We start from the raw sequence: 57671 nt of genomic DNA on the forward strand, positions 1-57671 counted from the left end.
TTGAACAACTCCGCATGGGTCCCAATCCTAGTCAAGGATAGCACCAGTATATCATCAATATATTCATATATTAACAACCAATCTGGACTTCACCTCATATGTCATACATCTAAAGCCGCCTTTAATTCATCAATAGAATGATATCCTTTCACATTCGGATCTCTAGCTATACGTCGACCTTCTTCGATGGCCTCTATAGTTGTTTGATTTGGTTCATTCAATGTCAAAGAAAAGGGAATTCCATTTGTTCGAATCGTAGCTCGTAAAAACATATTAATAGCTGCAGTCATACTTAATCCTAATTCAGAATAAATTTGATCAGCTTGCTCTTTTATTGTTTTATCTGTTCTAATATTCAAATTTGTAGTTGCCATACTATCACCTCTTACACTTAGTATAGCGAACCAGCTTTTAAAACGCAATACATTGTAACGAAAATCGCAACATATTGTAACGCATTATAAAAGTAAAATATAATATGTATTAGAACATGAAGTTCACGTCTGTACGCCAGTAATCACCTAAGTGGTTACCATCCATATCTTTATTAGCGAAGCCGTAGTATGCACCAATAGATACGTTTTTATATGGAACGTAGTTAACATTAGCTACAAAGCCTTTATAACCATTGCGTACATGAGCGACACCTTTTGTATCCACATAATGTTGGTTATAGAAACTATATGCTGGTGCAAAGGCGCTACTGAAGACAGGAGAATTAGCTTCTTCATAGTAATATTGACCACGTACGCTATAGGTACGAGCTTTACTAATATTATAATTACCATAACCTACGCTAGCCATCCAAGCTTGGGAATTAGATATGCCTGGTGCTGTTAGCCATTCGCCGAATACATTCCAACGGTTGAAGTTCATATTCGCATTAAGGCCCCAAATATTTTTGTATGGGGAATCGATAAAGGATTTAACTTGTTTACCTGTAGCCGCATCAATATCTTGACCTTGGTACAATTTACCATTATGGAATCGACCATACATACCGCCAAGAGTAACATGTTTATTAAGTTTACCTTTTACTTCAAGCATAGCAGCTGTGATAGTATTTTCTTTATCTTGGTAGTAACCTGCACCACCCCACCAGTAACCATAACTAGCGGATACATCTAACTTACCATGTTTATACATGAGGCGTGCCCCATCGATAAGGTCATCGTACATGAGCCCTAGTGCAGGTGTATATAATTGACGACCTACACGCAATGTTGTGTCCTTACCAAAATGATGGTCTACATAAGCAAGATTTACCTTAGCTACGTTAGCATTGCTATTGCCAAGTTCACCTGCACCTTGTACACGGACAACAGCATCGGTTTTATCGTTAACCTTTGCATTAAAGATTACACGAGCCCGATAATCAAAGGAGGAATGCGTGCCATAAGCATATGCATCATCTTTCAATTGGCTGCCACGATAGCGTAAACGGTAATTACCTGTTACCTTCACATTACCAACTTGATCTTCTAATTTTGCTACACGCACGCCCAATGTGTTAAGTTCATTGCTAAATTCATCGGCCAAACGATTAATCATGGCTTGTTGTTCCGCATTAGCACGGTCTTGATTTGCCATGGCTTTCGCTACCATTTGTGCCATTTCGTACCGCGTAATATCTTTATTGCCTTTGAAAGTCCCATCTGGGTAGCCATTAATAATGCCCGCATTCGCCAATTGAGACACAGATTGATATGCCCAAGAATCTGGCGTTACATCGCTAAATGGATTCGCTGCATAAGCACTAACAGAACCCAATACAAAACAAGACACTAAACTTGCTACTAATTTTCTATTCATAGAGATAACCCACTCTCATCTATACACAAACAAAATATATGAATCTATATTCTCTACACCGCATCATCATACTATATAACATACGATACACGCATTAAAGACATCACTTATTCATGTGGTGTTGTATACGTAATATCCTGTGCGGCGTAGCTTTCACCATGAGCCAATACGTAAACGATGGTTTCTAATGTAGCACGTACAGTTTCAACAGCCATACTAGGTTGATTTGGTTTATCCACCACTTGAGATGGCAAGTATGGAATATGCATAAAACCGGCCTTAATATTGCCCTTTTGCGCCGCATAGTGACATACGCCGTACATCAAGTGATTACATACGAAGGTACCAGCTGTGTTAGAAACCTTAGCCGGAATGCTTGCTTGGTGCAATGCATTGACGATGTTTTTAATAGGCAATGTTGCAAAATACGCACTAGGACCATCGGCTACGATTGGTTCGTCCTCAGGTTGGTTGCCCCCATTATCTGGAATACGGAAATCGTCGCAGTTTATAGCAACCCGTTCTACCGTAATGTCAGGACGACCGCCAGCTTGACCAACACAGAGAATGAAATCTGGTTCGCATTTTTCAGCGGCTGCTTTCACAGTATCAATAGATGTGTAACGTACAGTTGGCACCATTTGAGTAACAACCTTGTAATCGCCATCTGTATAACCATCCATCGTTTTTACCGCTTCCCATGCAGGGTTAATAGGTTCACCGCCAAATGGATCAAATCCAGTAATTAAAATAGTTTTCATCATAACACCTCATAAGGATATTTCAAAAATTGTTCATCCACAGAACAAGGTCTTAAATAAAGTAGTACATCAATAGGATATTCAACACAAGCATAGCCAAGGCAATTGGAATTTGCGCTTTAATAACGCCGTATTGGTCACGCATTTCAAGGAGCGCTACTGGTACGATGTTAAAGTTGGCTGCCATAGGTGTCATTAAGGTACCGCAGTAGCCAGCAAGCATAGCGATAGCACCAACAGCTGCTGGGTTAGCGCCGTGAGCCACAACGAGCATTGGAATACCAATAGCACTGGTAATCATCGCAAAGGCTGCAAATGCATTGCCCATGATCATTGTAAAGATAACCATGCCGAGGCAGTAGGCTACAACAACGAGGAATACATTATCGGCAGGTACTATACTAGCCACAGCACCAGAGATAATTTTACCAACGCCAGCCAAATTAAATAGATAGCCAAGAGCTGCTAATAATTGGGATAAAATAGCGGTCCAACCGATAGCATCGATGAGACGACGCCCTTCGTGGAAACCTTGGTTAAGTTTCCCTTTAGTAATGTAAAGAGCGGCACACATAGCGATAATGGCTGCAATACCAAGGCCTACAAGGGCACCTAATTTAGTAAAGAAGCCAATGATGAATGTGATAATACCAACAAGCAAGGCTGGTACGAAAATAACATTACCAATACGAACCGCTTCTCCTTTTTTGAATTCAATAGGAGATTCAAAGTAATGACCTTTGCCTAATTGTTTTACCAATACGATACCGGCCATAACGATAACGAGCCAACCATTGATTTCTTTAGAAAGGTAAGAACCAAAGATAAAGGATATGCTGTATAAGAGCCAGAATAAGCCTGTACCGATGCGATATTTATGTTCCTTATCAAGGAATGATTGAATGGCAAAGATAAATAAGATAATCCCTACGAGAAGGTATACATAATCTAAGGGCTGCATTTTATAGATAAGTTCTAACATATTATTCAGCCTCCTTCTTTAATTCTTCTGGTGTAACGAGGATATTAAATTCGTTTGGTACCAATTTACCAGATTTCATATCCTCTTCGTCACGTGCTACAGAGGCTTGAATTGTTTTATCGAAAATAATAAAACGAATGAAGTTAACGATATATGCACAGATAGCTGTTGGCAATCCATAAAGCACCATATCTGTTAATTCAACGGAATACCCTAATTGTTCCATAACACCCTTGATGAGTAATAACCCACCAGCCGCAAGGAATAGGTTTTGACCAAAGAAGTTACCACTATTATCTGCAGAAGCAGCCACACCACGCACCTTATCGAGGGTCCGTTGCGATACGGGACGACCTTGTGCTACGGCCGCTTCACTCATAGGCGCGATCAATGGACGCACCATGGCAACCATACCAGACATGTTAATGCCAAAGGCAACTGTCACTTGGCGGATAAATAGGTAAATCATAAAGATCCGACCTGCTGTAGCAGCATTAATCTTGCCGATCAAAATTTCAGCACGTTCACGCAAGCCGTGACGTTCCATAAGACCAATAACAGGTAGAATTAAAATAAATAATGACATATAACGATTTTTAACAAAGGCTTCCCCAATAGCACCAACGATATCGTTGATACTAAGACCACCTGCAAGGCCCGTTACAAACCCTGCGGCTACGACAACTAACAAGGCATTAAAGCGCAGCATCAAGCCGATGACCATCACTAAAATACCAGATAAGACTAACATAGTCTCACATCCTTTCAAAAACCATCTACCATTCAAAGCTGAACGTATAGATATAACATATATGTATATATTATATATCTAAATGTAAAAATCCTGCACTATCTTGTACCAAAAAAATACACCTCATGAGGATACTCTCACGAGGTGTATGTATTATAAAGCCCTTCCACGTTTCTGACGCAATTAAATTAAATCTTTTTTAAACAATACTGTAGTATGTTGTTTTCCTCTAAAATGTACTTGGTCATAGGCTTTAAATCCGAAGGATTCATACATCTTAGGTAACCATGGATGTTCTTTAGCTGTACCTAATGTAACGGCTGGTGTCTTAAACTGAGTTTTTAACAACTCTTCTGCATATCCTAGCGTTTCCCGTGCATAGCCTTTGCCTTTGAAAGCTGGTGCTGTTACAAAATGTGCAATATGTGGAAATTTATCCGGCGTAGAGTATTTAACCCATGGCATACAGAACGTAATAGAGCTCACTAATTGTCCGTCGATATACAATCCATATACAGGATAGGTTTCAATCCACTCTTTAGATTCTTCTTCGGTAAAATCGATGGCATCAAAGGTGATTGGAAAATCCTTAATAGCTGCATAACCATCAATTAAAACCTTATGGTATTCCGCTGTATCTTCTACTGTTAACTGTCTAAATTCTTTCATTGTCTTGCCCTCATATCTATATCTTTATCAAACTACTATTTTTTACATTTTATACATATATTCTGTATATTTATTATCACGAATGTAATTATACTCCTATATGTATCTAGATGCAATAATTTTACATAAATATTTGATGAAGTTTTATAATCTTAAGAATAAAAGAAAAACAGGATGCATCACGGGGATACATCCTGTTTTGGAGCTTTCACAAGCTCGAGGGGAAGTTATTCTTGTATTATTGGCTAATACGGGAACCGTAAACGTCGCGTTGGTTATGTGGTTCATTGTTAACGCGAACACGTTCTGTTTTATGACGATCGTTGTCACCACCAGAGATACGATCAACACGGTAATGGTTAAGACGAATATTTTGTAATTCAGGTTGGAATTCGTCCATAGCACGACGCATGTTATCATCGATAGGAGCACCATTTTGAAGAGCACGGTACAACATTGTTGCGAATTCGTAACGAGTCATAGTCGCATCGCCTTTAAATGTGCCATCAGGGTAACCAACAAGGATACCATTACCAGCCAATTGGCTAATGTATTGGTAAGCCCAGTGGTTGCGTGGAACATCTGGGAATTCTGCAGTTTTGCTAGGATCGATGGCATGTGGATTCAAGATTTGTAACAAGTTGTTGTATTTATTTTCCATATCTTGAAGACGTGCATTCAATTCAGCGATTTCACGACCCATAGCTACACGGGAACGAGATTCTGGAGCGCGTTTACCAAGACGAATGGATACGCCTGCATTCAATTGAGGATTGCCATTGCCAACTGTGCTACCAACGGAAATCATTGTATCTTCATTAGGACGATAGAACGCACCCAATGCAGCGGAGTTAGCATTGTGGTAATGACCATAACCAGCTGCTACAGTCCATTTGTCATCAGGGTTAAAGTCCAATGGATGCAATGCAGCCAATGCAGCAGAACCTGCACCTACTTTGTTAACGCGTTGTTCTACATCGCCTACACGGTTAGTCAAGTTAGTAATGTTATTGTTGATGGCACCGTTTGTAGAATTGTCGATTTGATTTTGTAAATCATTAGCTACAGAGAACAATTGACTGCCATTGACAGCATCTGTAGATGTAGCAGAGATTTCGCCTGCGGCTACATTTTTAATTTGACGTTCTTGACCAACTTGGCCTACAGAAACGGAGCCTTTAGCTGCAGAACCTACACCGGCAAAGCCACCATATGTATGAGTTGCAATTGGAGCACCGCTTGTAATGCTAGTTGTCGCAACAGAAGCACTGTTTACGGATGTTGCAGGAGCAGATTGAGATTTGTAACCAATAGCAACAGAGTTCGCATCACTTGCAACAGAATGATCACCGATTGCCATAGCATAGTCCGCTGTAGCATGTGCATCAGAGCCGAAAGCATTTGCGCGTTCACCTTGAGCTTGTGCACCAGCACCATAAGCTTGTGCATGGTCACCAGAAGCAATAGCAGAAGAACCGACTGCATTAGTATGTGCACCTGTAGCTTGTGCACCAGAACCAATAGCGTTAGCCTTATATCCAGCGGCTTTTGCTTCATAACCAATAGCTTGAGAACGAACTTCGGATGCATTAGCACGGGTACCAATTGCAGTAGACCAAGTACGTTCAGCATTAGCACTATGACCAACAGCAATAGCTTCGTTCATCAAAGCTTTAGATTCATGACCTACGGCTAGTGCAGAACTACCAGCTGCTATATTTTCAGAGCCCATAGCAACGGAGTTACTTCTCCAATCGCCAAGTTTTTTAGTACGGTCATCAGATTCATTATCATAATCACGGTCACGGAAATTAGCATCAGATTCTTTTACAGTATTTCTATAACCATAGCCGATAGCATGTGTACCATTAATAACATTACTATCACCAAATGCTTGTGCATAAGCACCTGTTACAGTGTTGCCATCGCCAAATGCATTAGCTTGGTCACCATTAACTATGTTTTGGTTACCATATGCACTGCTGGAACCAGTCGCACTCGTAATGCTATTACCTTGACCTACTGCGATGCTAGTAGCTGTACCATTCGCAACAGTACCATAACCCACTGTATTATGTGGATCTGGAGTTTGACCAGCTTGATCACCTACGGCTGCAAAAATAAAACCATCTGCTGTAGATACAGGTGTTGCTGCACTAACAGGAGTAACTGCAGATACGCCTACTGCAGCTGTAGCAGCCAATACTGCAAATGCTAATTTTTTGGAATGTTTACTTTCTCTCATCTTACACCCTCACTAAATTAAAATCCTTAACAATATACAATACAATTTTTCAGTCTCTCTATTCGCCTCTCTCTTTAGCCTAACCTAAACATATAGTTCTCTCAAAAAATAATATTTAAGTCAGTTTAAGAAAAATTTATATTGTTAATTACTTGCATAGCATATCAAAATTTTACGATATGTACAAGACTTTTTTCCATATAAAGTTCATTAATAACTCTTCATATACAACAAAAATAGCTTGATTACTATTATTTTATGACATATTGATATGCTCATAAATTTTTATGATGACCTTTAAAATTGGAATATTTTATATATTTTTCATATAATACATTATTTTGCTTATAAATAATCAATCTTTTAATAAGATACACCAATCTCAAACATGCTAATTCCACGCTATTTTCATGAATTTAACGTGAATTATTCATGAATTCTATTTACTTATATTATCGAATTATTATTTTATTTTATGTATTTTTATATATTTTTTAATACATATCCTCCTTTGCACCAAAATGTGTAGCAATCTATATTTTTAAATTAATTATAAACTATCAATATTAATCTAGAGCTTGCTTATCTCATTAAATCATTAGTCACAAAAACCACACATAGAACTATTATTTTACATTTATATGTATACAGTGTATAATCAAAACAAATACAATATATCTTATTTCGTAATATATAAAGGAGAGGGTATTATGGAGAAAATAAATCAACGCGGAAAGTATTTATTCATTGCCGGTATAATTAGTCTAATTATTGCCATTGTAATCTTATTTGTCATTCCAGATCCATCAGCTAATAATGTAGAAATTGCGAAAAAGGCTACAAGTGCAGTACAAGCAGCACAAGAAATTTCTAAAAACAATCAAACTAGTATTTTACTCCATACGATTGGTATGGGCCTCTTAGGTTTCGGTATTACTGGGACTGTAGGTGGTTTCATTCTTAAATCTATGAAGAAAAAACAATAGAATATCTCATAAAAAAGGTGTTACTACATTCTATATTGAAACAGTACTAACTGTTATCAATGCAAAAGAATGTAGTAACACCTTTTTATTTGATTTAATAAGAATAGAACTAACGAATCTATTTAACCCGTTTCATAATAAGCAATGCCAATATAATACCTAACGTAGATGTCACAAGTTGTGGCCAACTAGATACGAATAACATGGCATTTACAATCTTTGGCGGTAGTTGGAATAAAGAAAAGAACAACGAATATCCACCATATAGGACACCGACTTTCACCAGTGCAGCCACAATAATAAGTAAAAGTTTTGGCTTATGTTGCAACCAATGTGCGACCAATACATAGGCAGTCGTGCCTAATCCAGTTATAAGAATAAATGGTGGCAATGGTAGCATACCTTGTAAATGAGCTACCACTGGAGCCACCCAGGCAATGACTAAACCATTTTTCCATCCATAGCGCCATGTAGCTAGCACAAATGTAGCCGACGTAATGGAGCCGATAAGGAACATGCTGACTTGGTTTGGAATAAATGGAAACATAAGGCGCAAGCTTTGTGCCAACAGCGCTACAGCCAACAATAGTCCTGTGCCTGTAATAGATTTTGTAGACATAAGAACCTCCTCTTATACGATATAAATTTTACAAAAGGTACTTACCTCAAACCAATCGATTAAGCTTTCACAAAGAATAGACATATATACCTCGCGTTTATATGCAACTCCTATATGCGTTATTATAACACAGTTCCTTTACCCTATTAAGTTAAGTGTAATCTATGCAGCAAAAATAAGTATTTAATATTCATATAACCAAAAGACGGCACTGCACAAGATAAAAAGAACCACTGATAAGCTGCAACTTATCAGTGGTTCTCTTATTTGTGCATATGCATAGCACGTTTCTCTAGTAAAAGTATATTATGAACCTATCTAGAGAACAAGGAGAAAACAATGATGTTTAATTCAATTCATTATCTACATTTGTTAAACATATATAGGGAACATAAGATGATTGGCGCCCCAATATAAAGACCTAAATCCGGAATTTCTCCGATGAGTATAGCCGCTACTATAGCTGCTACAACAGGAGATAAATACATAAAGTTCGTTACGTCTGATACATGCTCTGCATGTTCTAAGGCATAGCTCCAGAATACAAATCCTAATGCACTAGAGAAGCAAGCTAGATACATAATCGCTAACCAAGCTATAGGTGGTGCTGCTACGATAGTGGCAACCGATTGTGATACAAAAGGCAATGCCATAATCGCACCGGTAAACATGGACCAGGTAGCAACGGTGATAGGATCATGCCCTTTTAGGCTCAATCCACGATTAACGATGTTATAGATGGCAAAGAGTATCATGCCGAACAATGTCCAAAAGGCGCCCATAGGTACATTGATGTGACCATTCCACAGAATAATGATGGCTACGCCTGCAAAGGCAGTAATTGTAAAGAGCCAACCAATAGGCCTCATGTAATCTTTGTAAACAACTAATGCCATAAGTGCTGTTGTCATAGGCGTCAAAGCCATAATAATACTCGATGTGGCCGCCGGAATGGTAAGAAGTCCTTGATTAAATACGACTTGGTATACAAAATTTCCTGTCATACCAAGCACTATATATAAGCCCCACTCGCGCCAGCTCGTAGGAATGTTCAATCCTTTAACTACGCCAATGATAAGCATGAGGATGGCTCCGCCTACAACACGGGCCACCGCTAGTGTTAAGGGACCTACATGTTGTAATGCAATTTTACTAAATGGAAATGCTGTTGCCCAAACAGCAATCGTTGCCAATCCACCGATAACGGTTTTCACACGATTTGACATAGCTTATGCTCTCCTTTCCTCCTATGCACTCTATTCTAAATATCTAAATTATAAGAGTAATGTATTCAATTATAGGCACAAAAGAATAAAATGTCATCACCTGACAATGGATAAACTATCTAAGCAACAGACCTCATTTCCATTAAATTGAAATGTAATTTCATTATTTGTAAATAATTTTATATAGCATATATTTTCGCACTTACACTACGAATAACCAATATATAACTACGTTTATATGGATATATTTTTTACTTTCACAAGATAATTTACATCTATCATTACGAATTTTGCATAGCATGTATTGAAAATCCATATCATTTATATATTGTGAGTTTTAGATAAACATTGTACACTAGATATATCAAAATCTATAGTTATATCCATTTATGGAGGTGCAAAATGCAACATACTGCATGGAAAGATTTCAACACAGGTGTGTGGGATAAGGCGATTGACGTACGCGACTTTATCCAAAGAAACTATGTTCCCTATGAAGGGGACGACTCCTTCCTAGTTGGTCCTACAGAACGTACTACAAAATTGTGGGACAAGGTAATGAAACTATACGAAGAAGAACGCGAAAAAGGTGGCATGCTTGATGCCGATACTTCCGTGGCTACACACATCACTGCGCATGCGCCAGGATATATCGACAAGGACCTTGAAACAATCGTTGGTTTACAAACTGATAAACCACTTAAACGCGCTATGTTCCCTTATGGCGGCCTTCGTACAGCAAAATCTGCTATCGAAGAATATGGCTTCAAAATGGATCCTCAAACAGAGGACTTCTTCAAAAAGCATCGTAAAACTCACAATGACGGCGTATTCGATGTTTACACTCCAGAAATGCGTGCTGCTCGTACAGCGCACATCGTAACTGGTTTGCCAGATGCATATAGCCGTGGCCGTATCATCGGTGACTATCGTCGTATCGCACTATATGGTATCGACTACTTAATCGAAGAGAAAAACCAAGAATTCAACATCACTATGGGTGATATGCTTGAGGACGTAATCCGTGACCGCGAAGAAATCAAAGAACAAATCCGTTCCTTAAAAGAATTGAAAGAAATGGCTGCATCCTATGGTTACGATATTTCCGAACCAGCTAAAGACGTTCGCGAAGCTATGCAATGGATTTACTTTGGCTACCTTGGCGCGATCAAGGAACAAAACGGTGCTGCTATGTCCATTGGCCGTAACTCCACATTCCTCGATATCTATGCTGAACGCGACCTTCGCAACGGTACATACACAGAAGAACAAATCCAAGAATTCGTAGACCATTTCATCATGAAATTGCGTATGGTTCGCTTTGCACGTATCCACGAATACAACAACTTGTTCACAGGCGACCCTGTTTGGACTACTGAATCCATCGGTGGTATGGGTACTGACGGCCGTACATTGGTTTCTAAAATGTCCTTCCGTTACCTACATACATTGACTAACCTTGGTCCTGCTCCAGAACCAAACCTCACTGTATTATGGTCCCCTCGCATGCCTATCGGCTTCCGCCGTTTCTGTGCGAAATTATCCATCGAAACATCTTCCATCCAATACGAAAACGACGAATTGATGCGTCCTAACTCCGGTGATGACTATGCTATCGCATGTTGCGTATCCCCAATGCGTATTGGTAAAGAAATGCAATTCTTCGGCGCTCGTTCTAACCTAGCAAAATGCTTGCTTTATGCAATCAATGGCGGCGTTGACGAAAAACTTAAGAAACAAATCGGTCCTAAATACCGCCCTATTACATCCGAATACTTAGACTTTGACGAAGTATGGGAAAAATTTGACGACATGATGGAATGGTTGGCAGGCGTATATGTAAACGCATTGAACATCATTCACTACATGCATGATAAATACGCTTATGAAAAACTAGAAATGGCATTGCATGACCGCAAGGTAACTCGCTGGTTCGCAACTGGCATTGCTGGTTTATCCGTAGTAGCTGACTCCTTGTCCGCTATTAAATACGCTAAGGTAAAACCTATTCGTGACGAAAACGGCATCGCTGTTGATTTCGAAATCGAAGGTGAATTCCCTAAATATGGTAACGATGACGATCGTGTAGATAGCTTGGCTTCCATGGTTGTATCCACATTTATGAACAAGGTTCGTAAACATCCTACATACCGTCAATCTGTTCCTACTATGAGCTTGTTAACAATTACTTCTAACGTAGTATATGGTACTGCAACAGGTTCCACACCAGACGGCCGTAAGGCTGGTCAAGCATTCGCTCCTGGTGCTAACCCTATGCATGGTCGTGACTCTCACGGTGCTGTAGCTTCGTTGTCTTCCGTTGCAAAAATGCCATGGCGCGATTGCTCTGACGGTATTTCCAATACCTTCTCTATCGTTCCAGACGCATTAGGTAAATCTGGTGAAACATTTGTATCCGTAGGCGATTTTGATATTGAGTTAGACCCTTCTCAATTGCCTAACAGCAATACAAACTTCGCTTGCAGCGAACCAAATGTTACTATAGAGGAAGATAAATAATCTTCCGCCGTATTGTATGCTTTCACCGGCATCAGTACTCATATTTTGGTTGAAAGGAGGAATACCCATGAGCAACCAACAACAAGTGGATAACTTGGTAGAATTATTGGATGGCTACTCCCAAAAGGGCGGTCACCATTTGAACATTAACGTGTTTACTCGTGAAACATTGTTAGACGCTCAAAAACATCCTGAGTTGTATCCTCAATTGACTATTCGTGTATCTGGTTATGCAGTACACTTCAACAAATTGACGAAACAACAACAAGATGAAGTTATTTCCCGTACATTCCATCAACAAATCTAATCGAGGTTTTCTATGACAGGACGTATTCATTCACTAGAAACAATGGGTACGGTTGATGGTCCAGGCATGCGTATGGTGGTATTCCTTCAAGGATGCCCCATGCGTTGTGCCTATTGCCATAATCCAGACACGTGGAATGAAGAAAGCCAGGAAGCTAAGTTCATGACTGTCGAAGAGATATGGCAGCAATACGAACGTAACCGTCAGTTCTATACGAACGGTGGCATTACTGTCACAGGTGGGGAAGCATTGATGCAAATCGACTTTGTCATCGAGCTTTTCACATATTTTAGTGAAAGAAACGTCCATACCTGTTTAGATACAAGTGGAATTTGTTTTGATCCCCACCAAGAGGTGGCATACCGTAAGTTACTGAGCGTAACGAGTCTCGTCATTTTGGATATTAAGGACATCGACCCTACTGTCCACAAATGGCTAACCGCACAGCCTTTAGAACCAATCCTTCAATTCGCAAAACTAACAGCTGATGTAAATGTGCCGATTTGGGTGCGTCACGTGGTGGTACCTACCATTACGGACAACGCAGATCGTCACTATAGGCTAGGCTTTTTCTTAGGCTCACTACGCAACTTACAAGCCGTCGACTGTTTACCATATCACGTTATGGGCGTTGCCAAGTACAAGGAATTAGGTATCACCTACCGTCTTGATGGCATCCCCGCCGCTACAAAGGATTTAGCTGCAAAAGCGAGTAAAACCGTTGTAGAAGGAATCAAAGCATATCGTAGACATTGGTGGAGTCCCATCAAAACACAAACTAATCATAATCAAGTTTGAGGATAACTACCTCCCTTGATATATATATAATATATATTAAAACTTGATCTATGATACTAGCCCTAAACGAAAATACCCCCTGACCACACAACCGGTCAGGGGGTATTTGTGTATCTATTAGGAAACGACGTTAATCGGTTCACCTTTCAAGAAGGCTTGTACATTATCTCGAATAATACCTACCAAACGTTGACGCGTTTCAAGGCCTTTCCAGCCCATATGCGGAGTAATAATGACATTATCTAATGTATATAGAGGGCTATCCTCAACTGGAGGTTCTACCTCTTGTACATCAAGACCTGCACCTGCAATACGTTTAGCTGCTAAGGCTTCACAAAGATCGGCTTCATTGATAAGAGGACCACGACCTGTATTGATGATGACTGCACTAGGTTTCATCTTAGCGATGGTTGCTTTATTAATCATATGCTTAGTTTGGTCATTCAATGGGCAATGTAATGTAATATAATCACTATTTGCTAGTAATTCATCAAGACCTACATAGCGAACACCGTCACCATCAGCCTTTGGTGTACGTGTATGAATCAAAATATTCATACCAAGTGCTTTTGCTACTTTAATAACTTCCATACCGATGTGACCTGCACCGACAACACCTAAAGTCTTACCATTCACTTCTGTGTGGCTCACTTGTAAATATTTTGTAAAGTTGCTGCGATCACCTCTAGCAAGCATACCGATTTGTTGTTGCATGGTAGATGCAAAATTGAGAAGCATCATGATTACAGTATGTGCTACACGTTCCGTACTATAGGCCGGAATATTGCACACCGTAATTCCCTTAGCGCGCGCTGCATCAAGGTCGATGTTGTTATATCCAGTACCAGCTTCTACGATGAGTTTCACAGATTCAGGGAATTGTGAAAGCAACTCTGGACCTACAGGTATTTCTTTTGTTACCACTACAGTGGCGCCTTGAATGCGTTCAATAAGTTCTGCATTAGTGCTATCGTCATATACTTGTACATCATTTGATACAACGGAAAAATCTAGCAAGTGATCATAATTCATCTTGCCTGCATTAACTACTACAACTCGTTCGTTCATCATGACCTCCTAACAATTTCTATTAAGGGTAAATGTATTATATAATAATTATACTACAAGATATTATATATCATATGTTAATTTATCATAGCTTATGCAGATTAAGACTAATTTTCCCTAGAATATAAATCCAAATGAAATCTTAGCATAAACTTTCACAAAAACTATTGTTTAATTCCCTAAAAGTTATACAATAAAAGTAATGTATTTTAGGAGTGAAATGATCATGAGACCAACATATTTAACGATTGATACAAGCTTGGTTCGCGAGAACCTACGAAAAATAAAAGACAGCCTCCCAGAGTGGAGTACATCCACAGCTGTTATCAAGGCCAACGGCTATGGTCACGGTAGCGTTATGATGGGACGTATTGCTGTTGAAGAAGGTTATGAATCCTTAGCTGTCGCGATTCCAGAAGAGTCTGTACCACTTCGCAATGCTGGCATTATGGTTCCTATTTATCTATTGGGTCTGACAAGACCACAATCCTTTGAACTTGTAGCGGATACGAATTCCATTCCCGCCGTTTGTGAATCCACAGATTTAGAAGCACTCAACAAGGTAGCGGACAACCACGATATGATTATCCGTGTCGCCGTAGCCGTTGATACAGGCATGCATCGCATAGGCATTAAACCAGAGGATGCAATAGAATTTATCAAACGCGTTGAATCCTATCCTAACCTTGCTGTAGATGGTTTCTTTTCACATATGAGTAATGCCGATGCAGCGGACCAAAGTCACGCCCATGGGCAAGCCCAAAAGTTCCATAAAATGGTGGACGAAATCCGCGACTTTAGACCCGATGCGGACTATCGCTTCTCCCTTGCCAACAGCGCCGGCCTATTATCTGTAAAGGACAGTCTATTCACGGATGCACGACCAGGCATCATCCAATACGGTATCATGCCATCTCTCGATGTACCAAACCGATTAGGCCTAAAACCAGTCCTATCCTTCCATAGTGAGGTCGTCCATGTACAACACCTTGAGGCAGGCGAAGGCATTGGTTATGGTTCTACCTATGTCACACCAGAACCGATGACAATCGCTACTATTCCTGTAGGTTACGCCGACGGTTATCCACGCAGCCTATCCAATCGTGGTACCGTCCTCATCCAAGGTACTCGTTGCCCAGTTGTAGGCCGTATCTGTATGGACCAATTCATGGTAGCCGTACCTGATACGATTACGGTTAAACCAGGCGACAAGGTTGTACTATTGGGCTCTCAAGGTCATGAAAGCATCTCTGCCCTTGAAATCGCAGCCCTCGCCTCCACCATTCCTTATGAAATTTTCTGTGGCTTCTCTGATCGCGTGCCACGACAATACATATAACACAAAAAGGATGACATTGATAATTCCAATGTCATCCACAAAAGTAAAAGCACCACCAAAAATTCGGTGGTGCTTTTATTCTCCTATACCATACACATATGGATTGTGTGTGTTGTGTGTGTATTGTGTGTTGTGAGAGAGATATGTATATACATGATGTATATATACTTATGAATTGGGAGGGAACCCTTCATAAGGAGGCCCTAAGGCGACAGACGGCATAGGAGAGAGTCAATATTTGTCTGAACCACCAAAGGGCCCGTATGGGGTGCACTGGGAGATTGGATGCACCCCAAGCGCCGATGGGATGACGCGATATATGTGTATGGTATTTATGTACAATCACATCTGTTTACCACCTAGGCCTATGGCGGCTAACTGAGTCCATCTTAGTCACCGCGTATGAGATGTAAATTAAGATATCCAAACCACCCAATTTATTGCATGAAATGTATATGAATTTTTGGCTAAATTTCTATAGAATTTTTACAAATGCGATTCATGAATCATCAATTCATATTAGGACTGATAATTTCTGTGAAAGCCCATACTATGTAACCTCTCCCATATTAGTAAATACTAACTTTTTCAAAATGACACAAAGCTAGATAATTCATGAGTAAATTTTTAGAAAAAAACTCTACACATACAAAAAAGCCACAAGGTGTTAACCTTGTGGCCATTGGAGCTGATAATAGGATTCGAACCTACGACCTACTCATTACGAATGAGCCGCTCTACCAACTGAGCTATACCAGCATGTATATAGTAACATCCTACTCCTATTGCAGTAAGATGTCAAATACACCTATTTTACGCCTTTTACAGATACGAGTTCACCTGTGAAAGCATCTACATTCACTTCAATTTCTTGATGATTGGCTGCACCAAATTCTACATCGTACACGAAGCGACCTTTTTCATTTTTTACAGACCAGCTATTGAGGCTCGTCGCTTGGCCTTTTGTTTGAGCAAAGGCAAAGTTAACAACTGCTTCTGGCGCTAAGATACGGGTAGGGTCAAAGGCCTTTTTCTCTAAACCAGCCTTATATTCCCCTTCTTTTATTTCACCAATTTGATTTGTATTGTAGTTGTATTTCAACTCATATTTACCTGTTGAATCAAAGCCTTCAACTTCGTATTTAATTTGGCCGTCTTCGCCATCGAATGCAATTTCTGTAATCGCTGCTTTTGGATGTTGTTGAATGAAAGCATTAAGCAATGTATTGGCACCTACAATAGCTGCATGATTAGCATCAACAACTGCTACTGTTGGTTGTACCGGTACAATACTAGCCGCATCAACAGCTGGTGCATTTACCCCAAATGCCGCTGCTAGTGCCAATGCAATGCCGCCTTTTACGAACATAGATTTCATAAGTTCCTCCTACATAAATTGTATTAGTAAATATTCCATATACTCCTATTATACACAATAATTAGGACTTTCACGAATAAAATCATACCCTAAATAACACCAAGAATAGATAGCATGTGTTACAATTTAATTATCAAAACAGTAGTTAATAATATATATAAGTGAGTACTATGATTTCGTTATATCCAACCTTTTACCATACATTTCAATGCAAAGCTAATCAATGTCACCATACATGTTGCCAAAAATGGACCATCGATGTAGATGAGGAGACAGCTAAATTATATCAAACGCTACCTACGCCATTAGGTGAAGACCTACGGAAATTTATGACCGTCGATGACGAAGGCTATTATTTTATGTTTAGCGACAAACAGCCCACCTGTCCCCTACTACGGGAAGACGGATTGTGTCGCGTTGTTTTAGAACTGGGCGAAGATAGTTTATGTGATACATGCCATATGCATCCTAGGTTCTATAAATATATCGAAGATCTAGAACTTTGCGGCGTAGGTCTATCCTGCGAAGAATCAGTAGAAAAGCTATTAGCTACCGAAGGCGATCAATTGCTATTTACCATTGAAGATGATGACGGTGAGTTTACCGCTGAGGATAGGCCAGTACTAAAAAATATCTTCGAACTTTTAGCATTAGGTATCAAGCCAGAGATTTGTCAGTTTACACCCAATCAATCCATTCCTTACTGCCAAGAGTTAGTTAATGTATATAAAAAAACAGAGCCTATCGATGAGGAGTGGACAAAACAGCTAGGCCTTTTACAAGACATGCTATCATCAACAACGGCATCAACTACAATGGATTTGCTTGCAGCTGATACCATCGACACATCCGTGCTCAACAAGGTGTATCAGTATATCCTGTATCGTCAAATCGATATGCTAGCGGAGTATTCCTTAGGTAGCCTCATTCGATACGCCTTTGACGCCACATTGTTCATCGCATTACTAATTCATCAATTTGGAAATATGCCAGAACAAATTAGACGATGGTCTGAGCAAATCGAGTATGATGAAGATAATGTGGCATTCTTATTTAATGCATATGAAAACAGCAACTACGACAAATAATGTGCAGTTGCCATATAATGATAAAAAGACACATTCCAAAAAACGGAATGTGCCTTTTTAAAATAATAATATGCCTAAAAATTTTATGCCTATCCAGATGATGTACGCGCTACATATAACGAGAAGCCCTTCAAAAGCATTTCCCGAAACGGAGGCACCCACGATGCGCCCTACTACGGAAATTAAGGACATGGTGAGAAGAAGGCAAATAATTGTAAGAAATACGCCTAATAACAACACGAGAACAACGGGCGCTTTTGCAAAAGCAAGAAGCACGCCAAAGCTCAACATGTAAATTCCAATCACTACTTGCGCATACGCAATACAATGGAACACGCCTGTTAAAATGGTCATCGTATAACAATGACGAGCACGCCATAATGCATATCCGCTGATAAGTATAGCCATAACTAAAGCTTTCACAATCAGCAACAGCCATCTACTCACATCCCAGAGCGGCGTAGTCGTATTTAGCTTTTGTAAAAGTTCGTTAATTTCAATGACATTAACCATTGGGAGATGTTCGAGCTTTACGAATGTAGTGGGATTCATAATGAAGTTTTTCATGGCCGCCGCATATACCGAATCACCTATGGCGGTGAATTGGTAACATATAATAGCCAGTATAATCATGACGATTAACTGAGTCATACTGGTGCGTTGACGATATATGCGTACGCCATCCGTATCGATAGGCCCTACTAATCGATCAAAGAATTCAATCATATGTCCTCTTAATACTTATTAATACAACACAATACAAAGTATGCGTCAATGCACATAAACAGTACATTGTTTCATGAAACGCTCATTCATTATAACATAAAAGCAAGGTATAGAATATACCTTGCTTTTAATTTTATTATATTTTTATGTTATAAATAGTTTAATTCTACTCATAAAAAGTTATTGCAAACTTCCTAAGATTTTAGTCAAATTATCATCCATTCTTTCAAGATATGTTTTATCGTCTTCCTTGCTTTCGATAGTATAAATAGTTTCTACCTTAGCGCCTACTTCTTGAGCTAATGTCTTAGATACTTCTGGACTAGCCATTTCTTCTGCGAAGATTGTGGTAATCTTGTTTTCCTTGCAGTATTCGATGAGTTTAGCCAATTGTGCCGCATTTGGTTCACCTTCTGCAAACACATCTTCTACGCTATTTTGTTCTAATCCAAAGTCACGGCATAGATATGCAAAAGCAGCATGACCTGTTACAAAGTTTTTATGTGGAGCTTTTGCAAATTGACCTTCATATTTTTGAATCATAGCATCTAATTTTGCCACATAATCATTGTAGTTCTTTTCGTAATAATCCTTATTCGTAGGATCTACCTTTACCAATGCATCCTTAATATTTTTAACTTCGATTTTTGCATTTTTCAAAGACAACCATGTATGAGGATCTTCTGCGCCATGTTCTTTAATTTCGTCAGGATCTGTGTTTTTAATAGCCTCTATACCGTCAGATGCTTTCACAGATACAAGTTTGTCATTTTTAGCCGCATCAATCGCTTGTTGCGCCCAAGGTTCCATGCCGAGTCCGTTATAAACAAATACTTGCGCTGATGCCAATTGTTTCATATTTTCTGGTTTCAATTCAAAGTCATGAGGTTCTGTGCCATCAGGAATAATCGTAGATACCTCTACCTTATCGCCACCAATGGCCTTCGCAAATTCAGACATAGCATTAAAACTTGTTACCACTTGGATTTTCTTACCTGCTTGTTCCTTTGGCGCATCATTACCACAGCCTGCAAATAGAGCAGCCATTAGCACGCCAACTACTAACAATACCAGTTTCTTGACCATAGTAGGCCTCCTTTTTCTAAATCCTGAGTGCTCATGCTATTATAGTATATATAGTATTCTTTAATTGCAGTTGCGACTCAGTTGCATTTGTAATATAGTTATAGTATAAACGTAGTAATAATTTTGTCAATCAGAAAAGTGGTTTTTATGTTATCAATTCAACATCTTTATTTTTCATACCAAGGTCAACCGCCCTATGTGCTAAATGATTTAAACGTAGAGGTGCATAGCGGTGATTATATTTCCATCGTAGGCGACAATGGTTCTGGTAAAAGCACCCTCTTGCGCCTCATTCTAGGTTTTCTAACGCCTGTAAAAGGTTCCATCACATGTAACACGAACAATATTCGTTATGTATCACAAAAGAATGATTTCTCCCATGCTGGATTTCCTATTACAGTCTATGAAATTCTAGATTCCTATCGCAAGCTATTGAACATCAAAGATAAGCATGAAGTGAATCGCGTTCTTGAGCTCACACATATGACGGAGTTTAAAGACCGCCTCATCAGCAAATTATCCGGCGGTCAAGCACAGCGCGTTTCTATCGCACGGGCCCTTATCGGTAGCCCAGATCTCATCATTCTCGATGAACCATCAACGGGCATCGACCGCAAGAGCCAAGAAGGTATTTATGCCCTCTTGTGCACACTAAATCAGGAACACCATATTGCGATTATTTCTGTAGAGCATAATTTAGAAATGGCCCTTGCAAACTCGACAAATATCTATCACATTGCAAACGGTCAAGGTCATCTCTGTTCCCCTGAACAATATGCTAGCGAAATCATGCATAACACGGGACGCAATCCTGTGGACCACGAGAACTGCTCCTGCTTTACAGACGTGACGGCTCAGTCTGATGATACAACAACTAAGGAGGTTCGCCATGTTTAATTATGATTTCATGCAAAATGCCTTCTTCGTAGCAGTCTGCATTTCTCTATTATGCCCATGCATCGGTATATTTATGGTACTACGCCGGTCCAGTATGATTGGCGATACCATGAGCCACGCATCCCTCGCCGGGATTACTCTTGGTTTATTGACTAATACGAACCCTATATTAGGGGCTTTCATATTCACCGCCATCTGCGGTGCCCTCATCGAGTTCTTGCGAAAATATTTTTCTCACCACCTCGATTTGATTCTTACCATCATCTTATCCCTAAGCATCGGTACAGCCATTACCCTAATCAGTTCAGGCAAGCTGAAAGCTAACGCTAATGTCTTTTTCTTCGGTAGCATCTTAACCGTTAATACTGCAGATATGATTAGCATTGCGGTGCTCACCATCCTATCTGTATTAACCTTATATTTTCTTTACAACTCACTACTCTATATCGCCTACGACGAAGAGGCGGCACGGGTAGCAGGTGTAAAGGTGGATTTGATTAACTATGTATTTGCCATCTTAATGGCAGCGGCTGTATCTATTTCCATCAAAATCGTCGGTGTTCTCGTATTAAGTGCCATGATCGCCTTACCGGTAGCCTCTGCATTGCAATTAGAAAAAGGTTTTAGAACAACCTTACTCTGCTCCATTGGATTTAGTTTGCTCGCCATGATCATCGGCCTATTCGGGTCCTACTATCTCAACGTAGCTCCAGGTGGTTTCGTATCACTTACATCGGTGTTCATCCTATTAGTGGTACTCATCATCAAAAATATTAAATCCATTATTCGGAGGATGCAATTTAGTAAATAAACATCATGTGTACAAGAGTACATACAGTTAATAGTTAACCCATAATAGAAAGCGTTATTATGAATACCACACATTGGCCAGAAGGCATAAAAAAGACCAAACAGCGCGAAGCCATTTGGTCTGTATTAACCATAACAGATAAACCAATTACCGCCATCGAAATTGCCGAACGATTAGGCGATGGCAGCACCACCTGGATGTCTACCATCTACCGCACCCTTGAGTTATTAGAAACAAAGGATATCATTACACGTACCACCATCATGGGTAGCGACATGGCGTACTACGAAATTACACCACACACACACCGCCACTATGCGGTATGCACTAAATGCGGTGCTATGATACCACTTCATACCTGCCCAGTTGTAGAAATGCCAAAAGAACTTATAGATGCGGGATTTACTATAACTGAGCATCATTTAGAGATAGCGGGTATATGTAAAAACTGTAAAAATAAATAAACTGCCAAAGGGCCCCTAGTTCTATGTACTAGGGGCCCTTTCATATGGGATATCCAATATTAATCTATATAGTTTTTAATCGCTTCATTGAACAAGGATACCTTATATTCGCGAATGTCATAGGTTGCTAATTGCTCTGCATGGTATGCGTCGAATTGCACAGCCTCTTCTAATTCCTCTTTTGTTCCTTGAGCAATAATAAGGCTTTCACCAGAGTTATCTGGTCTTGTGCCAAACATTAAAAATTTTCCTGCATCAAAATATGTTTTATACCAGATATGATGCTTCTCTCTCAATGCATCGAATGCTTCCGGCGGGATGCGATTCATATCTAGCTTGATAGAAATCGTATACATAATAGGCTCCTATATCATCTTTCTCTACCATACTATATATCCCTCTCTTATCTATAGTATAGCATTTTTCCAATAATGTATCCATCGCACAACAGTTAACAGGGCCTAGTCGTATGTGACTAGGCCCTGTGCATTATGCATAGTATAGGATTTTATAAACTTTCACCAATTACAACATCAATGGTGCAATAACGAAGCCAAGTGCTACGGAAATAGCAATGGCAAGTACGCCTGGGATGAAGAATGGATGGTTAAATACGAGATGACCGATTCGGGTCGATCCTGTATCATCCATTTGTACAGCCCCCAAAAGTGTTGGGTATGTAGGCAATACAAAGAGTGCAGATACGGCCGCAAAGGATGCAATAATGATATATACAGAACCCGTATTTTCCGGTGTAATACCTAAGGCGAGGATTACGGCCGGCACAAGTGCTTGTGTCGTCGCTGCTTGGCTATACAAAAGCGTACTAGCAAAGAAGAAGGCGACTGCCAACAAGAATGGATACGCTGTTACCATGCTAGATGCCATAGCTTTGATTTCAGGGATATGACCTTTTACAAAGGTATCGCCTAACCACGCTACACCAAGAACACAGACACAGGCGGATAAACCAGATTTGAATGTACTTGTGTTGACAAGTTCTGCTGTATCTAGTTTACAGAAGAATGTAATGGCCGCCGCAATAATCATCATAAAGCCAACGATGGCATCGTTTCGGCCAAAGATAACCGGTTTAATGATACCAATATTCTTAGAAATCGCTGTTGCATAGAATACGATACAAATAATACCGATTAAGAAGATTAAAACAGATTTTTTTGCACCTGGTTTTAAATGGAAATCCACATTCTTTTCGCGAGGTGGTGCCACATGACCTGCTGCCAAACGTTCTTGGTAAACAGGATCAGAGGACAAATCATTGTTCGAAAAGGTCGACATGATAAACGCTGTAATCATAACCGCAATAAATGTGGTAGAAATACAGATGCCAAGTAATGTTGGATAGCTAACACCGAATGGTTCAAGGAATCCACTCATAGCAACAACCGCTGCGGATACAGGACTTGCGGTAATACCAATTTGGCTCGCTACAACGGCAATCGATAGTGGTACGGAAGGCTTGATGTTCTCGCTCTTTGCAACCTCTACAATTACAGGAATCATAGAGAATGCCGTATGACCTGTACCAGCCAAAATCGTCAAGAAATACGTAACTGTAGGAGCTAAATAGTTAATGTGTTTAGGATTTTTACGCAAAATATTTTCCGCAATACGTACTAAATAATCTAAACCACCAGCCAACTGCAATGCACAAATCGCTGCAATGGCTGACATAATGATTAAGATAACATCCCAAGGAATTTGCCCTGGGAACATCCCCATACCGAGGCTCAGCAATACGACGCCAAGGCCTCCAGCATAGCCGATGCCCATGCCACCGAGGCGTACGCCCAAGAAGATGGCACCGAACAAGATAATGACTTGCATAATTACATAAATGTCCATACGATGACCTCCTTTGAATATATATACTATACATATATAGTATCATAGATATGCAGAATAATCATCGTATTTTGAGAATGTATAGAATATATTTTAGATTATGCAAGGAAAATACATTCATTTATAAAATGATTGGCTTCAAATCTTCTAATACGCCCTCTTCTTCTGTGGCACGTTTAATACTTTCACCTACGATGCGAACCATATCTTCCAATTGTTCTACCGTGGACGCCAATGGTGGCATGAGGATAACCACATCGCCTATTGGGCGGCAAATAAGGCCTTGTTCACGAGCGAGAACGGCAACCTTTGCACCTACCGCATCATTTGGACGATACGCTTCATGAGTAGCAACGTCCTTTTCAAGCTCAATGCCTACGATAAGGCCACGTTGACGCACTTCTTTAACATGTTTTAACTGTTCAATAGGTTTGAGTGCCTTTGTGAAAGCTTCGATTTTCACAGGCAATCCTTCGATGACCTTTTCATCGCGGAATACTTTCAACGAAGCCAATGCAACAGCACATGCCAAGGCATTACCGGTGTAGGAATGGCCATGATAGAATGTTTTCTTTTCTTCAAATGTACCAAGGAATGCATCGAATACGCGTTTGGTAGTCAATGTAGCGGCCAATGGCAAATAACCGCCCGTAATCCCTTTGGATAAGGTCATGAAATCAGGCGATACGCCTTCATGTTCACAAGCAAAGAATTTACCTGTACGGCCAAAGCCTGTTGCCACTTCATCAACGATGAGGAATACATCATGTTTGGCAGTTAACTCACGAACGCGTTTTAAATAGCCGTGAGGCATAACGAGCATACCAGCTGCGGCTTGCACTAATGGTTCCATAACGAGAGCTGTAATTTCGTCCCCTTCTTCATTGAGGATGCGTTCCAATTCTGCTAAGGACTCTTCAAACGCTTTATCTCGATCTGCTACATCACGATATACACCAGGGCTTGGTAAAGTTAACGGTTTGAACAACAAATTATGAAACACTTGATGGAACAACTGAATCCCACCTACGGATACAGTACCTAATGTATCACCATGATAGCCCGCATTGAGTGCGATAAATTTCGTTTTCTTTGTTTGACCTACTAATTGACGGTATTGGTACGCCATCTTAATAGCGACTTCAATCGCCGTACTGCCATCATCGGATAAGAACACCTTTTCCAAACCTTCTGGTGCAAGTTCAACTAATTCTTTACACAACTGTGCTGATGGAGGGCTCACCAATCCGAGCAATGTGCTATGCGCAATCTTATCAACTTGGTCCTTCAACGCTTGATTAAGCACAGGGTGATTATGGCCATGAATATTAACCCACAGAGATGATACACCATCATAATACTTTTTACCCTTGTCATCGATCAAATACACGCCTTCACCGCGTTCGATAACTACAGGTTCTTGTGCTAACCAGTCTTGCATTTGTGTAAATGGATGCCATACAAATTCGTGGTCCCATTGTGCAATTTGTGAAAGTTGTTTCTCTGCCATCATAACACCTCATACTTAAGATTTTATATCTATACTATCTACTTAATTCCAGATTCCTTGTATATGGAGCTTTCACTAAATGCCCCATACAGTTTGCCAAATCTTAGCCGAATCTAAGAACGAACGCCCCCAACCAAGTTTGATATGCGCTTGATTAGGTCCTTGATATGGAGGAAGTACACCGAGCACCGGAATATCGGTATACCGTTCCATATCCTCAATATTCGTCTTTAATAAGAATGGATCCACCACAGTCGTATCATTTACAATGATTCCTTTTACATCAATATGATGCTGTTTTGCATACTCATACGTTAACACAACGCGATTGATAGAACCTAGACGCCCATCAGTAACCAATATGGCAGGATATGCAATATCTGTCATAAGATTTGTAAACGTAATATCCTTAGTAAGAGGCGTTGTAATTCCACCAGCCCCTTCTACAAATGTAATATCATGTTGATTTACAACCCTTTTCACATGATTTACAATCTCTGGATAATCGATGTCCACACCGGCCAACTCTGCCGCCAAACGCGGTGAATAATCCCCTGCCAATGCAATAGGATTCACCTCGCGACGACGCGACTCAGGAATACCTACAGACTGCATCAAATAGGTAGCATCCTTACTTTCAAGACCCATGCATATTTCATCTTCATCCATTGTTCCGCATTGAGAAAATGGAACTGCACTAGACGACACAGGCTTAATCATGCCCACATCAAAACCATCGTCCACTGCTAACGCCCCAAGCAAACCTGTGACAAACGTCTTACCTACATCCGTATCTGTACCAATAATAGAAACACCTAACTGTCTCATACGAGCACCTCTTTACCATATCGAATCAGCATTAACAACTATGCATATATAATTAGTTGACAATTTAATTACAGTATAAAACTTACAAATAAAACAGTCAACTATATACAATCTATACAGGTTGACAATTTTCGCTATAACAAGAGCCACCCATACCCTCGCAGCGACTTTGGCCCTGTTCCGTAGGAACAGACCCGGCCGGTGTTCTCTCTCATTAAATGCAGAGGAATTCCGCTACATTGTGGTTATGAGAAAACTCGATGGGACCTAATTACATCTATAGTTATAGCAAGAGCCACGCATACTCTCGCGCGACTTTGGCCCTGCGAAGGCCGCAGGCCGTAGTCAGACCCGGCCGGTGGAGCGAGAGAGTATGCGTGGCTCTTGATAGCCTAAATGTAGAATTGTAATAGGGCCCCATCGAGTAGATGATTAAACCTCAATATAGCGGAATTCCCCTGTATCAGGATCCATCATCCCCCCGTAGAATCCCATGCCTCTTGGGAATAATGGATGGTGACGCAAGAATTTAACTGTATAGCGTACATTTTCTTCAGAAATGTGGAAACGGTCCATCCAATCGATAAGACCTGGTTCAATCATGCGAATGGCATCTTCATTAATGCCTTTGGCTTTCATAGATTCCATAAATTGTTCTGCGGAAAAGTCAATCATACCACAGTTTTCGTGACCGATGACGATTACATCTTCGATGCCCATGCCGTATGTAGATACAAGCAAGCTTTGAACGATGTTATCAATCGGTTGCGTTACGCTGTTGCCGGCCGTCTTAATGGTGATAACCTCGCCGCGATCAAATCCTAAAGATTCTTCGAGCATCCCCACTAAACGCGTATCCATACATGTTACAATGGCTAATTTCTTTGTAGGATGACTAGTTAAACCCTTTTGAGCAAGCTCAGGATGTTTAGCTACATATTCTTTGTTTTTTTCAATAATACCATTAATATCAATCATAATGCACCTCGCATATTCTATGAGACATGTTGATGTTCTCTACGTATTTTACTAGGAATCATATTTCATTAAGTATAATTATCCCGTATAAGATTATATAAAACTTTCACCATAAGATACAATACTATAAGCTATGTATACAAGATACTTAATGAGGAATCCCCCTCGATTAATTCCCCCGATTATGTTACTATTAAGTAGTAGTTTATTTATACATCCTGCGCGATACCACAGCGATGTATGTACCAAGTAGGTACAGTTAGGAGGTTTTATGATGGGTATCAATGCAAAAACACTGCCAGGCATATTGCTCTGTGCAATTCTAGCCATTCCATGTTGGCTATTAGGACAATATTTTCATTTTATCGGCAGTCCAATCTTCGCTATTATCCTCGGTATTATTATTGGTTCTTTATTCACATCTTGGAAACGAGAAAAAACGGGCTCCGGCATTGGATTTACGTCTAAAAAAATCCTACAATGGGCCGTTATCCTTCTCGGCTTTGGTCTTAACATCACCCAAGTATTGCATGTAGGTTGGGTTTCCTTACCAATTATCATCTCAACCATTGCCACATCGCTTATCATTTCTTACATCATATTCAAAGCCACGCATATCGATTCTAACACAGCCGTTTTGATTGGTGTCGGTTCTTCCATCTGTGGTGGTAGTGCCATTGCTGCGGCGGCGCCTGTTGTGAAAGCTAGCGATCAAGATATTGCACAAGCTATTTCCGTTGTATTCTTCTTCAACGTAGTCGCTGCATTCATATTCCCACCTCTTGGCGATGCTATTGGGTTGTCTAACATGGGCTTTGGCCTCTTTGCGGGCACAGCCGTTAACGATACATCATCCGTAACAGCTACTGCTGCTGTTTGGGATAGCATGAAGGGCACAGGCACGCAAGTTCTTGAATATGCAACCATCGTTAAATTGACACGTACATTGGCAATCATCCCTATCTGTTTAGGTCTTGCTAGTTATCAAGTGTACAAAGCCAAACAAGCGGCTAAGGCAAGCGATAACGCTGAATCTGTTAATATTGCAGCTATCTTCCCTAAGTTCGTTCTTTACTTTGTCATTTGTTCTCTTATTACAACTGTATTGTCCTATGCAAATGTAGATATTCACTTCTTAGACATATTCAAAACTATTTCTAAATACTTTATCACCATGGCCATGGTTGCTATTGGGCTTAATACAAATCTTGTTAAGCTTATCAAATCTGGTGGTAGTGCCCTTGCATTAGGCGCTGCATGCTGGATTTGCATCACCCTCGTCAGCCTAGGGATGCAACATGTTATCGGTTTATGGTAAAATAGAATAAAGCTTCGTTTAATACAGAATAGATTTCTATGTAGTACTTTATAACACTACACAGGGGTCTATTCTTTTATTATACGTACCAAATTTACCTAAACGTATTATCCATCAAGAAAGGAGGATTATCTATGTATTTCCTGCAAGGTTTATTAGTAGGTCTCGCCACGTTTGCACCGATTGGGATGCAAAATCTATTTATCATCAATACGGCCCTCGTCCAACCATTGCCACGCATCCTGTTAACCATCACTATTATCGGGCTATTCGATATGACCTTGAGTACGGCGGCCTTTTACGGCATTGGGGCGCTCCTCGAGGCATGGCCAGTCTTCAACCTGATCATTCTCATTGCAGGCGGCTTGCTCGTAGCCTACCTAGGATACAAAACATTTAAAACTACACCTTCACTTAAAAAGGTTGATACGAACATCCCCATCAAAAATATCCTGTTAATGGCACTTCTCGTTACATGGGGCAATCCGCAAGCAGTCATCGATGCATCCATGATGCTCGGCGCCTTTCGCGCTAATATTCCTGCTGAAAACATATATCACTTCTTCTTTGGATTCCTCGCGATGACACCGATTTGGTTTGGATTCCTTGCTGGAACCATGTATGTACTAGCTAAGAAAATTAAGATATCCCATCTCGTATGGATCAATCGCGTATGCGGTACCGTATTAATCATATATGGCATAAAGCTCGTCTATGATGGCATTCTAATGATGCTGTCCATATAAACACAAAACAGGTATCACCTGAAATCACTACACCATAAAGCTGTGAGGTTTTAGGCGATACCTGTTTTATTCATATATGTTGTTATTTAAAATTCATCGAGGACCTGTAGAAAAATATCTTTAAATGCCTCTGCATAGGTATTAGGATTTTGTGAACTCACATAGAAATAGTAATCCTTTTCTATAGGTTTACCATTATTTAATATACATTTTCGCTCAATACCTGGAATGGTATCCACTAAATACTTGAATCGGTCTACCAATAATATACCTTGTCCAGCACCAACGAGAAAACGGGCTTCTTCAAGATTTTTAACTTGTAGGAACGATCCCATAAATCCCATCGATTTTCGATAGTTTTCCTCTTCATCTAACCGTTGGTCATCATGACATACAAGAATTAACGGCAAATCTAATAATTCTTTCAGCTCTACAGACCCCTCCGGAGTATACCCCTTGGGCACCTCTGCTATAACGGTGGCCTTACTAATAAGATATGTTACATAATCATTATCCGACTTAATTTGCCAATAATCATTAAAAATAATATCCACCAAATTATCATCGAGCATTTGATTCAATTCAGAATGGCTGCCACTATACATACGCACATCGAGGTCACGATACCGTTTTGTAGTGCGCATTAATGCCTGTTGCAATGCAATGCCACTATAGCGATTTAAATAGCCAATACGCAAATACTTACGCTCATTTTTACCGACACGCACCGTCTCATCTTGTAAATTTTTGACGCGCGTCATCAGCTGTTTACCATTCCGATATAAATATTCACCAGCCGGTGTTAGATGAAAGCTACGCTTTTCACGTATCATCAATGGAACGCCAAGACTAGCCTCCAAGGATTTAATTTGTTGTGAAATAGCCGACTGAGACACATAGTGCTCATAGGCTGCCTGTGTAAAGCTATTATGCTCTACAACAGAAATAAAATACTCCAATTGTTTTAATAACATGATGAACTCTCTCAATACACATAATCTCAAACAATAAACCTGTCACTATCCAGACATCTAGATACTCTCATGCAACAGGCTACGCCACACAAATATAGCGGCTATAAAAAAGATACTAGCAGTACTCCAAAATACCATGCCATAACCAAACCAATTAGCGATCATACCACTAATCATAGGGCCCAACACATTGCCCATCATGGCTACACTAGATACAGCACCAAAGACAATACTTCGCCGCTCTTTGGGAACAGCCTTTGAAATCAAGGTATTCGCTATAGGCGTAATAAAACCCATAAAGAATCCTGCAATGGTTCTAAATATACCTAAGCCCCACACATTTGGCATAAGATATTGGAGGATAAAAAATCCGCCTACACCACAGGTGGCCGTCAATAATATATTCGGCATAGACATCCATTTAGTAATGCGCCCGATTGAAATCGATGCTAGTGCACTAAACAGACCGGCCCCAAAGATAATAACACCTACAATGGTAGCCACAAAATCATCATTTACTTGCATATAGTGTTTAATGTAAAGTGGCAATATAGGGCCTATACCGGTAATACCAAAATTACATAAAAATTGCATAACCACGAGCAATCGTACACGTGGGATAGCAAGAAATGATTTAATTAATGACCATTGGGACTCATTACTATCTACCTTATGCGTATGCTGTAGATTAGGCATGAGTAGGTACACACCTAACAAGCACAAGCCTGATAAGATAGAAAACATAAAGAACGGAGCCCGATAGCCTAATAAATCGGCAGCAAGACCACCCATAAGAGGGCCAAAAACAAGCCCCATCACCATCGACGCTTGGTACAATCCCATCGCCCATGGTACGCGTTCCTCTGGTGTGATTAATACAATGATACCAAGTCCAATGGGTACAAAACCACCCACTAAGCCTTGTAAGGTACGCAACACTAACAGCTGACTCGGCGTTTGTGCAAAACCGGCAGCCCCTACAGCTAGCATCAAAGTGGCAAGGATGAACATCATCACCCGCCGAGGTCCTAGTTCATTGGCTTTCCTGGACCAAAAGGGAGCACTCAAGGCTACCATACAAGGTGTTACACCAGATACAAGACCGGCCCACATAGCAGCCTCACCTTGATTGGTCAGCCCTAGATCTACCAAATATAAAGGTATAAATGATAATACGCCGATAATAGTAATGCCAGCACCGACTTGTATAGCGCAAATCAAATAGATGATGCGCTTCCATGAAATATCCATACAACCTTCAAGCAATTAATTAAAATACATTATTTAGAATATATTTACCTAAATATATTAAGATAACTTACCTATATATTGTATCGTAAACAAGAAAAAAAGACCATCTCTTATGCACTAATAAGTAAAGATAGGTACGAAAAAAGCTCTCATCTCTTAGTAATAGACGAGAGCTTCTATTTATAAAAAATATATACTACATTCTTAGTATTGCTTTTGTTTGATCATCCAATAGATGTAATAAATAACCAATGCATATGTTAATACATCAAATACAGGTAAGAATGGTACCATTTTGGACAAACGACCAAAACCATGAACATGAATGTTTGCTGCAATGATGGCAATAAGATTTAAACGATGAATCCAAATCGCTTTCTTACGAGATACGGATTTTGCCATATTTCCAATCCAAGGTGTTAAGTATAGTACACCAAAAATAAGAGCAATAAACATGGCTCCAAGGGAGATATAACCGCCCCAAAAACCTAAGAAAGATTTTAGGGCCTTTAAGAAGTATACATACCAGTGAGCACAGACTAAGACAACGCTGACAATACCTACTATACGATGCACTTCAAACATTTCTTTAGGATTATATCGTTTGATAAACCATTTTGGCTTCGTTGCAATGTAGGTTAATACGAGCCATGCAGCATAGGGAATTAAACCTAAATGAACCTTCCAGTTACCAAATGATCTGCCGCTAGTTACATACCCATATTCTACCATTCCCATTAAAATAAGTGCTAACACAGCGATCCAAATAAGAATATGATACTTACTCTTAAATTGTTTCTTCACTACTTCTGCCATTATCGAGACTCCTCACGTTTAACTATATAATTTAAAATAACACCATATAAGATAATACCAATTTTCATTCTCATAGTAAAGTGAAAATGTATACCAATCTCATATAAAAACATGAATGTTACTCATATAGCAGGAATATGCCCATATTACAATATAGACTTTAAATACTATCCAAGAGCAGATAAACACTAAAAGCCCTCACAGCCGTAAAAGCGACAGCTTTCACAACCATGAGGGCTATTAGAGAAACTAGTATACCGTATGCAACCGATATAAAGTTTCAACTATTCAATTATACACGATCACGTTTGCGATATACGATGAACGGACGTGCTAAGTAGTTGAGCGGAACACTCAAGCAGTGTACCAAACGGCTAAATGGGAAGATAATAGCTACCACCATCCACGCTAACATGTGGAATTTAAACATGAATGGTACGCCTTCCATCAAGGATGGATCCGGCATAAAGGAGATTAGGCTACGGAACCAAGGGCCGATGGATACGCGGTAATCAAAGAAACCAGATGCATTAAGCAATGTACCAGCCATACCGCTAAAAATAGCTAATGTTAAGAACAAGTATAACCATTTATCAAGGCCAGATGTATTAACTTTCATAGCAGGCACAGTAAAGCGACGTTTCATCAAAAGCAAGAAGCCGACGATGAAGATGATACCCGCTACAGCACCCATGTATAACGCACCTTGATGGTACATATGGTCATTAATACCGATTGCAGCAGTCCAAGTTTTAGGGATTAACACACCTACTACGTGACCACCGATAACGCAAAGCAAGCCAAAGTGGAACAATGGATTGGCAATGCGCAATTGTTTTTTCTCTAAAAATTCACTCGATTTTGTAGTCCAGTTTCTTTCAAAGTAGAAGAAACGAACCAAAGTACCTACGATTAAGAAGGTGAAAGCGATGTAAGGCAAAGCGCCCCAAAGGAATAGATTCATCGTGCACCGTCCTCCAATCCATTTGCAACAGACAAGATAATATCAAACAAGAATGCATAAGGCAATTTAGCCTCAATGAAGCGTTCTCTAATGTATTCCAATTTTGGTTTACAATAGTCGTAAATTTCTTTTGCTTTTTCATCATCGATAACGGCACATAATTCAAGAAGTGCTGGAATATAGTCTGGCATTTCTTTTGGCAAATCATAGTCGTTTTCTAGGAAGAACGCTTTAAATTTAACGAGTTCTTCTGCTTGTTCCCCAGTACCTTGTAATTCATAAGTCGACAAATACATCGTTGTATTTTGACTAAAATCAAAGGTACGAACATATTGGTCTTCAAATTCTTTTTTATCAGATTCCTCTACATAGTCGAAGAATTCTAATAAACCTTGGCGAAGTTGAGGATGCCCAACGGATTGGGCGTCCTCTCTCCATTCAGGTAATTCGTTATACCATTGTTCATCAGGATAGCGTAGAAGAAATGACGCAATAAGAGCGATTTTCTGAGCATCCTTCATTATTGACATCCCCCTGTAGGGCAAGCAAAACCGCGATTTTGTTGCATTTCTAGGCGACCTTCGCGAGATACTTTTACATCAGATGGAATAACAAAGCGATCATTGTATTTGGACAATGCCAACAATTTGTACATACCGTACATTTGATCCTCTGTTAACTCCACATTGTGATCGATAGGACCGTCACCTGTTTCACGACGGCGCATGTATTCACGCATGTCGAGAACACGTTGCAATGTACGAGCTAAAATTTCTGTATTACCCGCTGTAAACAAGTTAGCAAGGTATTGTACAGGTACGCGCATTTCATGCGCATCTGGCAAGTATACATCAGATGTTACACGTTGCAAGATTGGGCTGAGTGGTGGTACATACCAAACCATTGGCAATGTGCGATACTCAGGATGCAATGGCAATGCCACGCCCCACTCTTTTACAAGTTTGTATACAGGAGATTTTTGAGCTGCTTTAATCCATGCTTCAGAGATGCCTTCTGCACGAGCCGCTTTGATAACCTCTGGATCATGAGGATCCAAAATCAAATCTAATGTATTTTCGTAAATATCTTGTTCATTTTTTGTAGCTGCCATAGCTTCTACTTTGTCCATATCGTAGAATACAACGCCAACATAGCGCATACGACCTACACAAGTTTCAGCACAGATTTGAGGCAAGCCATTTTCTAAGCGTGGGTAACAGAATACGCATTTTTCGGCTTTATTAGTTTCCCAGTTATAGAAGATTTTTTTGTATGGACAAGATGGAACACAATGTCTCCAACCGCGGCATACATCTTGAGATACGAGAACCACACCATCTTCATCGCGTTTATAAATCGCGCCGGATGGACATGCAGCTACACATGCAGGGTTCAAGCAGTGGTTACAAAGACGAGGCAAATAACGCATGAATACTTCTTCGTAGTCAAATACGATATCTTGGCCCATCTTAGTTAAATTCACATCAGAGCGAGCATGTTGACCACCAGCCAAATCGTCATCCCAGTTAGGGCCCCAAGTAACTTCCATTTTTTGTTTAGTCACAAGGGAACGAGGTCGAGCAACTGGTTGGTTGTTTTTACGACCACCATGAATCAATGTTTCATAGTCGTAAGTCCAAGGTTCGAAATAATCCTTCAATTCTGGTTGTTCAGGATGGAAGAATAATTTCATCAAACGATTTGTTTTAGAACCTGTAGAAAGAGCTAATTTACCGGAGTTATCTAATGTCCAGCCGCCTTTCCATTTTTCTTGGTCTTCCCAATGACGTGGGTAACCTACGCCTGGGCGAGTTTCCACGTTATTGAAGTACATATATTCCGCGCCTTCGCGGTTCGTCCATGTATTTTTACAAGTGATAGAGCATGTATGACAACCCAAACACTTATCCAAATTTAGGACCATAGATACTTGAGCCTTAATCTTCAAGCCAATCTACCTCCTTCATTTTACGAGCCACAATTGTCATATCACGTTGGTTACCAGTTGGGCCATAGTAGTTAAAGCCATAGCTCAATTGGCCATAACCGCCGATCATGTGTGTCGGTTTCATGTGAATATGAGTTGGTGCATTATGCGTACCACCGCGTTGTTTCTTAACTTTCGCGCCAGGAACGTTGATGTGACGATCTTGGGAATGGTGCATATAGGAAATACCGCGAGGAATACGTGGGGAAACTACAGCACGAGCTGCAACGATACCGTTTTTATTGAAAGCTTCTACCCAATCATTATCCTTAACGTCGATTTCTGCTGCATCGTCTTCGTTGAGCCAAATAGTTTGACCACCGCGGAACAATGTCAACATTTGTTGGCTATCGAAATACATACTATGTGTAGACCACTTGTGATGTGGTGTTAAGTATTTCAATGTGATTTCAGGAACACCTTCTTGTTTGTAGTCACCTTGTACTGGTTTATAGGATAATACCGGTTTGTACAACGCCATAGCTTCACCGTAATCACGCATCATTTCATGGTCGCAATAGAAGGATTGACGACCTGTTACGGTACGGAATGGTACCTTATCTTCTGTAGATGTAGTAAATGGAGAATAACGACGGTTTTTATCGTTCTTACCAGTACTTGTTACAGAGCTAATGATGAAGCGTGGTTGGCGAACCATGTCATCGAAGGTAATTTTTTCTTGTTCACGGCCTTTTGCGTTCTTTTCAAGACCGGAAAGGCCTGTTTTTTCTTCCATTGCTTTCCAAGAGCGAACAGCCAATTTACCGTTTGTACAAGAGGACAATGTCAATACAGCATTACAAGCTTCCTTACATTCGTAAATGCTAGGGCGGCCATGAGAAATAAATTCTGGATTATCGATGACACCATTTTGATCATATAATGTCTTATATTCATCAGATACATCCCAAGCCATGCCATGAGCACCCATTTTATTTTCAATATTAGGTCCCAATGCAATGTATTTTTCAAAGATTTTACTATAATCGCGTTTTACATGAACGAGGTTCGGCATTGTTTTACCAGGAATTGGTTCACATTCGCCTTTGCTCCAGTCGAGAACCTTACCTTCTGGTTGAGCCACTTCACCTGGGCTGTCATGACCAAGAGGTAACGCTACGATATCTTCGTATTCTGTGAAGCCAGACTCTTTCGCTACGCGAGATACTGTTTCAGCAAGAGTACGGAATGTATCCCAGTCAGATTTAGTTTCCCATGCGCAATCAACAGCCGCTTGGAATACGTGTACATATGGATGCATATCTGTAGAAGACAAGTCTTCTTTTTCATACCATGTAGCCGCTGGGAATACGATATCAGAATACAAGCCTGTAGAAGCCATACGGAAGTCGATGTCGATTAAGAGGTCAAGCTTACCAGCTTCATCTGCTTCGCGCCATTTGATTTCTTCTGGTTTTACTGGTGCGTCATCATCTTCGAGAACACCATGTTTTGTACCAAGTAAATGTTTCAAGAAATATTCGTGGCCTTTAGAGGAAGAACCGATAAGGTTCGCACGCCATACAAACAAGTTGCGTGGATGGTTTTCTTTAGCCGCTGGATCTTCTACGCAGAATTGTAATTCTTTGTTTTTCAACGCTTGCGCTACATATTGGTTAATCTCTGCTTCTGTACCAGCACCCGCTGCACGAGCGTCGTTAATTAATTCTTGACTGCCTTTATTGAAAGTAGGATAAGATGGCAACCAGCCTAAACGTGCAGCCAATACATTGTAGTCACCAGGGTGACGGTAACGTGGCTTAGCTAATTTAGATACGCGGTCTGCCAAATCGATGCAATCAGAACGATATTGTTCTGTAGCAAAGTAGAACCAAGATGTACCATTTTGCAAACGAGGCGCTTTACTCCAGTCGTTAGCTGTCATGATACCGCCCCAGCCTTCAACAGGACGAAGTTTTTCTTGACCTACGTAGTGAGCCCAGCCACCACCGTTAACACCTTCTGTACCACAGAACATGATGAGGTTCAAGATTGTACGGTAAATGATATCTGCATGGTACCAGTGGTTGATACCACCGCCCATGATAATCATGGAACGACCTTTAGTTTTTTCTGCATTATCTGCAAATTCACGAGCTGTAGCAATAGCGATATCTGCTGTTACGCCAGTAATTTTTTCTTGCCATGTAGGTGTGTAAGGAGTGTCATCAGTATAAGATGTTGCTACTTCACCACCGATACCACGGTCGATACCATAGTTAGCAAGAATAAGGTCATATACGGTAGTTACTTTTACAGGACCGTCTACAGTTTGTACTGTAATAGTTGGAATAGCACGTTCAATAACGCCTTCGTGCTCTTCATCACCAAAGTATGGCAACTTAACAACAGTCACATCTTGGCGTTGGTCAAACACGGATAAGCGAGGGTCAATTTTAGCCCCTGTATTACGGTTTTCAAGGCGTAAGTTCCATTTTTGTGGATTTGTGTGACGGTCGCCCATTGTACCATTTGGAACAACGATTTCATTTGTTGTTTCATCAATTAATACAGTTTGGAAATCAGCACCGTCTTCTTTGCTACCTAAATCCTTAGCGTTTAAGAAACGACCTGGTTGTACTGCACCGTTGATGTCTTCAACGCGTACAAGGAATGGCATATCGGTAAACTCTTTAGCATACTCTTTGAAGTATGGAGTTTCCTTATCGATATAATATTCTTTTAAGATAACATGACCCATTGCCATAGCAAGAGCCGCATCAGTGCCGGCTTTCACATTAAGCCAAGCATCAGAAGAAGTTGTAGATTCCGCATAGTCAGGAGATACGGATACAACCTTAGTACCTTTGTAACGGACCTCTGTCAAGAAGTGAGCATCAGGCGTACGAGTCAACGGTACGTTGGAACCCCAAGTCATGATGTAGCCAGCATTGTACCAGTCACCAGATTCAGGTGTATCCGTTTGTTCACCCCAAACTTGTGGACTGGATGGTGGTAAATCGGCATACCAGTCATAGAAGGACAATGGTGAACCACCCATTAAGTTAAGGAAACGAGCACCTGCTGCATAGGACAACATGGACATCGCTGGAATTACAGAGAAGCCTGCGTTGCGGTCAGGGCCGTATGTTTTTGCTGTATATAGTAAAGATGCTGCAGTGATTTCTGTCGCTTCGTCCCAAGTGGAGCGCACAAAGCCACCCATACCACGGGCAGATTTATATTTTTTCGCCTTTTCAGGGTCTTCTACGATAGATTTCCATGCTTCGATAGGATTTTTAGCTGTTTTCTTAGCTTCTCTCCAAAGCTCAGCCAATTCGCCGCGTACATATGGATATTTTACGCGCAATGGGCTGTATAAATACCAAGAGAATGTCGCACCACGAGGGCACCCACGTGGTTCATAGTCCGGCATATCATCCGGTGTTTCCGGATAATCTGTAGCTTGGTTTTCCCATGCTACGACGCCATTTTTAACGTAAATGTTCCAGCTACAAGAACCAGTACAGTTTACGCCATGTGTTGTGCGGACTACTTTATCGTAGGACCAACGGTCACGATAAAAATTTTCCCATTCGCGACCGCCTTCTTCTGTGATTTGGTGACCGCTTGGAGATACGTCCTTCTTGCGAAGAAACTTGAATTTCTGAGACAATAAACTCATCTCGTGTCCTCCTTAAAACTACAAAAAAGCCCTTGCGTTAGCAATGCCAACAACAAGGGCGAATATCCACAATTATTCGATATTACTGATATTAGGGTCGATCGTGTCGCTATCTAAATCGAGTAATCCGATTAATGCATCTAAGTCACAGATTACCAGATGGTGTTTATCATAGGCTACATAGCCTAATTTTCGTAACTCACTGAGCATGCGGTTTAAACTTTCCCGAGATGTGGCAGCAAATTCAGCTAACTCTTGATTTGTTAACGCGATATCTATATAGATACCGTCATCACGTTGAATACCATAGCTATTAGCTAAACGCAATAGTGTCGAATAGAATGCACCTTTTTTGCCATACAACAACAAATCTCTGTATTTGGCTTGTTGTCGCCGCATATGAAGTGTATAGATTTTCATCATTGCAATGGCCAGTGAATGGTCCTTTGCAATGGCTGGTTCCAAAACATCATAACGGATGGAATATACCGAGCATTTTTCACGTGCAATCGCATTGAACACGTAAGTCCGGGTGTTCGTCTCGTACAAAGGAATTTCACCAAGCACATTATTTGGCCCCACCAACCGATGAGCAAAAATATGACCACTTGCCTCAAACTTCTTAATACTAAGTCGCCCTTCGCGGACAATAAAAAAATGATCTGCTATATCACCTTCGTGAAACAAAAACTCGCCTTTTTCAAGGTGAATTGTTTCTCCTGGCAATGCAAGTAACTGGTTAATTAACTCCTGTTCCATACTATCACCGTGCATCTTTCAGTGTCATTTGTCCATATTGTTTGTGAAAGTAGCTTTCACAAACAGCCATGCACAAAAGGCACATATACTATATACTTTACGTATATTATCCCTATTATAACCGATTAATTCTCATATAAGTGTGTTTTTCGTCACATTCACATTATATTCTGTCCTATATAATAATGGTGTGATTTTAGGCACACTCTCTATTATTATAGTACCACATTTTACAAGGCTTTTAAACGAGATGTGCCACATATTCGTGTGAAAAGATCTACCCTTTATCACATGTGTTTTAGTTAAAGGAGAGCTCTCATGTCAGAACTAAAAATGCCTCAAGTAGGGGCAAGCCGTAGCGAAATTGTGGCTAATTGGCAACCAGAAAATCCAGAATTTTGGGAAAAGTTTGGTAAAAAAATTGCTAAACAAAACCTGGTTATATCCACAATTGCATTAACCCTTTCATTCTGTGTATGGTATTTATGGGCAACCATTGCAGCACAACTAAATGGCGCTGGCTTTAACTTTACAACAGATCAATTATTTACATTAGCCGCATTACCAGGTCTTGTAGGTGCTACATTACGTTTCGTATATACCTACATGCCGGCCTTAATCGGTGGTAAGAACTGGACATTTATTTCCACACTTATTTTATTAGTTCCTGTTGTATGGCTTGGCTTTGCCGTTCAAGATACAACAACTTCTTATACGACATTCATGATTTTGACTGTCCTTATCGGTTTAGCGGGCGGCAACTTCTCGTCCTCCATGGCGTACATTGGCAACTTCTTCCCTAAATCCGAAAAAGGTACTGCTCTTGGTATCAACGGCGGCGTTGGTAACCTTGGTGTTTCTGTAATCTACTTCTTGGCTCCATTTGCTATGGGTTCTACTGCACTAGGTAGTGTATTTGGTGTAACACCAGCTATCATCAAAGGTAACGCAGTATACCTTGCCAATGCAGCTTTCATGTGGATCGTACCACTCGTTGTTATCCTTGCACTTATGACACGTTTCATGGATAACTTACCACTAGAAAAACCAAATCCTAAAAATCTTGTACAAATCTTTGGGAACAAACACACTTGGGCGTTTACATTACTTTATACATGTTCCTTCGGTGCTTTCTCTGGTTATGCAGCAGCACTTGGTCTATTAGTAGGTAAAGAATTCCCAGAAGTACCATTTGCTTCTATCGCATTCGTAGGTCCACTTGTAGCAGGTGCACTTCGCCCTGTAGGTGGTTGGTTAGCAGACAAAATTAACAGCGGTACAAAAGTTACCTTTGTAAGCCTTCTCGGTCTATGTGCAACAACAGCGCTAATTGCGGTTGGCGTAGATATGCACAACTTCCCATTCTTCTTTGCTATGTCCGTGTTGACATTCGTATGCTGTGGCTTCGCAACTGGTGCTACATTCCGTATGATTCCTCACGTATTTGGCAATCCGTTGTTATCCTCTTTAATCACAGGTTTCGTAGCTGCTGTAGCTGCATACGGTGCATTCATTACACCTAAAATCTTCGGTTTCGTATACTCCACATTCGGCAACATTCACCCTGCATTCGCAGTACTACTAGCATTCAACATCGTAACAGTTGCGGTTTGCTTCTGGTTCTATGTGAGAAAAGGGGCAAACATGAACGTATAAATTCATGTTCTACCTTATAGCTGCGGAACAGAAAATATAATTTACTATCTAAACTTGGTAATAAAAGACACCCACAATTATCCTCCAGCTACTTTAACGGTCTACGGCCTAGGGCCTTGACCTAGTAAAGTCGGATAATTGTGGGTGTTCTTTTATTGAAATTTAGATCTGTATTAAAGCATCACATAGTAAATTATATTTTCTGCCACAGCAATTACGATCGCCCATGAATTTATGCGTTCTAAATAGACAAAACGGTCTGCGGCCTAGGGCCTTGACCTAGTAAAGTCGGATAATTGTGGGTGTTCTTTTATTGGAATTTAGATCTGTATTAGAACATCACATAGTAAATTATATTTTCTGCCACAGCAATTACGGTTATCCATGAATTTATGCGTTCTAAATAGACAGAACGGTCGCGGCCTAGGGACTTGACCTCATCCATATACCTCTTCTAGAAATTAGTACAGGCCTGTACTAATTTCTAGGTGAGCATGTATTGATGCACCAAGGAAGTATGTGAGCCTTATATGCTTATTTTCTATGTAACCCACGGTAAACGAGTTCAAAGATAACTTTCTGTGCTTCTAACCATTCATCGCTTTGGGACCACTTATATTGTTTATTAACAGCATATAGTCCGTGCACTAAAAATACAAAAACGGATACACCCACGTCAAATGAAGTCCCAAGTGCTTCTGCCATAACAAGCCCTTGCCGATCTTTTTCACTCCGTATAATTCGTTGTAATACATATTCTGAAATTTGTTCATCTAAAAATAAAGGTAAATACTTTTTATGTCGTATAATACGCTGACATAAGGGCAATCTATCAAAAATAGAATCGTATGCTTCTCTCAGCGAAACAGAATTAGAAGCAGCTGATAAGGTTTGAGCTATAGTTTGTAAATTATTATTATCTACCATTCCTGGTCGCGAATAAGCGATTGCATCATCTACTAAATCATCAACAATTTCCATTATATTGCTATAGTGTAAATAAAATGTAGAACGAGTTATACCTGATGCTTTACACAACAATGTTACGGTTAAAGACTCAAAAGAATGGTTTTCTAAACAGCTAAGCAACCCTTCTTTTAACAACATTCGTGTCATTTCTTTTCGAGTTATCATATAACCTCCTACATAGACACATTTATACAATGTGTCTATTAACAAACATAGTGTCAATTATTGTTGAGACTAGTATAACAAAACAAGGTACACTAATTCTAGGGATTACAAACAGTAATCTATTTGATTAGATTTTCAAAATACAATTAAGGAGATACCTATGACAAAATATACTCACATTAGAAATGCTACAGGAAAATTAACAATAAAAAACACAACATTTCTTATTGATCCATTCTTAGCACCCAAAGATACTTATCCTGGCTTTGAAGGAACATTTAACTATCAACAAAGAATGCCTATGGTTGATTTACCTGTATCAATGGACAATCTATTAAGCAATGTAACTGCGGTAGTAGTTACACACACACATCTCGATCATTGGGATGACACGGCAATTAAATCTATTCCAAAGTCACTTCCTATTTTTGTGCAAAATACAGCGGACAAAGAACTTATTATCTCCCAAGGCTTTAATGATGTACGCATCATTTTTGAAAGTCTTGAGTTTAATGGTATCACATTGAGAAAAACAGGTGGCTCACACGGCACTGTAGAAATGTATGCAAATCCAGTTCTCGCACCATTAGCAGGCGATGCAATGGGCGTTATTTTTGAAGCAGAAGGCGAACCAACTGTGTACCTTGTAGGCGATACAGTATGGACAAGCGATGTAGAGAAGGCCCTTCTTCGCTTCGACCCTAATGTTATTATTATGAATACAGGATATGCTCAAGTTTTGGGCTTTGAAGATAGTATTATTATGGGGACAAAAGATATTGGCCGCATGGTAGTACGCAAACCAGAAGCTAAAATCATCGCTGTTCATATGGATACAGTTAATCATACAGCAACAAGCCGTAAGGATGTGCACAAATTTATCAAAGGCACCAATATCGAAAGCCATGTAGCAGTCCCTGAGGATGGAGAAACTATTATACTATAAGTTACTATATACCTATGTTGTTTTTATGTTGTTATTGAGGTATACTATAAACATAAAGAGAGTCATTGACGTGTGCGAGCGTTAGGCTCATCTAAAAATTTGGGAAATAAGATACGCCTAACGTGTAAGTATTGGTAGTACTTATTACGTTAGGCGTTATCTTAAGTTTATTTGAATAAACTTAAGATGGAAATTACAATGAAGCGTCAGGTCTGCCTGACGCTTTTATTCTTTCATAAATAATTATTAGTTAATTAGGCTAAAACGTAGAAAATAAAACTCATCATTTAGATTTACTAATTCAGAGTTTACCTCTAATGAAATAACCCTCTCAGTACGTCCGACTTTGCTAGGTCAAGGCTATGCCGCAGACCGTTAAGGCGGTGGAGGACGCACGAGAGGGTATTTCATTACCTCGTAAAGAAGATGAGTTTTATTTTCGGTTAAATAGTCTAATCAATTAATAATTATTTTACTTCTGCCCAACCTAAAGCAGCCCGTTTTGCATCCATATCTGCTAAGATTTTTTCTGCTACTTTAACAGGATCAGTATTTACATACATAACGGAACCTAAGAGATCTTTAGTGTCTTCTTTAAGCCATTTTGTAACAGCATCAGAGCCTTGTGTAGGTGGTTCAACGCAATGGTAAGAGTTAATCCCCATCAATCGGAAACCGAGGGATGCACCAACACCTTTTTCGTTAGACCATTCAGGACTAGACATAGCAAATGGTAATTGAGGCAAGTTAAGGCCTAATTCTGCTGCGATACCACCGAAGATACCAGAGGAACGCGCATTATCTACACATTCGCCAACATGCCATACTGGTGGTTGATCATCGCCCAAGAACTCCTGCAATGCAGGGCTACATTTCTTAATAGCATCTGTATTACAATAGCCAAGTTTCATCAATGGGAAGGATGCGCAACCATTAGTTAAGATAAGGCAACCATTTTTAATAAGTGTATCAACAACATCTACAGTTGCTTTTTCATAGATAACACGAGGGTTGGAACAACCTACTACATTAACAATACCACGAACTTTACCAGATTTTAAAGCCTCTGCTAATGGTTTGAAGGAACCATAATGTTTAACAGTGGATTCTGGAGAGAAACCAACCTCTGCAGTGATTTCGTATGGCGGAATGAATACAGGCATCCCTTTACGCAATTCATGAGCTTCAAGAGCGCGATCCAAGATTTTGCGAGCCAATGCTTTTGTTTCAGATAAGTTAGTATGATGGTGATCGTAACCAATGTGTTCTGCACCTGGCAAGCGAGTTGCATCAGATGTTGTAATAACTTTTGTATTGAAACAACGTGCTACGTCCATAATGGCAGGAAATACGTCTTGTACATCTGCTACCCAACAATCAAGAGCACCTGTACCAAGTACAAGTTCAGCACCGATTGCATTACACAATGGGATAACGTTTTCATAACGATACATACTGGACAAACCAGAGCAGCAGATACCGTAGAATTGGATACCTTTAGCTCCGATAGCTTTCGCTTTTTCTAAGTACTCTTCAGATGCACCAATTTTACAAATTTGAGATACCAATGTTGGCAAGTGACCATGAACAGCTATGTTAACATACCCTTTTTTCAAAGCACCAATATTAACCTTTGATGTACGGCGGCCGCCTTGACCAAATAATGCATCAGTAGCAATATCTGCAGCTACTACACCAGTAAATGTGAAAGCAAGACCACAACGCAAAAATTGTTTCATATTGCTTTCCCAATCGCCATCTCCACCTACACATGTGCGATGGTATGCATCAAATGCTTCGTTGTATGCGGAAACAGGCAAGATATCTAGGTTTTTCCAAACTTCACGACGTTCAGCAGGAGCCATAGCTGTAATCGTCTTATATTCACCTGGCAACGCACGACTCAAGTCTTCTAACAGAACATCTGCTAAATCATTAGCTACATCTTTTAAGGAACGGCCTTCTTCAGGAATGTTGAAAGCTTTACATACGGTACGGATTTTTTCTTCGCCCAAAATCGGAATATCTAATTCACCAGTAGCAGCAGCCTTCAAAGAAATCAAGATTTCACGAGCATGCGCACCATGTTGAGTCAAACCACCAGCAACGGCACGTGTCATGTTACGAGCTACGATAAGATCAGCATTAGCACCGCAGACACCGCGAGGGCTCTTAGGTGTAATTTTACATGGACCCATGAAGCAAACACGACAACATACGCCAGCAATACCGAAAGTACATTGTGGTTGTTGTTTGTCGAAACGGTCAAACACTGTATCGCAACCGATTTGCTCCATACGAAGAATCATTTCACGTACCGCAGGGTCTGGTGTTTGTTCAATTACATCCTGTTTTGTAGGCCAGGTTTTACGATACTCAGCAACGGCTTTCATGTAGTCGTTTACACCATGTTCATGAGGTACCCCTGGTTCATGAGTGTGTGGCACCCATTTATCCGTCGGCATAGCCTTTGCATGACTATGGTCGTGACCATGTTCATGATCGTGGTCGTGGTCGTGACCATGATGATGATAACCGCCACAATGGTCATGGTCATGATGATGTTCGTCATGACTGTGGTCATGGATGTTTTTGTTTTCCACATCTTTATTCATAATAAACCTCCTAGGGGCCTACATAGGCCAACTGACAATAACAAGAAAACATATTCTACATTTACTTCTAGTTAATTCCACCATAATGATGGGCTTTAAATCCTATCTTCAAAATATGTTTTAATCTATTACAAGTATATTTTTTGAGAGGACAATTGTCAATCTAATTTTATACATATTATAAAAAATATCGTCTCCAATCCCCCATTATAACAATGTTTTTCAATTATAAAACTCATAATAATTTCATGAAACAAACTTATCTTTAATTCCTATTTATTAAAGGAATTAAAAGCACTCATGAGAAATAAACACCTTATAATACTAATTCTATATACACCAACAATTCTCCTGCATCATTTTCACAAAATCTTACTGCTCCATCTAAAATATTTAAAACATTAGCTCCGCTTTAGCCCAGTAGCGTGCCTCTCTTAACGCAGATATGATAAAAACTTTAATGTACTTACTGAATAAGTAAGGATGAAAAAATCCTCCTCAAACGACTTCGGGCTCCGCGTAGCGCAGTAGCTTCTCTAACGCAAATGTGCTAAGAACTTTAATGTATAAGCATAAAGGATAAAGTAAAAACAGCCCGTCACAAATGACTTCGGGCTCCGCTTTAGCCCAGTAGCTCCCCCTACACCGATGCACTAAAAACCTTAATGTAAACAGATACAGAAAAGAAATAGCCCCTCTGGAAAAAACTTCGGGCTCCGCTTTAGCGCAGTAGCGTGTTTTTTCCAGAGGGGCTATTTCGGTTATTGTAAAGTGTTACATTAAAGTTTTTAGTACATCAAGTACTTCGTGTGGTAATTCATTTTTACCGTCTTTGAGTTTTTCCACGTATTCAGAGCGGAATTCAAAGGCTTGGTGTAGTTGGTGATGGTATTCACGTACATCAAATGGTGGTTCGAATCCTGGTACTTCTACGTAGGATAGGTTTTCATAGGCACCGAATGGTTCGAATTGTAGGTCTCCTTCTACTAGGCGTTCTAATAAATCAATGGTCACTTCTTTAGGGATTTTCTTTTCAAGGAAGAATCCGGTGTTCATGATATAACAATCTACGCCACATTCTTTGAAGAGTTTTTTGTAGCTTTCATAATCACGAACTAGCGGATAGGTACGGAATGGGTTTGCATATGGTTCAATAACGAGTGCATTTGGATCGACGTTGGCATCAAGTTTTTCTGCAGTAGAGCGGCGTGTTGCAAGGGTTGCGCCCATAGTGGAAGCCAATACAGGGTCGTCGATTTTAAGGATTGGTGGCAATGTTTTATCTTTCATCAGCCACACAATGGCATTAACCGGTTCGTCCACGTGGTTTACGCGATTGTCTGTCCAGAATTGGGATTTAATAGCACGGCCATTATTGTTGCGCACGTCCTCAGCCAATACGACCTTATTACCATTTTCATCGAGGGTAACGCCTACGTTTTGCAATGTTAATAAGTATTTATTAGCAGGGTGTTCCACAGGATAGTCCTGCATTTTATCAAAGTATGTTGGTTCCATCGCAACGGAGGACAAATCATTTGTATTGATGATATATGCATCATCATGCAAGATAGAAATATCATAGCGACCATTGTGTTTTTCGTGAGTCAATGTAGATTTACCGGAACCGGATAGACCAAATACGCCGATTGTGAAAGACTCACCATTTTTAAGGTTATAGCGTTTCATACCGCCGTGGCAGGCTACGTAGCCATAACGGTTTGCTAAGGACCAAGCCAATGTCAATGTGCCTTTTTTATGTTCCCCAAAGTAACGCATGCCAAGAATCATAGCGCAGTTATGAGCAGGGTCAAAAATAGCAAGACCACCTGGATGACCTGGTACTACATAGTCAGGGTCAGAATAGATGTAAATATCCCCTTCTGGAATATCTTTACTGTTGTTGTAGAAATCTTTTGTCGCTTCGTCAAAGAATTTAAAGTTCATAATCCAAGAATACATGATGGATGCATGATCCTTTGGAATCATAAGATGAGCACGAGCCGTGAATTTTTGATCAAGACCAACCACAACTTGTGTAGAAATCCATTCTTTATTGCGACTATCATACACAGCATCACGAGCGATACCGGCTAATTCGACTTCATCAATACCTTCATCACCAATAATACGGCGAGCCTTCGCATAGCGGCCAGTCGTTTTACCATCATTAGTTACGAGAATTTTAGCATCAGCTGGTAAACCTTGTTCTTCTGGTTTAAATACAGGCATATCAAGAAGAATGACACCTGGTTCTTGCGTTGCCAATGTATACGCTTCTGCTACAGATGTAACAGGTTTTACGTTATTGCCATAAAACGCAGTTTCAATGGTGCTGCGTAATTTAGAAAATAACGGATTTGTCTTGATTTCACTTTGATTCCAAATGCGACGTGTTGCCATTCTAATCCTCACCTTTATCGTATAACTTTATAAAAACCTATCGGTACGTGTATTGAAAATACTTCTAATAATTTCTATTTTACCTGTTTTTAATAAATTTGTATACACGAAAGAGATGAACAAAAGTAAATTATTGTATATTTATTTTAAATTAGTGCAACACATTTTGTAATAATAAAGTTACTTTTTATTTTTATTAATAAATGCGTTGATTATCGCCTACAAAGTCAGTTTTATCCCAAGTCAACAATGTACGGGAACCTTCTAATTCACGAATATGTGTACAATCTTGCATCATTTCTAGTACGCCTCGGAATTTACCATTTTCATCGCGCACGGCCGTGTAGATAACATAGATAAACAAACCCGGTTTATTGATCCAAAATTCTGCTTGGCTTTGTTCTCCCGAACGGAATTTCTCCACGATTTCTTCTACTACATGAACAGACTTAGCAGGATGGCAATTCTTCACCTCACGGCCAATAACATTAGCACTACGAGGGAAAATGCGATGTGGTGTATCACTGTAGAATTTAACGAGTTCATTTTCATCTACATAGGATAAATCCACAGGCAGATGACGGAACAACAAATTAATTTGCTCTAAGGTCAATTTGCCAGTGGCCACATCTAGGACTGTATCCTTGCCAACTTGTGTTCCACCTACAGGACCAACGTATTTGGATAATAACCCTGCTAAATCGTTTAGGAACTCATTAGATACTGCACTATTTTGATCAACAGCATTTCCATTTAATTGGGCTGCGGAATCGTTAATACCTGGCACTACATATAAACCTGGTGCGCTAATAATAGCATAACCGATTTCATGGTCATTTTTGCTCATGCGCACAAACTCTTCATCGCTTAATAATTTAAAGGATGTTGGCAATAAAACCTCTAACTCCTTAGAGTTCAAATCACGCAACTTTGCCAGTGTTTCTGGAACAGATGCTAGGAATTCTTCGTATTTATCTTCACGAAGCAATGCATAGGATGCAGAGATAGCATCGCGCACGCCATCATCAAAGGTCCACATAATCCGCGTTGGACGATCAAACCCATGATTTTCTAACATTGGATATAATTGATTTTGCTTACGGGATAGATGGATACGCCATTCTGCTAAGGAATCAAAAACACCAAGCCAAGGATTTTTAATAAACTTATCTTGTTTTAACAGTTCATCCGCTTCAAGAGCTACCTTTTCAACCGCATTAATTTCTTCTAAATAAGCCCACAACGGATGATTCTCTGGGTACTCATTTTCGGCACGCACTAATACACCGTCAAATAAATTCAACAAATCATCCATCTTGTCTAGTATTTCTTCATCCTTATAGACACCTTTCAAACTTTGCTCTGCATAAGCAAATTCGTCAGGCGTACAAGTACCTAACTTTTCTTTTAAAATACGGTTACCCTCTTCCAAGGATAATTTACCGTCTAAATAATCCTCTTTAATAGATACAATAATTCTGTACCGTTCGTTATTAATATCTAGCTTTTGCTGTAATGGATTCATACACTTATACCTCCAGGGGTCAAAGACTATTAGTATATACAATATATTATTACTATATTAAATATACTTTTATTATATCCATTTTGAAAGTAATTTTCAGTTGCTACAGATACATTTTCCAAGACAATTGATCCACAAAACACTTTCACCCAATATAATTAAATCCTTAAGTACTTTCACCAGCACATAAAAAAGCACCCATACAATGTATGAGTGCCTTCTATTAATTCCTTAAATTAATATATTCAGTTTTAGATGCCTCTACAGGATTGCCATTGCTATCCGTAGCCGGTGTAAATTTCCATGTAGAAATTGTGTTCACAATAGATGCATCCGCATCACTACTACCAGTAGACCCTTGTAATTCTACATGAGAAACGGATCCATCTGTATTAATAGTAAAGTTTACATTAACAACAGTTGCATCACCGGCATAACCATGTAGCACACCAGAATCAAAGCCTGGTGTAGATACTGCTTTTGGCGCTTCATAAGGTGTGGCCGCTATGGAAACAGCGGCAGACATGGACATAATTAATGCCGTTAAGGCAACACAACGCAATACATTACTCATCATCTTTCTCCTCATTTAGTCTTATGACTACTCTCATTATTGAGTCCTAGACTGTTTCACTCCTTATTTTGCCTTAGGACCATTCGCTTTCGCATTCACATCAGACGCATGATTATCGTTAGACTGTGATTTGTCTACCGTCAATTTACCATTGCCGGACTTAGCTGGAGCATTACCCTTTGGCAATGTAATTGTCATGCCTATGATGGATGCATGGGCTTTTTGATCTGTGCCAATAGCCGGAGTAAATTCCCATTGTCTAATAGCAGCTTTCACAGCCTCATCAACAGGACCATAACCAGAGGATTGTTCTACAAAGACATTTTCAACCTTGCCTTGTTTGTTAATTAGGAATCGTACACGCATATGATCAGCTACGGTAATTCCATTTGGAATAGCTGGCATCGTAGGTTTAACGATGGATACCTCGCGAGGTGCTTCTGTAAATCTACCCGCAGCCGCATCAGCATGAGCCGGCATCATAGCACCTACCGCAAATGTAAGAACAGCAGCACACGCGAATCGAGTTAATATATTCATGGTTTGTTCCCCCTCGAAATTAATATAATAAATATACATATATAATACTCGATAAAGATGAAGAAAAAAATACCTAACTGCAAAATGTAGTCTATTAGTAAAAAATATATGTATAGAATAATTTTTATTGATAATTTTTCTCATTTATGATATATTGATTTCAAGATAACTGTTCGGACTTACATATCAAGTTGATATGACAAAAAAATTACACAAAGGAGGTTCATCATGAGACGTAGAAAGCGTATTCAAATGAAGGTCATGATGGTACTTGGTATCGTTGCCCTCGTTGGGCCAAACCATCTACAATCTCTCATCCACTAAACGATCGTGACCTTAGCAGAAAACTGTATAACTGCCACTAGCCGCTACGTTAGTAGCGGCTATTTTTCCACTTAAATAAGGGCAGTTAACAAGATAACCAAAGATGTTAAACTCAGTACCTATAAAAGGAGGTTTATTATGAAATTCAATCGAATCTTGCTAATAGTCGTATCATTAGCACTTATGTTATTCGCATTAGCAGGCTGTGGAAAAGATGCAGCACAAGACAACCAGAAGAAATTAAACGTCGTTGCCACTACGACGATGTTAACGGATTTAGTAAAAGAAATTGGCGGTGACCATGTGTCTGTACAAGGACTCATGGGTCCTGGCGTAGATCCTCACCTCTATCAAGCGAGCGCCGGCGATGTAACAACTATGTCTAAGGCAGATGTTGTGGTGTACAACGGCATTCATTTAGAAGGTAAAATGGGTTCCATTTTTGACAATTTAACAAAACAAAATAAAGCTACTATCCGCGTATCCGACGCCATTGATTCAGCTACTCTACTCGACTTTGACGAAGAAAATGGCGTGAAAACTAAAGACCCTCATATTTGGTTCGATGTAGCGAATTGGAAACTTGCAGCCAAGGCTGTATACGAAGGACTTTCAAAAGCAGATCCAGCTCACAAAGAGGATTTCAAAAAACGATATGATGCATACCTCACTAAATTAGATGAAACAGATGCATACATCAAAGCTCAAGCAGAATCAATTCCTAAAGAATCTCGCGTTCTCGTAACAGCACACGATGCCTTCCAATACTTCGCTCGCGCGTACGGCTTTGAAGTAAAAGGTTTACAAGGTGTTAGTACTGCTACAGAAGCAGGCACACAAGATGTAAATGAACTTGTTCAATTCATCGTAGATCACAAAATTAAAGCAATCTTCGTAGAATCTTCTGTACCGCACAAAACAATTGAAGCCGTTCAAGAAGCAGCTAAGGCTAAAGGCTGGAACGTTGCTATCGGTGGCGAATTATACTCCGACTCCCTCGGTTCTGAAGGCACTGAAGGCGGCACATATATCGGCATGGTAAAAGCCAATATCGATACCATCGTTAAAGCACTTAAATAAACAATGATAAAAGGAGGTCTCTATGGAATGGGCCGTTGAAGTTGAAGATATGACCGTAGCTTATACGACAAAACCCGTATTATGGGACGTAGATATGAAGGTACCCATCGGTTCCTTAGCGGCCATCGTCGGTCCTAACGGAGCCGGTAAATCTACATTATTAAAGGCCATGTTAGGCCTATTAACAGTTATCTCAGGTAGTGTTAAGTTTTATATCGACCATCACCTTGCGATGGACAAAAAGGATTACAAGAAAATCGCCTATGTCCCTCAAAGCGGTAGCGTAGACTGGGACTTTCCTACTACCGTATTAGATGTCGTACTTATGGGTCGCTATGGTCATCTAGGTTGGTTCAAACGACCAAGTAAAAAGGATAAGGAACTCGCCCTCTCCATGATTGAAAAAATGGGCATGAGCGACTATGTAAACAGGCAAATTCGTCAACTTTCAGGGGGCCAACAACAGCGTGTATTCCTTGCGAGAGCCCTCGTACAAGAGGCAGATATTTACCTCATGGACGAGCCTTTCAAGGGCGTCGATAAAACGACGGAGCACGCCATTATCTCTCTTTTACAAGAAATGAAAGCGCGTGGCAAAACGGTGATTGTCGTACATCACGATTTAAATACGGTACCTCAATATTTCGACTGGGTAACGATGGTCAATAAGCAAACTGTTGCCTATGGTCCCGTAGCAGAGACCTTTACCGATGAAGCCATCGAGCGCACCTACGGCAAGGGGAGGATTGTATGACCATACTCCAATCCTATACGACACAGATGGTATTGCTCGGCACGGCTCTCTTGGGCCTTGCCAGTGGTATTGCAGGCACCTTCGCAGTACTGCGCAAAGAAAGCCTCATCGGTGACGGCCTCTCCCACGCTGCACTGCCTGGTGTAGTCATCGCGTTCTTGCTGACCGGTATAAAAGACATTGAGGTACTCATTATAGGTGCTGCCCTGTCCTCTATCACTGCGGCATGGCTCATTACCATCACCGTTGAAAACAGTAAAATCAAATTTGATGGTGCTCTGGCTACTATACTATCTGCTTTCTTTGGTCTTGGTATGGTTCTACTCACCTACCTTCAAAGTCTAAACAATGCAGGTCAGGCAGGGCTTTCAAAATTTATATTTGGACAGGCAGCCACCATATTAGCTCGCGATGTGTACATTACATCGGCAGCAGCACTCCTCATCATCGTATTAACCGCACTATTTTGGAAGGAGCTAAAGCTCATTTCCTTTGACGTGGAATATGCCAAAACATTACAGATTCCCGTTACCTTTACCCTCATTTTGTATCGTGCTCTATTAATCATGACCATTATCATCGGTATTCAGTCAGTAGGGGCTATCCTGATTAGCTCCCTACTCATTGCACCGGCCGTAGGAGCCCGTCAGTGGACGAACAAGCTAAGTACCATGTGTATACTAGCAGGACTTTTCGGCATGGTATCTGCTATGGGCGGTACCATTTGGAGCACAGCAGTACAAAAACTACCCACCGGTCCAGCTATCATCGTGATTCTGTCGATTATCGTCCTATTGAGCCTCATTTTCGCACCTAATAGAGGCATTTTATGGCAATATCGTAAAAGAGGTGCCCCATGACAGTACATACAGAAATTTTACTCATCGCTATTGCGGTATCTATGGCGTGCGCTATACCTGGTGTATTTCTAGTTCTACGCCGTATGTCCATGATGGCTGATGCCATTACGCACACCGTATTTCTCGGTATCGTGCTGGCCTTCTTTGTAACGGAAGACTTAAACTCCCCCTTACTTCTAGTAGGAGCAACCTTAGTCGGTGTAGGAACTGTATGGCTTACGGAAATGATCCATAACACGGGCCTCGTCAACGAAGACGCGTCTATCGGTATCATCTTTCCTCTCCTCTTTTCCATTGCTATCATTCTTGTCAGTCTCTACAGCGGTAACGCACACCTCGACGTAGATACGGCATTACTGGGCGAAATCGCGTTTGCCCCATTCGATAGATGGATTGTAAACTCCACTGACTTAGGTCCTGTATCACTATGGATTTCCCTAGGGGTTGCACTCATCAACCTCATATTAGTTGTACTCTTCTATAAGGAACTGCAGCTATCCACCTTCGATCCATTACTAGCCGGTCTATTCGGCTTCATGCCAGCCCTCATCCATTATGTGCTCATGACCATGGTATCCCTCACCGTAGTGGCCTCCTTCCAAGCAGTAGGTGCCATCCTCGTTATTGGACTCATGATTGGACCTGCAGTCATCGCTTATTTATGGACGGACTCTGTGAAGGCCATGCTCATTAGCAGTATCATCATCGGCATTATCTGTGCTGTTATTGGCACAGAAGTTGCTTTCACCTTAGACGTATCAATTGCCGGCGCTATCGCAACGACCATTGGTTTAGCCTTATTAATCGCCGTTATTTGTACGCCAAAGACGGGCTATATCGCCACCTATCGTCGCCAACGCCACTTGCGTCGTCACTATCGGGAAACAATGATGCTCTGTCACATCTATACCCATATGAATACGCCTGTGGCTGCCATTGAAAACGGCATTGGCACCATTCACGAACACCTAAACTGGAAACCAGACTATACACACCAAGCCGCATCACACCTAAAGAAACAAGGTCTCTTGTATGTGACAAATGGGTACTATATGCTGACCGATAAAGGTGTGGCACAGGTCAAAGAAATTATTTAAATACAACACCAATACTTTTCCTAACAAAAAAAGAAGCTGAAATCAATGCTACTCTGCAAGATTTCAGCTTCTTCTTTTGTATTTAATTATATGGCTAGAACACAACACGCATCTGATACCACTTAGCACCGCCGTGATCAGATTCAGATTCACCTTCATTCACAAAGCCAAACTTGGCGTAATAATGAATCTTTTCTTCCTTACATGTCAAAATTACACCTTTTCGGTTTTCTTCTCTAGCAAGCTTTATGAAAGCTTCAATCAACTGGCCTCCTACACCGTGATTCCGATACTCTGGCATTGTATTTAGTCCAAATATCATCTGCCAAGCACCATTTGGATTGTGCATGGATGCATCAGCGAACATCTCATCTGTTAAGATTTCATCATCTGTTACGAAGCCATCGATAAAACCGATTGGCGTATCACCATCAAAAATAATTAGGAAATAATCTGCATAATGAGCAAGGCGTTCTTTAAACGCTTCGCGAGGGGCTGCTTCGGCTGGTGGGAAACAGGTAGATTCTATATTTGTAACAATGTCTAAATCATCAGTAGTGGCTTTACGTATATTCATCTTGTATCTCCAAACATTTCTTCTATATCTTTATCCCATTTATCAAAATCTTTTGGCATTTTAAATTTACCTTTTGCAATGCCTATACGTTTCGACACATCCACTTTAGACTCTGTTTGCCTATTGTCTTCAGATAGTGTAAGCTGTGCTACAGTCCGTCCATCTTGTTTGATATACACAACAGACTCTTCTCCTGTCTGTAGTTTTTTTACAAGCATAGGCAATTCTGCTGTAGCTTGTGTTATTGTTACTTCACACATAGTTTTGCCTCCTCTCTTTAAAATTTATGTTGCTATTACCCTAAGTATATACTGTTTAACCACTAAAGGCTACACCAAGACATGGTCTCTTGTGTAGCCTTTACTATACATATTCTATTATCAATTTATATACTATGTAATATGATAATGCTCATTTACATATCATTAAAGCGCTTTGCTCATATAGTTTACTATAACTTTCTCATCTCACGCACGAATGCCTCAGCCTCCTGTAAGGTCTTTGGAAACTCGAAATACATATATCTCTCAGTTCCATAAATAGGATTTCTAAAATCATAGCCGTTCAACAACAAATACTCGATAATCTTCCATTCTTTATCATTAGATTTTTTAGGAGCTTTGAACTTCTCGTTCACAAAGTACATTTTGCCGTTACATATGGGACAGGTTTTATTTGTATTAAATAATTCGTAATTCGTACCCTCAGACAAGGAAATCCGGCAATTAGTACATACATTTTTATAGCCCATGATTATTTTCTCCCATTGGTTTATGTTGAAAGATTTCTTTTACAATCCCTTCACCAACAATATTTCCGCCTACCATGATAAAGAACTCAGTACCTGCTTGTAGAGCAGAATAATCTACAGTTTCATAAAGTGGTAGCGCATTAGCTCCTATTTGTTTATCAAAGGTAACATCCTCACCATCAATAAAGTTTACACCTAACAGCTATTCATAGCCCTTTATAACAAGATGAGGGCAATACTTTCTATTATCCAAATTCGGTGGAGTTCCCCTCTTCTTGCTGAAGAAAATAACTGTACAGCAAATAGTAAGATCTAAATCGCTCATTTCAAGCCTCATCAACTACATATACCATATCACCTGTAAAGTATATGTTCATTATACAATGTACGGGATTCCCTTCACTCCATAACCAACCTTGGAGTACAGCTCGACCCCAGTTATAAGTCTCTGTAATGACCTCGAACTCACTTTCACTATACTCCTGCTGATACTGAGGTAATTCAATCCTTTTACCTGTGAAAGTATCTAATATTGTACTATTAAAGACAAGAATTTCTAGATCATCAACATCACATTTCTCAAATACAATCTTGGCCTTATGAGTTTGTTCAATACCATTCTCATAAGAAAAAATATAGTCAAATGTAAAGATTAAACTATCGTCTACATATTCTATTTT

Annotated in this window: 53 protein-coding genes and 1 tRNA gene (2 of these 54 cut by a window edge); 17 read left to right on the forward strand and 37 right to left on the reverse strand. The window is 40.1% G+C overall.

Features of this window, described 5'->3' with window-relative positions:
- From O3617_RS02815 to O3617_RS02850, 8 genes are all read right to left on the reverse strand, one after another.
- Positions 1-77, reverse strand: partial view of a hypothetical protein gene (locus O3617_RS02815; RefSeq protein WP_371448671.1) — the 5' portion only. The gene continues 7 nt to the left of window position 1, outside the view; 77 of the gene's 84 nt are visible here — the first part of the coding sequence; the start codon lies at positions 75-77; its stop codon lies beyond the left edge, outside the window.
- A 24-nt stretch (positions 78-101) separates the two neighbouring features.
- Complete coding sequence (locus O3617_RS02820) at positions 102-374, reverse strand: type II toxin-antitoxin system RelB/DinJ family antitoxin (protein WP_371448573.1); 273 nt, start codon at positions 372-374, stop codon at positions 102-104.
- A 109-nt stretch (positions 375-483) separates the two neighbouring features.
- Positions 484-1812 (reverse strand): S-layer homology domain-containing protein, encoded by a 1329-nt coding sequence (locus tag O3617_RS02825; RefSeq protein ID WP_371448575.1) that lies wholly within the window; start codon positions 1810-1812, stop codon positions 484-486.
- A 107-nt stretch (positions 1813-1919) separates the two neighbouring features.
- On the reverse strand, positions 1920-2573 hold the full coding sequence (pcp, locus tag O3617_RS02830) for a pyroglutamyl-peptidase I (protein ID WP_371448673.1): 654 nt from the start codon (positions 2571-2573) through the stop codon (positions 1920-1922).
- A gap of 52 nt (positions 2574-2625) precedes the next feature.
- The gene (locus O3617_RS02835; RefSeq protein ID WP_371448576.1) at positions 2626-3555 is read right to left on the reverse strand and encodes a DUF979 domain-containing protein; all 930 of its coding nucleotides are present in this window, start codon (positions 3553-3555) and stop codon (positions 2626-2628) included.
- A gap of 1 nt (position 3556) precedes the next feature.
- Positions 3557-4306, reverse strand: a complete 750-nt coding sequence (locus tag O3617_RS02840) for a DUF969 domain-containing protein (RefSeq protein WP_371448577.1) — start codon at positions 4304-4306, stop codon at positions 3557-3559.
- Positions 4307-4489: 183 nt separating this feature from the next.
- Positions 4490-4975 carry a GNAT family N-acetyltransferase gene (locus O3617_RS02845; RefSeq protein WP_005375552.1) on the reverse strand — a complete coding sequence of 162 codons (486 nt, stop codon included), beginning with the start codon at positions 4973-4975 and terminating at the stop codon, positions 4490-4492.
- Positions 4976-5213: 238 nt separating this feature from the next.
- Positions 5214-7220, reverse strand: coding sequence for an S-layer homology domain-containing protein (locus tag O3617_RS02850; RefSeq protein WP_371448578.1), 2007 nt, complete (start codon positions 7218-7220; stop codon positions 5214-5216).
- Between the two features lie 710 nt (positions 7221-7930).
- Here O3617_RS02850 and O3617_RS02855 point away from each other — a divergent pair.
- On the forward strand, positions 7931-8206 hold the full coding sequence (locus O3617_RS02855; protein WP_371448580.1) for a hypothetical protein: 276 nt from the start codon (positions 7931-7933) through the stop codon (positions 8204-8206).
- Between the two features lie 118 nt (positions 8207-8324).
- Here the strand turns inward: O3617_RS02855 and O3617_RS02860 are convergent, their stop codons facing one another.
- Together O3617_RS02860 and O3617_RS02865 are read right to left on the reverse strand one after the other, a co-directional pair.
- Complete coding sequence (locus O3617_RS02860) at positions 8325-8825, reverse strand: ECF transporter S component (RefSeq protein ID WP_371448582.1); 501 nt, start codon at positions 8823-8825, stop codon at positions 8325-8327.
- Between the two features lie 359 nt (positions 8826-9184).
- Positions 9185-10051: a DMT family transporter gene (locus tag O3617_RS02865; RefSeq protein WP_371448583.1), complete on the reverse strand. Its 867-nt coding sequence runs from the start codon at positions 10049-10051 to the stop codon at positions 9185-9187.
- A 402-nt stretch (positions 10052-10453) separates the two neighbouring features.
- Here O3617_RS02865 and pflB point away from each other — a divergent pair, with 402 nt between their 5' ends.
- The 3 genes from pflB (at position 10454) to pflA (ending at position 13676) form a co-directional block, all read left to right on the forward strand.
- The gene (gene pflB, locus O3617_RS02870; protein ID WP_316595603.1) at positions 10454-12571 is read left to right on the forward strand and encodes a formate C-acetyltransferase; all 2118 of its coding nucleotides are present in this window, start codon (positions 10454-10456) and stop codon (positions 12569-12571) included.
- A 67-nt stretch (positions 12572-12638) separates the two neighbouring features.
- Positions 12639-12878: an autonomous glycyl radical cofactor GrcA3 gene (grcA3, locus tag O3617_RS02875; protein WP_371448584.1), complete on the forward strand. Its 240-nt coding sequence runs from the start codon at positions 12639-12641 to the stop codon at positions 12876-12878.
- A gap of 12 nt (positions 12879-12890) precedes the next feature.
- Positions 12891-13676 carry a pyruvate formate-lyase-activating protein gene (gene pflA, locus O3617_RS02880; RefSeq protein WP_270523752.1) on the forward strand — a complete coding sequence of 262 codons (786 nt, stop codon included), beginning with the start codon at positions 12891-12893 and terminating at the stop codon, positions 13674-13676.
- Between the two features lie 117 nt (positions 13677-13793).
- Here pflA and O3617_RS02885 read toward each other — a convergent pair whose 3' ends face one another.
- Positions 13794-14744, reverse strand: a complete 951-nt coding sequence (locus O3617_RS02885) for a 2-hydroxyacid dehydrogenase (RefSeq protein WP_371448674.1) — start codon at positions 14742-14744, stop codon at positions 13794-13796.
- 226 nt (positions 14745-14970) lie between these two features.
- Between O3617_RS02885 and alr the strand changes: the two genes are divergently transcribed.
- Complete coding sequence (gene alr / locus O3617_RS02890; RefSeq protein ID WP_371448585.1) at positions 14971-16083, forward strand: alanine racemase; 1113 nt, start codon at positions 14971-14973, stop codon at positions 16081-16083.
- Positions 16084-16766: 683 nt separating this feature from the next.
- Here alr and O3617_RS02895 read toward each other — a convergent pair.
- Both O3617_RS02895 and O3617_RS02900 read right to left on the reverse strand, forming a co-directional pair.
- A tRNA-Thr gene (locus O3617_RS02895) sits at positions 16767-16842 on the reverse strand.
- A gap of 49 nt (positions 16843-16891) precedes the next feature.
- Positions 16892-17461 carry a PepSY domain-containing protein gene (locus tag O3617_RS02900; RefSeq protein ID WP_371448586.1) on the reverse strand — a complete coding sequence of 190 codons (570 nt, stop codon included), beginning with the start codon at positions 17459-17461 and terminating at the stop codon, positions 16892-16894.
- Between the two features lie 170 nt (positions 17462-17631).
- Here O3617_RS02900 and fliB point away from each other — a divergent pair, with 170 nt between their 5' ends.
- Entirely contained in the window at positions 17632-18549 is a 918-nt protein-coding gene (fliB, locus tag O3617_RS02905; RefSeq protein WP_371448587.1) for a flagellin lysine-N-methylase, read from the forward strand.
- A 57-nt stretch (positions 18550-18606) separates the two neighbouring features.
- Here the strand turns inward: fliB and O3617_RS02910 are convergent, their stop codons facing one another.
- Both O3617_RS02910 and O3617_RS02915 read right to left on the reverse strand, forming a co-directional pair.
- On the reverse strand, positions 18607-19275 hold the full coding sequence (locus O3617_RS02910; protein ID WP_371448588.1) for a hypothetical protein: 669 nt from the start codon (positions 19273-19275) through the stop codon (positions 18607-18609).
- 180 nt (positions 19276-19455) lie between these two features.
- Entirely contained in the window at positions 19456-20361 is a 906-nt protein-coding gene (locus O3617_RS02915; RefSeq protein ID WP_371448589.1) for a metal ABC transporter substrate-binding protein, read from the reverse strand.
- A gap of 147 nt (positions 20362-20508) precedes the next feature.
- On the opposite strand from O3617_RS02915, the gene O3617_RS02920 reads away from it, so the two are divergent.
- The 3 genes from O3617_RS02920 to O3617_RS02930 are packed head-to-tail and all read left to right on the forward strand — an operon-like array spanning position 20509 to position 22533.
- Entirely contained in the window at positions 20509-21258 is a 750-nt protein-coding gene (locus tag O3617_RS02920) for a metal ABC transporter ATP-binding protein (protein WP_371448590.1), read from the forward strand.
- Positions 21251-22069 (forward strand): metal ABC transporter permease, encoded by an 819-nt coding sequence (locus O3617_RS02925; RefSeq protein WP_298606457.1) that lies wholly within the window; start codon positions 21251-21253, stop codon positions 22067-22069. Before O3617_RS02920 ends, O3617_RS02925 begins: the two co-directional genes overlap by 8 nt.
- 59 nt (positions 22070-22128) lie before the next feature.
- Entirely contained in the window at positions 22129-22533 is a 405-nt protein-coding gene (locus O3617_RS02930) for a Fur family transcriptional regulator (RefSeq protein ID WP_371448591.1), read from the forward strand.
- A 59-nt stretch (positions 22534-22592) separates the two neighbouring features.
- On the opposite strand, the gene O3617_RS02935 is transcribed toward O3617_RS02930, so the two are convergent.
- From O3617_RS02935 to O3617_RS02955, 5 genes are all read right to left on the reverse strand, one after another.
- Complete coding sequence (locus O3617_RS02935; RefSeq protein WP_371448593.1) at positions 22593-22889, reverse strand: YciI family protein; 297 nt, start codon at positions 22887-22889, stop codon at positions 22593-22595.
- A gap of 169 nt (positions 22890-23058) precedes the next feature.
- A complete protein-coding gene (locus O3617_RS02940) occupies positions 23059-24399 on the reverse strand; it encodes an anaerobic C4-dicarboxylate transporter (RefSeq protein ID WP_287500888.1) in 1341 nt (446 codons plus the stop codon).
- Positions 24400-24520: 121 nt separating this feature from the next.
- Positions 24521-25909: an adenosylmethionine--8-amino-7-oxononanoate transaminase gene (gene bioA, locus O3617_RS02945; protein ID WP_371448676.1), complete on the reverse strand. Its 1389-nt coding sequence runs from the start codon at positions 25907-25909 to the stop codon at positions 24521-24523.
- Between the two features lie 75 nt (positions 25910-25984).
- A complete protein-coding gene (gene bioD / locus O3617_RS02950; protein ID WP_371448594.1) occupies positions 25985-26737 on the reverse strand; it encodes a dethiobiotin synthase in 753 nt (250 codons plus the stop codon).
- A 432-nt stretch (positions 26738-27169) separates the two neighbouring features.
- A complete protein-coding gene (locus tag O3617_RS02955; RefSeq protein ID WP_005376646.1) occupies positions 27170-27715 on the reverse strand; it encodes a carbonic anhydrase in 546 nt (181 codons plus the stop codon).
- Positions 27716-27989: 274 nt separating this feature from the next.
- Here O3617_RS02955 and O3617_RS02960 point away from each other — a divergent pair, with 274 nt between their 5' ends.
- Entirely contained in the window at positions 27990-29033 is a 1044-nt protein-coding gene (locus O3617_RS02960; protein WP_038149031.1) for a YeiH family protein, read from the forward strand.
- A 134-nt stretch (positions 29034-29167) separates the two neighbouring features.
- Positions 29168-29779, forward strand: a complete 612-nt coding sequence (locus O3617_RS02965) for a LysE/ArgO family amino acid transporter (RefSeq protein WP_005384391.1) — start codon at positions 29168-29170, stop codon at positions 29777-29779.
- An 86-nt stretch (positions 29780-29865) separates the two neighbouring features.
- Here O3617_RS02965 and O3617_RS02970 read toward each other — a convergent pair whose 3' ends face one another.
- The 8 genes from O3617_RS02970 to O3617_RS03005 form a co-directional block, all read right to left on the reverse strand.
- Positions 29866-30753, reverse strand: a complete 888-nt coding sequence (locus tag O3617_RS02970; protein ID WP_005384390.1) for a LysR family transcriptional regulator — start codon at positions 30751-30753, stop codon at positions 29866-29868.
- A 57-nt stretch (positions 30754-30810) separates the two neighbouring features.
- Positions 30811-32004, reverse strand: coding sequence for an MFS transporter (locus tag O3617_RS02975; protein WP_285417802.1), 1194 nt, complete (start codon positions 32002-32004; stop codon positions 30811-30813).
- 204 nt (positions 32005-32208) lie between these two features.
- Entirely contained in the window at positions 32209-32820 is a 612-nt protein-coding gene (locus tag O3617_RS02980; RefSeq protein ID WP_005376652.1) for a hypothetical protein, read from the reverse strand.
- A 292-nt stretch (positions 32821-33112) separates the two neighbouring features.
- Positions 33113-33784, reverse strand: a complete 672-nt coding sequence (gene narI, locus O3617_RS02985; protein ID WP_005376692.1) for a respiratory nitrate reductase subunit gamma — start codon at positions 33782-33784, stop codon at positions 33113-33115.
- Positions 33781-34305 (reverse strand): nitrate reductase molybdenum cofactor assembly chaperone, encoded by a 525-nt coding sequence (gene narJ, locus O3617_RS02990; RefSeq protein ID WP_005381454.1) that lies wholly within the window; start codon positions 34303-34305, stop codon positions 33781-33783. The genes narI and narJ overlap by 4 nt, the downstream gene beginning before the upstream one ends.
- On the reverse strand, positions 34305-35732 hold the full coding sequence (gene narH / locus O3617_RS02995; protein WP_005376657.1) for a nitrate reductase subunit beta: 1428 nt from the start codon (positions 35730-35732) through the stop codon (positions 34305-34307). Before narH ends, narJ begins: the two co-directional genes overlap by 1 nt.
- Complete coding sequence (locus O3617_RS03000) at positions 35722-39396, reverse strand: nitrate reductase subunit alpha (protein ID WP_060807679.1); 3675 nt, start codon at positions 39394-39396, stop codon at positions 35722-35724. Before O3617_RS03000 ends, narH begins: the two co-directional genes overlap by 11 nt.
- Before the next feature lie 72 nt (positions 39397-39468).
- Positions 39469-40170 carry a Crp/Fnr family transcriptional regulator gene (locus tag O3617_RS03005; protein ID WP_005381528.1) on the reverse strand — a complete coding sequence of 234 codons (702 nt, stop codon included), beginning with the start codon at positions 40168-40170 and terminating at the stop codon, positions 39469-39471.
- Positions 40171-40473: 303 nt separating this feature from the next.
- On the opposite strand from O3617_RS03005, the gene O3617_RS03010 reads away from it, so the two are divergent.
- Entirely contained in the window at positions 40474-41811 is a 1338-nt protein-coding gene (locus O3617_RS03010) for an MFS transporter (RefSeq protein ID WP_005384381.1), read from the forward strand.
- A gap of 534 nt (positions 41812-42345) precedes the next feature.
- On the opposite strand, the gene O3617_RS03015 is transcribed toward O3617_RS03010, so the two are convergent.
- Complete coding sequence (locus O3617_RS03015; RefSeq protein ID WP_371448595.1) at positions 42346-42945, reverse strand: TetR/AcrR family transcriptional regulator; 600 nt, start codon at positions 42943-42945, stop codon at positions 42346-42348.
- Positions 42946-43105: 160 nt separating this feature from the next.
- Here O3617_RS03015 and O3617_RS03020 point away from each other — a divergent pair, with 160 nt between their 5' ends.
- Entirely contained in the window at positions 43106-43891 is a 786-nt protein-coding gene (locus O3617_RS03020) for an MBL fold metallo-hydrolase (protein WP_287532604.1), read from the forward strand.
- 467 nt (positions 43892-44358) lie between these two features.
- Here O3617_RS03020 and cooS read toward each other — a convergent pair whose 3' ends face one another.
- The 5 genes from cooS to O3617_RS03045 all read right to left on the reverse strand — a co-directional run bounded on the left by cooS (position 44359) and on the right by O3617_RS03045 (position 51548).
- Positions 44359-46506 carry an anaerobic carbon-monoxide dehydrogenase catalytic subunit gene (gene cooS, locus O3617_RS03025; RefSeq protein ID WP_371448597.1) on the reverse strand — a complete coding sequence of 716 codons (2148 nt, stop codon included), beginning with the start codon at positions 46504-46506 and terminating at the stop codon, positions 44359-44361.
- A 774-nt stretch (positions 46507-47280) separates the two neighbouring features.
- Entirely contained in the window at positions 47281-48909 is a 1629-nt protein-coding gene (locus O3617_RS03030; protein ID WP_119982418.1) for a phosphoenolpyruvate carboxykinase (ATP), read from the reverse strand.
- A 196-nt stretch (positions 48910-49105) separates the two neighbouring features.
- Positions 49106-50434, reverse strand: coding sequence for a DUF438 domain-containing protein (locus tag O3617_RS03035; protein ID WP_371448598.1), 1329 nt, complete (start codon positions 50432-50434; stop codon positions 49106-49108).
- Positions 50435-50657: 223 nt separating this feature from the next.
- Positions 50658-51008 carry an energy transducer TonB gene (locus O3617_RS03040; protein WP_371448678.1) on the reverse strand — a complete coding sequence of 117 codons (351 nt, stop codon included), beginning with the start codon at positions 51006-51008 and terminating at the stop codon, positions 50658-50660.
- 63 nt (positions 51009-51071) lie between these two features.
- A complete protein-coding gene (locus O3617_RS03045) occupies positions 51072-51548 on the reverse strand; it encodes an energy transducer TonB (protein WP_005378233.1) in 477 nt (158 codons plus the stop codon).
- A 462-nt stretch (positions 51549-52010) separates the two neighbouring features.
- Here O3617_RS03045 and O3617_RS03050 point away from each other — a divergent pair, with 462 nt between their 5' ends.
- Genes O3617_RS03050 through O3617_RS03065 form a run of 4 tightly spaced genes read left to right on the forward strand, consistent with a single transcriptional unit; the run spans position 52011 to position 55663 of the window.
- Complete coding sequence (locus O3617_RS03050; RefSeq protein WP_287524179.1) at positions 52011-52952, forward strand: metal ABC transporter solute-binding protein, Zn/Mn family; 942 nt, start codon at positions 52011-52013, stop codon at positions 52950-52952.
- Between the two features lie 22 nt (positions 52953-52974).
- The gene (locus O3617_RS03055) at positions 52975-53706 is read left to right on the forward strand and encodes a metal ABC transporter ATP-binding protein (protein WP_005381419.1); all 732 of its coding nucleotides are present in this window, start codon (positions 52975-52977) and stop codon (positions 53704-53706) included.
- Positions 53703-54566, forward strand: a complete 864-nt coding sequence (locus O3617_RS03060; RefSeq protein ID WP_371448599.1) for a metal ABC transporter permease — start codon at positions 53703-53705, stop codon at positions 54564-54566. Before O3617_RS03055 ends, O3617_RS03060 begins: the two co-directional genes overlap by 4 nt.
- Positions 54563-55663 (forward strand): metal ABC transporter permease, encoded by a 1101-nt coding sequence (locus tag O3617_RS03065; RefSeq protein ID WP_371448600.1) that lies wholly within the window; start codon positions 54563-54565, stop codon positions 55661-55663. Before O3617_RS03060 ends, O3617_RS03065 begins: the two co-directional genes overlap by 4 nt.
- A gap of 94 nt (positions 55664-55757) precedes the next feature.
- Here the strand turns inward: O3617_RS03065 and O3617_RS03070 are convergent, their stop codons facing one another.
- From O3617_RS03070 to O3617_RS03080, 3 genes are all read right to left on the reverse strand, one after another.
- Positions 55758-56240: a GNAT family N-acetyltransferase gene (locus O3617_RS03070; RefSeq protein WP_371442210.1), complete on the reverse strand. Its 483-nt coding sequence runs from the start codon at positions 56238-56240 to the stop codon at positions 55758-55760.
- Positions 56237-56500 carry a type II toxin-antitoxin system Phd/YefM family antitoxin gene (locus tag O3617_RS03075; protein WP_178906331.1) on the reverse strand — a complete coding sequence of 88 codons (264 nt, stop codon included), beginning with the start codon at positions 56498-56500 and terminating at the stop codon, positions 56237-56239. The genes O3617_RS03070 and O3617_RS03075 overlap by 4 nt, the downstream gene beginning before the upstream one ends.
- Positions 56501-57317: 817 nt before the next feature.
- Positions 57318-57671: the 3' portion of a hypothetical protein gene (locus O3617_RS03080; protein WP_371442209.1), read on the reverse strand. The gene runs 63 nt beyond the window's last position; only the last 354 of its 417 coding nucleotides appear in the window; the start codon falls outside the window, past its right edge; the stop codon is at positions 57318-57320.

This window comes from Veillonella sp. 27098_8_77, assembly GCF_041431535.1.
Lineage (GTDB): Bacteria > Bacillota > Negativicutes > Veillonellales > Veillonellaceae > Veillonella.

Coding starts and splice junctions, on each gene's coding strand:
- O3617_RS02970 (WP_005384390.1), bottom strand. CDS start 30,753: ATGTTATTAAAACAATTGGAGTATTTTATTTCTGTTGTAGAGCATAAT.
- O3617_RS02840 (WP_371448577.1), bottom strand. CDS start 4,306: ATGTTAGTCTTATCTGGTATTTTAGTGATGGTCATCGGCTTGATGCTG.
- O3617_RS02955 (WP_005376646.1), bottom strand. CDS start 27,715: ATGATTGATATTAATGGTATTATTGAAAAAAACAAAGAATATGTAGCT.
- O3617_RS03075 (WP_178906331.1), bottom strand. CDS start 56,500: ATGTGTGAAGTAACAATAACACAAGCTACAGCAGAATTGCCTATGCTT.
- narJ (WP_005381454.1), bottom strand. CDS start 34,305: ATGAAGGATGCTCAGAAAATCGCTCTTATTGCGTCATTTCTTCTACGC.
- O3617_RS02900 (WP_371448586.1), bottom strand. CDS start 17,461: ATGAAATCTATGTTCGTAAAAGGCGGCATTGCATTGGCACTAGCAGCG.
- O3617_RS03055 (WP_005381419.1), top strand. CDS start 52,975: ATGGAATGGGCCGTTGAAGTTGAAGATATGACCGTAGCTTATACGACA.
- O3617_RS03060 (WP_371448599.1), top strand. CDS start 53,703: ATGACCATACTCCAATCCTATACGACACAGATGGTATTGCTCGGCACG.
- O3617_RS02910 (WP_371448588.1), bottom strand. CDS start 19,275: ATGATTGAATTCTTTGATCGATTAGTAGGGCCTATCGATACGGATGGC.
- O3617_RS03020 (WP_287532604.1), top strand. CDS start 43,106: ATGACAAAATATACTCACATTAGAAATGCTACAGGAAAATTAACAATA.
- O3617_RS02960 (WP_038149031.1), top strand. CDS start 27,990: ATGGGTATCAATGCAAAAACACTGCCAGGCATATTGCTCTGTGCAATT.
- O3617_RS02935 (WP_371448593.1), bottom strand. CDS start 22,889: ATGTATACGATTTCTATCAAGCTAGATATGAATCGCATCCCGCCGGAA.
- O3617_RS02915 (WP_371448589.1), bottom strand. CDS start 20,361: ATGGTCAAGAAACTGGTATTGTTAGTAGTTGGCGTGCTAATGGCTGCT.
- bioA (WP_371448676.1), bottom strand. CDS start 25,909: ATGGCAGAGAAACAACTTTCACAAATTGCACAATGGGACCACGAATTT.
- bioD (WP_371448594.1), bottom strand. CDS start 26,737: ATGAGACAGTTAGGTGTTTCTATTATTGGTACAGATACGGATGTAGGT.
- O3617_RS03010 (WP_005384381.1), top strand. CDS start 40,474: ATGTCAGAACTAAAAATGCCTCAAGTAGGGGCAAGCCGTAGCGAAATT.
- grcA3 (WP_371448584.1), top strand. CDS start 12,639: ATGAGCAACCAACAACAAGTGGATAACTTGGTAGAATTATTGGATGGC.
- O3617_RS02965 (WP_005384391.1), top strand. CDS start 29,168: ATGTATTTCCTGCAAGGTTTATTAGTAGGTCTCGCCACGTTTGCACCG.
- O3617_RS03070 (WP_371442210.1), bottom strand. CDS start 56,240: ATGAATATACGTAAAGCCACTACTGATGATTTAGACATTGTTACAAAT.
- O3617_RS02980 (WP_005376652.1), bottom strand. CDS start 32,820: ATGGCAGAAGTAGTGAAGAAACAATTTAAGAGTAAGTATCATATTCTT.
- O3617_RS03045 (WP_005378233.1), bottom strand. CDS start 51,548: ATGAATATATTAACTCGATTCGCGTGTGCTGCTGTTCTTACATTTGCG.
- narI (WP_005376692.1), bottom strand. CDS start 33,784: ATGAATCTATTCCTTTGGGGCGCTTTGCCTTACATCGCTTTCACCTTC.
- O3617_RS02920 (WP_371448590.1), top strand. CDS start 20,509: ATGTTATCAATTCAACATCTTTATTTTTCATACCAAGGTCAACCGCCC.
- O3617_RS02925 (WP_298606457.1), top strand. CDS start 21,251: ATGTTTAATTATGATTTCATGCAAAATGCCTTCTTCGTAGCAGTCTGC.
- O3617_RS02860 (WP_371448582.1), bottom strand. CDS start 8,825: ATGTCTACAAAATCTATTACAGGCACAGGACTATTGTTGGCTGTAGCG.
- O3617_RS03050 (WP_287524179.1), top strand. CDS start 52,011: ATGAAATTCAATCGAATCTTGCTAATAGTCGTATCATTAGCACTTATG.
- O3617_RS02885 (WP_371448674.1), bottom strand. CDS start 14,744: ATGAACGAACGAGTTGTAGTAGTTAATGCAGGCAAGATGAATTATGAT.
- O3617_RS03005 (WP_005381528.1), bottom strand. CDS start 40,170: ATGCACGGTGATAGTATGGAACAGGAGTTAATTAACCAGTTACTTGCA.
- O3617_RS03000 (WP_060807679.1), bottom strand. CDS start 39,396: ATGAGTTTATTGTCTCAGAAATTCAAGTTTCTTCGCAAGAAGGACGTA.
- O3617_RS02930 (WP_371448591.1), top strand. CDS start 22,129: ATGAATACCACACATTGGCCAGAAGGCATAAAAAAGACCAAACAGCGC.
- cooS (WP_371448597.1), bottom strand. CDS start 46,506: ATGAATAAAGATGTGGAAAACAAAAACATCCATGACCACAGTCATGAC.
- O3617_RS02865 (WP_371448583.1), bottom strand. CDS start 10,051: ATGTCAAATCGTGTGAAAACCGTTATCGGTGGATTGGCAACGATTGCT.
- O3617_RS02825 (WP_371448575.1), bottom strand. CDS start 1,812: ATGAATAGAAAATTAGTAGCAAGTTTAGTGTCTTGTTTTGTATTGGGT.
- O3617_RS02820 (WP_371448573.1), bottom strand. CDS start 374: ATGGCAACTACAAATTTGAATATTAGAACAGATAAAACAATAAAAGAG.
- pflB (WP_316595603.1), top strand. CDS start 10,454: ATGCAACATACTGCATGGAAAGATTTCAACACAGGTGTGTGGGATAAG.
- O3617_RS02845 (WP_005375552.1), bottom strand. CDS start 4,975: ATGAAAGAATTTAGACAGTTAACAGTAGAAGATACAGCGGAATACCAT.
- O3617_RS03035 (WP_371448598.1), bottom strand. CDS start 50,434: ATGAATCCATTACAGCAAAAGCTAGATATTAATAACGAACGGTACAGA.
- O3617_RS02855 (WP_371448580.1), top strand. CDS start 7,931: ATGGAGAAAATAAATCAACGCGGAAAGTATTTATTCATTGCCGGTATA.
- alr (WP_371448585.1), top strand. CDS start 14,971: ATGAGACCAACATATTTAACGATTGATACAAGCTTGGTTCGCGAGAAC.
- O3617_RS03065 (WP_371448600.1), top strand. CDS start 54,563: ATGACAGTACATACAGAAATTTTACTCATCGCTATTGCGGTATCTATG.
- fliB (WP_371448587.1), top strand. CDS start 17,632: ATGATTTCGTTATATCCAACCTTTTACCATACATTTCAATGCAAAGCT.
- pflA (WP_270523752.1), top strand. CDS start 12,891: ATGACAGGACGTATTCATTCACTAGAAACAATGGGTACGGTTGATGGT.
- O3617_RS02850 (WP_371448578.1), bottom strand. CDS start 7,220: ATGAGAGAAAGTAAACATTCCAAAAAATTAGCATTTGCAGTATTGGCT.
- O3617_RS02835 (WP_371448576.1), bottom strand. CDS start 3,555: ATGTTAGAACTTATCTATAAAATGCAGCCCTTAGATTATGTATACCTT.
- O3617_RS03030 (WP_119982418.1), bottom strand. CDS start 48,909: ATGGCAACACGTCGCATTTGGAATCAAAGTGAAATCAAGACAAATCCG.
- O3617_RS03015 (WP_371448595.1), bottom strand. CDS start 42,945: ATGATAACTCGAAAAGAAATGACACGAATGTTGTTAAAAGAAGGGTTG.
- O3617_RS03040 (WP_371448678.1), bottom strand. CDS start 51,008: ATGAGTAATGTATTGCGTTGTGTTGCCTTAACGGCATTAATTATGTCC.
- O3617_RS02975 (WP_285417802.1), bottom strand. CDS start 32,004: ATGGATATTTCATGGAAGCGCATCATCTATTTGATTTGCGCTATACAA.
- pcp (WP_371448673.1), bottom strand. CDS start 2,573: ATGAAAACTATTTTAATTACTGGATTTGATCCATTTGGCGGTGAACCT.
- O3617_RS02940 (WP_287500888.1), bottom strand. CDS start 24,399: ATGGACATTTATGTAATTATGCAAGTCATTATCTTGTTCGGTGCCATC.